The sequence below is a fragment of the Enterobacter pseudoroggenkampii genome (assembly GCF_026420145.1).
In the GTDB taxonomy this organism is placed as follows: domain Bacteria; phylum Pseudomonadota; class Gammaproteobacteria; order Enterobacterales; family Enterobacteriaceae; genus Enterobacter; species Enterobacter pseudoroggenkampii.
Window position 1 is genome coordinate 112,558 of record NZ_JAPMLV010000006.1, and the last position, 56,311, is coordinate 168,868.

The following is a 56,311-nucleotide window of genomic DNA, read 5'->3' on the forward strand; positions in this document are numbered from 1 at the left end:
CGATAAGAAGCAGCATCGGGAACCAGGAAATGAAGATAGAAGCCAGCAGGCTTGGTTCTTCTGGCGGCTCGCCAACTACCTTGACGTTTTTGGTCAGAAGGTTATCAAGCAGCTTAGGATCGTTCACCGGGATGTAAGTCGTGTAACGGTTACTATCTTTCTTGGTAACGTTGATCTCACGTCCGTTGATACGCGCTTCGCGAACCTGGTCCTGATTGACCTCCTGCAGGAAGGTAGAATAATCCACCTTGCGGCCATTCGACTCGCTGGGCCCAAAGCTCTGGAATACTGACATCAGCACAACGGCAATGACCAGCCAGAGTATTAGGTTTTTCGCCATGTCACTCAAGGGATTAACCTCATATTACAACTGTGTTAAAAACAGCGTCAGGATACTCTATATCCAGTTTCATTCAAACTTTCGTCTGAAATCTCCCGGTTATCATTTTCGCCCGGTCGCTACAATATACACTTCACGGGAACGGGCCCGGGAAGAGTCCGGCTTACGAACTTTGACCTTCGCAAACAGGGAGCGAATTTCCTTAAGATACTCCTCGAAACCTTCGCCCTGAAACACCTTCACAACAAAACTACCACCAGGCGCTAGTACATCACGACACATTTCTAACGCTAGCTCCACCAGATACATGGCGCGGGGGATATCCACCGCCGGTGTTCCGCACATATTTGGTGCCATATCTGACATGACAACCTGGACCTTACTGTCACCTACACGATCAAGTAACGCTTTCAGCACTAATTCATCACGAAAGTCGCCCTGAAGGAAGTCGACACCGACGATGGGATCCATTGGTAAAAGATCGCACGCGATGATTCGGCCCGTTCCGCCGATCTGCGTGACCGCATACTGGGACCATCCGCCAGGTGCCGCACCGAGGTCAACAACCGTCATCCCCGGCTTAAAAAGTTTGTCACTTTGCTGTATTTCATCAAGTTTAAACCAGGCACGGGAACGCAACCCCTTTTTCTGTGCCTGTTGAACATATTTATCGCTAAAGTGTTCCTGGAGCCAGCGGCTGGAGCTGGCAGAACGCTTTTTACCTGTCATTTAACATTTCCGTCCTGGTTCATCGTTGCTTGCCTGTGACGTAAATTTCTACGCAGCTATTTGGCGATATAAGGGAGATGGCGGTAGAATGAACCGTTTTCAATCCCAACGTAAGCAAAAATATACGATGAATCTGAGTACTAAACAAAAACAGCACCTTAAAGGTCTGGCACATCCGCTCAAGCCTGTAGTGATGCTTGGCAACAATGGTTTGACCGAAGGGGTGCTTGCCGAGATTGAACAAGCGCTGGAACACCACGAGCTGATCAAGGTGAAAATCGCCTCTGAAGACAGAGACACTAAAAACCTGATCGTGGAAGCCATCGTGCGCGAAACCGGCGCCTGTAATGTACAGGTCATCGGTAAAACGCTGGTGCTCTACCGCCCGTCTAAAGAGCGTAAAATCTCGCTGCCACGTTAAGGATATCCTGAATTAAACACATTTTCTGTGTGAAACGAGGGATTTCTGTCAGCAGGCGAGCAAAATGCCATGCTCCTTGAGTTGATAAAAGGCCGCTACGCGGCCTTTTTCTTTTCTTTACAATGTATCAACATCTTAGTAGAGAAGCGAATTACAGGTATTCAACCTTAATAATTTCGTATTCTACTTCACCGCCAGGGGTGCGGATGGTGACAACATCGTCCTGCTCTTTGCCAATCAGGCCGCGAGCAATCGGCGAGTTCACCGAAATCAGGTTCTGTTTGAAATCAGCTTCATCATCACCCACGATGCGATAGGTCTGCTCTTCGTCGTTGTCCAGGTTCAGCACGGTCACGGTAGAACCAAAGATCACACGCCCGTTGTTAGGCATTTTGGTGATGTCGATAACCTGTGCATTGGACAGTTTTGCTTCGATATCTTTAATACGCCCTTCACAGAAGCCCTGCTGCTCACGCGCGGCGTGGTATTCAGCATTCTCTTTCAGGTCGCCATGCTCGCGCGCATCCGCGATAGCGGCGATGATTTCAGGACGACGCACGGATTTCAGGAAATCCAGCTCTTCGCGCAGTTTTTCGGCACCACGTAAGGTCATCGGAATAGCTTGCATTTGTTATACCTCTTAAACATTCCTGTTGGGAGCAGTGTTCCCTGCTCCTGCCCCCCTAAGCGGGCAAGAAGCAAAAAGAAAACCGACCCGGGAGCAATGCCCCAGGTCAGCAGCAATTTTTCAATTTGATATGCATTTTACCGCGAAGTTCACTATGGGTCATCGTTTACTTTGCAGTGCCATGCACCGTAGTATGACGGTTTGTTTTCGGGTTGTTAGCGCGAGATTATGCGATTTTCCAGATTTATCATCGGATTGACTACCAGTATAACGTTCACCGCCCAGGCCGCGAATGTTGATGAGTACATTAATCAGCTCCCCGCAGGCGCGAACCTTGCCCTGATGGTGCAGAAGGTTGGCGCACAGGCTCCCGAGATTGACTATCACAGTCAACAGATGGCGCTGCCTGCCAGTACCCAAAAGGTGATCACTGCCCTCGCCGCCCTGCTCCAGCTCGGGCCTGACTTCCGTTTTACGACCACTCTTGAAACCAAAGGTAACGTCGAGGGTGGCGAACTGAAAGGCGATCTTATCGCCCGTTTTGGCGGCGATCCGACCTTTAAGCGCCAGGATATCCGCAATATGGTTGCGGTGCTGAAAAAATCTGGCGTGCAGAAAATTGATGGCAATGTGCTGATCGACACGTCCATCTTTGCCAGCCACGATAAAGCCCCAGGCTGGCCGTGGAACGACATGACCCAGTGCTTTAGCGCCCCGCCCGCCGCCGCGATTGTCGACCGTAACTGCTTCTCGGTTTCGCTTTACAGCTCGCCAAAGCCGGATGATTTAGCGTTTATCCGCATAGCGTCCTACTACCCGGTCACGATGTTTAGCCAGGTCCGCACGCTGGCGAAAGGCTCCCCGGATGCGCAATATTGTGAGCTGGACGTCGTACCAGGCGATCTTAATCGCTTCACGCTGACCGGCTGCCTGACCCAGCGCGCCGATCCGCTGCCGCTGGCCTTTGCGATACAGGATGGCGCAAGCTATGCAGGCGCCATCCTGAAAGATGAACTGAAACAAGCGGGAATAACCTACTCGGGCACGCTGCTTCGTCAGACGCAGGTCAACCAGCCCGGTACGGTCATCGCCAGCAAACAGTCTCCACCGCTGCACGATTTATTGCGAATTATGCTGAAAAAGTCGGACAACATGATTGCCGATACGGTGTTTCGCATGATTGGTCACGCCCGTTTCGGCGTGCCGGGAACCTGGCGCGCGGGTTCAGACGCGGTTCGGCAGATCCTGCGCCAGCAGGCGGGGATCGATCTGGGTAATACCATCGCTGTCGATGGCTCCGGACTATCGCGCCATAATTTGATCTCTCCGGCCACGATGATGCAGGTGCTTCAGTACATTGCACAGCATGACACTGAGCTAAACTTTATTTCAATGCTGCCGCTGGCCGGGCATGACGGTTCACTGCAGTACCGCGCCGGGCTTCACGCTGCCGGTGTGGATGGCAAAGTATCCGCTAAAACAGGCTCACTGCAGGGGGTTTACAACCTTGCAGGCTTCATCACTACCGCCAGCGGACAACGCATGGCATTCGTGCAGTATCTTTCCGGCTATGCCGTCGAACCGACCGACCAGCGCAATCGTCGTATTCCGCTTGTTCGCTTCGAAAGCAGGCTTTATAAGGACATCTACCAGAATAACTAGCGATGAAACTACTTATAGTTGAAGACGATCTGTTATTGCAGGAAGGGCTGGCGCTGGGGCTGGCCAATGAAGGGTATGCCCTCGACTGTGCCGGCACCGCAGCGGAGGCGGACGCCCTGATTCAGAGCGGCGAATACAGTCTGGTGATCCTCGATTTGGGCTTGCCTGATAAAGACGGCGCTACGCTGCTCAGCCAGTGGCGACGCCGCGGTATCGCCAACCCGGTGTTGATCCTGACGGCACGCGATGCCATTGAGGATCGTATCACCGGCCTCGATGCAGGCGCAGATGATTACCTGGTGAAGCCTTTTGCGCTTGCGGAGCTGCAGGCTCGGGTGCGAGCGTTGATTCGCCGCTATCAGGGACATAGTGATAACTTACTGACCGACGGCGATATTACGCTGAATCTGCAAACCCAGCAGGTACTGCGCCAGGATCAGGCGGTCGAGGTAACACCAAAAGAGTTCGCCTTGCTTACGCGTCTGATCATGCGCAGCGGGCAAACGGTGCACAGAGAAACGCTCCAGCAGGATATCTACTCCTGGCAGGACGATCCGGGGTCAAATACCCTTGAAGTCCACATTCACAACCTGCGTCGTAAGCTCGGCAAGGACAGAATCAAAACCGTCCGTGGCGTTGGCTATCGCCTGGAGAGCCAGAAATGAACAGCATGCGTCGGCGTTTGATGGTGCTGCTGGCGGTCATTCTGTTATTTTTCCAGCTGATAAGCGTCATCTGGCTGTGGCATGAAAGCCGTGAGCAGATTAGTTTCCTGGTCAGTGAAACGCTGTCAGCAAAAGCGCGTAATAACCATGTCGAGAAAGAGATCCGCGAGGCGATTGCCTCGCTGCTGGTCCCTTCTCTGGTGATGGTCGGTTTTACCCTGCTCTTCTCCTTCTGGGCGGTCACCTGGATCACCCGGCCCCTGAATAAACTGCGTGTCAGCCTGGCTAACCGTTCGGCGGATAACTTAACCCCGCTTCCTATGTATTCCGATATGGAAGAGATCGGCGCGGTGACGACCTCCCTGAACCAGCTCCTCGCCCGGCTGGACAATACCATTCAACAGGAGCGTCTCTTCACTGCAGACGCCGCGCACGAGCTTCGAACGCCTCTTGCCGGTATCCGGCTCCATCTGGAGCTGATGTCGCAGTCTGGTGCGCCACAGGCGGCAACGCTGATTAGCCGTATCGATCAGCTCATGCATACCGTCGAACAGCTGCTGATGCTGGCCCGGGCCGGACAGGCAATGGCGAGCGGCCACTACGAAACCGTAAGCTGGACGGAAAATATCATTGAACCTCTCGGCCTGGGTCATGAAGCCAAAGAGCATACGGTAATTTGGCCCGCTAAAAGCGCGCTCACGGTTCAGGGAGACGCCGTGCTCCTGCGCCTGATGCTGCGCAACCTGCTGGAAAATGCAGGACGCTACAGCCCGGCAGGGACAACGATTACAGTGACGTTAACCGAGGTCGACGGGGGGACGCAGATCAGCGTTATCGATCAGGGCCCAGGGATTGATGAAGCGCACCGGCAGTCCATTACCGAGCCATTCCGCCGTCTTGACCAGCGCTACGGCGGCAGCGGTCTGGGGCTGAGCATCGTGCAGCGCATCGTCCAGCTTCACCACGGCAGGCTCACGCTTGAGAATGGCGCTGAAGGCGGTTTAATCGCCAGCTGCTGGCTGCCTGCGACGCTGGAATAAAAAAAGCCCCCATAATGGGGGCTTTGGACAGATATTAGTGCTTGTAGATGAACTCGACGCCTTCTTCGTCGTCTTCATCCCAGTCATCGTCCCAGTCTTCATCGTCTTCTTCCGCTTCCAGCTCTTCGAGCTGCTGGCGGTGGTAGTCATCCCACATGAATTCGACTTTTTCAGGCTGTTTGGCTTCTTCCGCCTGAACGATTGGGTTCTCAATGATGAAGGTCATCACATCCCAGCACAGATCTTTCACGCCAACCTGGCTTGCCGCAGAGATCAGGTAGTATTTATCTTCCCAACCCATCGCTTCAGCAATGGCTTTCGCTTTTGCTTCCGCTTCGGCTTTGTCCATCAGGTCGATCTTGTTGAAGACCAGCCAGCGTGGTTTATTCGCCAGTTTTTCGCTGTATTTTTCCAGCTCACCGATGATGATGCGGGCGTTTTCAACCGGATCGGAACCATCGATAGGATCGATATCAATGAGGTGCAGCAGTACGCGGCAACGCTCAAGGTGTTTCAGGAAGCGAATACCCAGACCCGCGCCTTCCGCAGCGCCTTCAATCAGACCCGGAATATCGGCAACCACAAAGCTCTTCTCGTTATCCATGCGGACAACGCCCAGGCTTGGTACCAGCGTGGTAAACGGATAGTCCGCCACTTTCGGTTTCGCCGCAGAGACGGCACGAATGAACGTTGATTTACCGGCGTTTGGCATACCCAGCATGCCCACGTCAGCCAGAAGCATCAGCTCCAGCTGCAGGTCGCGCTTATCGCCCGGGGTACCCATCGTTTTCTGACGCGGCGTACGGTTAACGGAAGATTTGAAACGGCTGTTACCCAGTCCGTGCCAGCCGCCTTTCGCTACCATCAGGCGCTGACCGTGTTTGGTCATGTCACCCATGGTTTCACCGGTTCCCTGGTCAATCACACGCGTACCGACCGGAACCTTAATGGTGACGTCTTTACCGCGTTTCCCGGTACAGTCACGGCTCTGGCCGTTCTGGCCACGTTCAGCGCGGAAGGATTTTTCGAAACGGTAGTCGATCAGCGTGTTGAGGTTCTCATCCGCCTCCAGCCACACGTCACCACCATCCCCACCGTCGCCGCCATCAGGACCGCCACGAGGGATATACTTTTCACGGCGGAAGCTCACGCAACCGTTGCCGCCATCACCAGCCACGACCAGGATCGTCGCTTCATCAACAAACTTCATTTTACTCTCCGTAACTCATTCGCCTGAGCGGGGGACTACTACAACCGCTTCATTTTTGCGCCAACGTCCCCAAAGACGATGACCAATGGCGGAATACATCGCGCCCGCAACCACGACAAACGCACCGAGATAACCCAACAGGTTGAGCATCGGTCTGACGAAGACATCGGGCCAGGCCATTGATAACAAATCTGAAAATAACAGCGTAAACAGCGGGGTAAGCGTGATCAACGCGCTCACCTGTGCTGCCTGCCAGCGCGCCATCGCTTCGGCCAGCGCGCCATAACCGACCAGCGTGTTCAGCCCACAAAAAATGAGGCACGCCAGTTGCCAGTCGCTAAGCTGAGTAATCACACCCGGCTTCGCTAATGGCAGCAATGCTATTGTACACAAAGTGTACAGCAAAAAGAGGATCTGCTGTGAGGCAAGTCGACGCAATAACACCTTTTGCGCGACGCCATAGCTCACCCAGACCGTTGCTGCCCCCACACCGAAAATGACACCCCATGTGTAATCCGTCAGGCGGGTAAAAATCTCGATCAGACTGGTGTTGAAGAACATCACCAGACCGCACAGCAGCATGCTCGCCCCGATAATCTGCGTACCGCGCATCTTCTCCTTGAGGATAAAGACGCTGGCGACCATCATGCCCACCGGCGAAAGCTGACCTATTACCTGCGACGCCGTGGGGCTAAGATATTGCAGGGAAGAACTGAACAGGATGAAGTTACCGAACAGACCGCCCGTCGCGATAGCCAGCAGCACCAGCCAGCGCGGTTTACGGAAGAGCCGCAAGGGTGGAAGCTTACCTTTGACGGCCAGAATCGCCCCGAGGCCGATGCTTGCCATCAGAAAGCGATAAAAGACCACCGTAGGCGGCTCCATCACTTCCAGCACCTGCTTCATTGCAATTGGCAGCGCACCCCAGCACATTGCGGTGGTGAGCGCCAAAAGAATTCCTATGCCGGCCTGCTGCTTCATGCCCGTTTTCCCTACAGAAAAAATTACCGGGTTTCCAATGTAAAAAGCCCCGCAACAGGTTGCGGGGCTTTAATCCGTTACCGGACCGAGAAAACCTTACTCAGCAACGATGCTGATGTATTTACGGTTGTTCGGGCCTTTAACTTCAAATTTCACTTTACCGTCTGCTTTAGCAAACAGAGTGTGGTCACGACCGCAACCTACGTTGTTGCCAGCGTGGAATTTGGTACCACGTTGACGAACGATGATGCTACCCGCCAGAACGGATTCGCCACCGAAACGCTTAACGCCCAGGCGTTTAGCTTCTGAATCGCGACCGTTACGTGTGGAGCCGCCAGCCTTTTTATGTGCCATTTAAATCTCTCCTCAGGTCTTAGGCGCTGATGCCAGTAATTTTCACATCAGTGAACCACTGACGGTGGCCCTGCTGCTTACGGTAGTGCTTACGACGACGAAACTTAACGATTTTAACTTTCTCGCCACGACCGTGTGCAACAACTTCAGCTTTGATAACGCCGCCATCAACGAAAGGAACGCCGATTTTGACTTCTTCACCGTTTGCGATCATCAGAACTTCTGCGAACTCAACAGATTCGCCAGTTGCGATGTCCAGCTTTTCCAGGCGAACGGTCTGACCTTCGCTTACTCGGTGTTGTTTACCACCACTTTGGAAAACCGCGTACATATAAACTCCGCTTCCGCGCACATCCTCGTATGATTCAGAGTGCGCTATAAATATTCACAATAGGGCGCGAATATTACGCAAAACGCGAGCCTTTGACAAGTGCTACCGTCAATACATGAAGAAAAAAAACACAACACGTACGGTAACGTTTATCTGAGCCGTTTTTTCAGTACAATCAGCACTACTATTGATAAACCGAAACCCTTCGTTACCCCATTGAAGATGGGATCAACAGGATAAAAAGCCCGGCTTTTGCGATGAATTTAGAAAAAATCAACGAGTTAACCGCGCAAGATATGGCGGGTGTGAATGCAGCAATCCTGGAGCAACTCAACTCTGACGTCCAGCTGATCAATCAGTTGGGCTATTACATTGTCAGCGGCGGTGGTAAACGCATTCGTCCGATGATCGCCATTCTGGCTGCCAGAGCCGTTGGTTATCAGGGAAATGCCCACATCACTATCGCAGCGCTCATCGAATTTATCCACACGGCGACGCTTCTGCACGACGATGTGGTGGATGAATCGGATATGCGTCGTGGCAAAGCCACGGCTAACGCCGCGTTCGGGAACGCAGCCAGCGTACTGGTGGGGGACTTTATCTACACCCGCGCCTTCCAGATGATGACCAGTCTGGGCTCCCTGAAAGTGCTGGAAGTGATGTCCGAAGCCGTAAACGTCATTGCTGAAGGCGAAGTGCTGCAGCTGATGAACGTCAACGACCCGGACATCACCGAAGAAAACTACATGCGCGTGATCTACAGCAAAACCGCGCGCCTGTTTGAAGCGGCGGCCCAGTGTTCCGGCATTCTGGCTGACTGTACCGAAGCACAGGAAAAAGGCCTGCAGGACTATGGTCGCTATCTGGGTACGGCATTCCAGCTGATTGATGATTTGCTGGACTACAGTGCGGACGGCGAGACGCTCGGCAAAAACGTGGGAGATGACCTTAATGAAGGCAAACCGACCCTGCCGCTGCTTCATGCCATGCGTAACGGAACAGCCGAACAGGCGAAAATGATCCGTGAAGCGATTGAGCAGGGAAATGGCCGCCATCTTCTGGAACCTGTGCTGGAAACCATGGCTATCTGCGGATCGCTGGAATGGACGCGGCAGCGTGCGGAAGAAGAAGCCGACAAAGCCATCGAAGCTCTCCAGGTCATTCCCGACAGCCCTTGGCGCGAGGCATTGATAGGTCTTGCCCACATCGCCGTTCAGCGCGACCGTTAACCCTCCTTGTTTCTCCCCGCGACCATGGCGGGGGGATTCCAGAAAAATCCTGTAAATTACGTATTCCTGTAAATCCATCGGTTTAGAGACCGCATGAATAAAGCCATGTCTTATTCTGAATATCCCTTCAAGTAACGCGAACTTTTTAGAACAAAAGCTTGAAATGGGTATATTAACCCCGTCGTTTCAGAAGAAACGGCGTAGGTGAATCCGAACTTAAGGACGGCGTTATGGATACGAAATTTATCGACTGGCACACGGCTGATATTATTGCCGCACTGCGCAAAAGAGGCACTTCACTGGCAGCAGAGTCCCGCCGCCATGGACTGAGTTCTTCAACTCTGGCAAACGCCCTCACCCGCCCCTGGCCCAAGGGAGAATTAATCATCGCGACGGCGCTGGATACGCATCCGTGGGTGATTTGGCCTTCGCGCTACCACGATCCCATCACCCATGAATTTATCGACAGAACGCGCATGATTCGCCAGAGAAAGGCAAAAAGAGAACCGCAGAAGTAATGCGTTTTTGACAGGAACAGCAACCCCCCGGTCATTGCTGGCAGGGGGCTGCCGGAACGATTACTCGCCCTTCACACGCTCGATATTGGCACCCAGCGCGCGCAGTTTATCTTCGATACGCTCATAACCACGATCGATGTGATAAATACGATCCACGATCGTTGTGCCTTCCGCGATACAACCCGCCAGCACCAGGCTTGCAGACGCACGCAGATCGGTTGCCATCACCTGAGCACCTGACAGTTTCTCAACGCCATGGCAAATCACGGTATTACTTTCGATCTCAGCATGCGCACCCATACGGATCAGCTCCGGTACGTGCATAAAGCGGTTTTCGAAAATGGTTTCTGTGATGAAGCCAGTACCTTCGGCGACCAGGTTCAACAGGGTGAACTGCGCCTGCATGTCCGTTGGGAACGCCGGATGCGGTGCCGTCCGCACATTGACCGCTTTTGGACGCTGGCCGTGCATATCAAGGCTGATCCAGTCTTCACCGATTTCGATATCCGCACCCGCATCGCGCAGTTTCGCCAGCACCGCATCCAGGGTATCGGGCTGCGCGTTGCGACAAACAATCTTCCCGCCAGAGATCGCGGCAGCGACCAGGAAGGTACCGGTTTCGATACGGTCCGGCAGAACGCGATAAACACCACCGCCCAGACGCTCAACGCCTTCGATGGTGATACGGTCGGTACCCTGACCGGTGATCTTCGCACCCAGCGCCACGAGGAAGTTGGCGGTATCCACAATTTCCGGTTCGCGCGCGGCGTTTTCGATGATAGTGGTCCCTTCTGCCAGCGTCGCCGCAGACATAATGGTCACCGTTGCGCCCACGCTCACTTTGTCCATGACAATGTGCGCGCCTTTCAGACGACCATTGACGGACGCTTTAACGTAGCCTTCTTCCAGCTTGATCTCTGCGCCCAGTTTTTCCAGACCAAAGATGTGCAGGTCAACCGGACGCGCACCGATAGCGCAGCCGCCCGGCAGAGAGACCTGACCCTGACCAAAACGCGCCACGAGTGGGCCAAGCGCCCAGATGGATGCACGCATGGTTTTCACCAGATCGTAAGGGGCAGAGAAGTTGTTCACCTTGCTGGCGTCGATCCAGACGGAACCGTTACGCTCGACTTTCGTGCCCAACTGGGTGAGCAGCTTCATGGTGGTATCGATATCTTTCAGCTTCGGTACGTTCTGAATTTCTACCGGCTCTTCCGCGAGCAGCGCAGCAAAGAGGATTGGCAGCGCGGCGTTTTTCGCGCCAGAAATTGTGACTTCGCCCTGGAGACGCGTTGGCCCCTGTACACGAAATTTATCCATTGTGTGCTCTCTTATAAATTCAACCGTGCTGCGGGCCTGTCGCCCTCAGCTCAAAAACCGTTTAGTTTGCGATCGCGTGCCCACTCTTGCGGGGTGAACGCTTTAATCGACAGGGCGTGGATGCGGTTATCCGCAATATATTCCATCAGCGGCGCGTACACAGCCTGCTGTTTCTTCACACGGCTCATACCGTCGAACATCTCACCCACAGCAATAACCTGGAAGTGACTGCCATCGCCAGTGACGTGGGCTTCCTGAAGGGAGAGTGCATTCATCAGCACTGTCTGGATTTCATGATTTTCCATGGGTTCTTAATCATCTGATAGTGAAAACAAGCCCAACATCTTAGAGCAAAGTGGCGTCGTCTTAAACAAGCAAAAAGCCCCGACGATGAAACTGTCAGGGCTTTCGGAAGTAACGCACTGAAAATATTAACGAGGCAATACGTCCTGAGGCAGATTGTAGAGCTGCGCCAGGGTAACGACATTATCGCTCGCGCCGCGAAGCGTGACGCTCGCCCCCTGCTTTTTCCCTACCGCAACCAGATGGGCAAGCAGCGCAACGCCTGCCGTATCGACCCGTGTGATGTCGGTTAAGTCGATAAGCGTCACGCCCTGCATGGCCTCATGGCGTTTATCCCATAAGGGGTTCAGCAGATCCTGATCCAGCTCACCGGACAGCTTTAATGTCTCGCCTTCACGCGACCAGCTGAGTTGCTGTGACATTACTTCTTCTCGTCCAGCGTGATTTTCTGACGAGCAATGGACTGCAGCTGCGCGGTCAGGCCATCAATACCCTTAGTGCGCAGCAGGTCACTCCACTCGTTCTGTTTGGTGGTGATCATGCTTACGCCTTCGGCGATCATGTCATACGCCTGCCAGTGGCCGGTCTGGCTGTTTTTACGCCACTGGAAATCCAGACGAACCGGCGGACGGCCGTTAGGATCGTTGATCGTTACGCGGATAGGCACGATGGTCGCATCACCCAGCGGCTGCTCAGGCGCAATCTGATAGGTCTGACCGTGGTACATCGCCAGCGCCTGGCCATAAGCCTGTTTCAGGTATTCACGGAACGCGGCAAAGTAGGCCTCACGCTGCGCAGGGGTCGCGTCTTTGTAATAACGTCCCAGCACCAGCGCACCCGCATATTTTATCTGCACATACGGCAGCAGTTCCTGGTCAACGACTTCACGCAGATAATCAGGATTAGCACGAATTTTAGGCTGTTCGTTTGTAAGACGGTCGAAGGTCTTCTTCGCCGCTTCGTCCATCAGTTTGTACGGGTTACTCTGATCCGCAGCGTGGGCGGCGGTAAGAGGGGCGATGACCAGCATGGCAACCATTAACAGTCGTTTAAACATGAATGACTTCTCCTGAAATTAATTCGCAGCACCAGGTGTCGGTGCGGCGTCGGTATGCTCTTCGCTCTGCGCAGGGGCTGCATCGGATTTTTTCTCATCCCCTTTGCTGTTGTAAAGGAACTGACCAATCATATCCTCCAGAACCATCGCGGATTTCGTATCCTGAATGACGCTACCGTCTTTAAGGATAGTCGTTCCCAGCTCGGGGTCTTCAAAACCGACGTTAAGCGCCAGATATTGTTCACCCAGCAGGCCGGAAGTACGGATAGAAAGGGAACTGGTGTCCGGGATATGGTTATAACGCTCTTCGATATCCATCGCGACGCGTGGCAGATAGGTTTTCTCATCGAGCGTAATGTCCGTTACGCGTCCGATCACCACGCCGCCAATACGGACCGGTGAACGCGCCTTCAGCCCGCCGATGTTATCGAAGGTGGCATAGATGCGATACGTCGGCTCGGTGCGCACAGACGTAATATCCGCCGCTCTCAGGCAGATGAACAGCGCGGCCAGCAGCGCCAAAAGCAGGAATACACCGACCCAAATTTCATTTTTTCTCGTTTGCATGAACTCAATTCCCAAACATCAGTGCGGTGAGCACAAAATCCAGACCCAGTACGGCCAGCGACGAATGTACGACGGTACGTGTAGTTGCACGGCTAATGCCCGCCGACGTCGGGATGGCATCGTAACCATTGAACAATGCAATCCACGTGACCGTAATGGCAAATACCACGCTTTTAATCAGGCAGTTAACCAGATCCATTCGCAGGTCAATGGCGTCCTGCATCGCGGACCAGAAGAAACCGGCATCAATGCCTTTCCAGTGCACGCCAACCAGCGAACCGCCCCAGATACCCACGGCGACAAACAGAATAGTCAGTAACGGTAAAGAGATCACCCCAGCCCAGAAACGCGGCGAGATCACGCGACGTAGCGGATCGACCGCCATCATCTCCATGCTGGAGAGCTGCTCGGTCGCACGCATCAGGCCAATTTCTGCCGTTAATGCCGACCCCGCACGCCCGGCGAACAACAGCGCCGCCACAACCGGCCCCAGTTCTCGCAGCAGCGAGAGCGCCACCAGCATCCCGAGGCTGGTTTCCGCACTGTAGGTTGTCAGAACAAGATAGCCCTGTAGCCCAAGCACCATACCGATAAAAAGACCGGAGACAATGATGATGAGCATCGACAGCACGCCGACATTATAAAGCTGCCGCACCAGCAGCGGTGCGTGCTTACGGAATTCCGGCTTGCCGACCAGCGCGTTGAATAACATCAATCCGGCACGCCCGAACGTCCTGATGGTTTTTATGCCACGGTGTCCGAGAGCGGCCAACGCATTTAACAGCATGAGTGGCTTAACTCCCTATTCCCAGTAAATCGTCACGATAGTCGCCCGCCGGGTAGCGGAACGGCACAGGGCCATCGGCAATACCGTCGAGGAACTGCCGCACGCGCGGATCGCAATTCTCCTGCAGCGCCTGAGCGCTACCGTGCGCGACGATCTTTTTGTCCGCCACGATATAGGCGTAATCGGCAATGCTCAATACTTCCGGTACATCGTGAGATACCACAATGCAGGTGACGCCAAGCGCACTGTTCAGTTCAGAGATGAGCTTCACCAGCACGCCCATCGTGATGGGATCCTGTCCAACGAACGGTTCGTCAAACATGATTAAATCAGGTTCGAGTGCAATGGCTCGCGCCAGCGCGGCGCGGCGCGCCATCCCCCCGGATAGCTCTGAAGGCATCAGTTTCGCGGCGCCCCGCAAACCGACGGCTTCAAGCTTCATCATCACCGTGCTTTTCAGCAGTTCAGGCGGCAGGCTGGTATGCTCGCGCAGCGGATAGGCCACGTTATCAAAGACATTCATGTCGGTGAACAAGGCTCCAGACTGAAAGAGCATGCTCATGCGTTTGCGGACAGTATACAGGCGCGAGCGTGACATCTCAGGGATGTTTTCGCCATCAAAGAGAATTTCACCGCTATCCGGTGGGATCTGCCCACCAATAAGGCGCAACAGGGTCGTTTTACCGATCCCGGACGGCCCCATGATGGCAGTGATCTTGCCACGCGGTACGGTCAACGAAATATCATCAAATATCAATCTGTTGGCGCGAGAAAAACTCACACCGCGAACATCGACTAAATTCGCCATCGTTTGGCTCATTTATGGTTCCTTTATTACCCTGCTCACATTAAGGCATGCTGCCTGAATCAGCCCTCAACTCCGCATTTTTACAGAATAATAGCCGTTGAGGTTAGCGAAAGCTGGCATTTGTTTTACTTTTCCGGCGCATAAAGTCAAAATTAGGAATTCGTTACGCCTCAGACTGTATGCAGTCCAGCCATTTCCGCGCGATGGACCGACGAGTATACCTGAAGAAAGGACTTTTGATGCTTTTAGCAACAGCACTGTTAATAATTGGTTTACTTTTGGTGGTCTACAGTGCTGACCGTTTAGTGTTTGCTGCATCTATCCTGTGTCGCCTGACGGGCGTACCGCCTGTCGTCATCGGGATGACCGTGGTCAGTGTTGGAACGTCACTTCCTGAAATCATCGTCTCTGTCTCGGCATCGCTGCATGGCCAGTTAGACCTGGCAGTCGGCACTGCGATTGGCTCTAACATCGTCAATATACTCTTGATTTTAGGCCTGGCGGCACTGCTCCATCCATTTCGCGTGCATTCTGATGTTCTGCGCCGTGAATTGCCGCTAATGTTAATCGTAAGTCTGCTGGCAGGGTGCGTATTTTACGATGGTGTACTGAGCTACAGCGACGGCATTTTCTTGCTGGCGCTGGCCGTTATTTGGCTGCTGTATAGTGTTAAAATCGCCCGTCTGGCTGAAAAGCAGGGCCAGGATAGCCTCACGCGTGAGCAGGTCGCCGAACTTCCGCGAGAAGGCACGCTGCCTGTTGCCCTGCTGTGGCTTGGTGTTGCGCTGATCATCATGCCGATGGCAACGCGTATGGTCGTGGATAACGCGACGGTGCTGGCGAACTATTTCGCCATCAGTGAACTGACCATTGGCCTGACGGTGATTGCCATCGGTACCAGCCTGCCGGAGCTGGCCACGGCCATTGCGGGGGCACGCAAAGGTGAGGATGACATTGCCATTGGTAATATCATCGGTTCCAACATATTTAATATCGCCATTGTGATGGGGCTGCCGGCCCTGATTACGCCAGGGCCCTTTAATCCCCTGGCGTTCTCACGCGACTACGGCGTGATGTTATTGGTCAGCGTGATATTTGCCCTGCTCTGCTGGCGGCGGCAACGACAGATCGGCAAAGGCGCAGGCGCGCTGCTGACGGGTGGATTTATCGTATGGATGGCGATGCTGTACTGGCTCTCGCCTCTTCTCTCTGGGTAACGGAAACGCATTATGTCGCAAATAGAATTGCAGCCGGGTTTTGACTTTCAGAAAGCAGGCAAAGACGTTCTGGAGATTGAACGTGAAGGTCTGGCGCAGTTAGATCAGTACATTAATCAGGATTTTAGTCTGGCATGTGAGAAGATATTCTACTGTGCCGGCAAAGTCGTGGTGATGGGGATGGGTAAGTCCGGCCACATTGGACGCAAAATGGCGGCAACGTTTGCCAGTACCGGCACCTCGTCCTTCTTTGTGCACCCGGGGGAAGCCGCGCACGGCGATCTGGGTATGGTCACGCCGCAGGATATCGTCATCGCGCTGTCCAACTCCGGTGAGTCCAATGAGATCCTGGCGTTGATCCCGGTACTGAAGCGCCTGCAGGTGCCGCTTATTTGCATGACCAGCCGTCCGGAAAGCAGCATGGCGCGTGCGGCCGACATTCACCTGTGCGTGAAAGTGCCCAAGGAGGCCTGCCCGCTCGGCCTGGCGCCGACGTCCAGCACCACCGCCGCGCTGGTCATGGGTGATGCGCTTGCCGTCGCGCTGCTCGAAGCCCGTGGTTTTACGCCGGAAGATTTCGCGCTTTCCCACCCGGGCGGTGCGCTGGGGCGCAAGCTGCTGCTTCGGGTAAACGATATTATGCACACCGGGGATGAGATCCCTCACGTCAGTAAAGAAGCCTCCCTGCGTGATGCGCTGCTGGAAATCACCCGCAAGAATCTGGGTATGACGGTCGTGTGCGACGATCTGATGAAAATTCAGGGGATCTTCACCGATGGCGACCTGCGTCGCGTGTTCGACATGGGTGTCGATGTCCGCACGCTCGGCATTACCGACGTGATGACGCCAGGCGGTATCCGCGTGCGTCCGGGTACGCTGGCCGTGGATGTGCTGAACCTGATGCAGTCCCGCCATATCACCTCCGTTATGGTTGCCGATGGCGACCAGTTGCTGGGTGTGGTACATATGCATGATCTGCTGCGCGCAGGCGTAGTGTAATGAAGGATAAGACAATGAGTAATGCGGGTGCATCCCTTGCAACCTGTTATGGTCCGGTCAGTACCCAGATGATGGCAAAGGCGGAAAACATTCGTCTGCTCATCCTGGATGTGGATGGGGTACTCTCCGACGGCCTGATTTACATGGGCAATAATGGTGAAGAGCTGAAAGCATTTAACGTTCGCGACGGCTACGGTATCCGCTGTGCGCTCACCTCAGGTATTGAGGTGGCTATCATCACCGGGCGAAAAGCTAAACTGGTAGAAGACCGCTGTGAAACCTTAGGCATTACCCATCTGTATCAGGGGCAATCCGATAAGATGGCGGCGTTTAAGGATTTACTGGGTAAACTGGCTATCGCACCGGAAAACGTGGCCTACGTCGGGGACGATCTGATTGACTGGCCCGTGATGGCTGAAGTTGGGCTGAGCATCGCCGTTGCCGATGCGCATCCGCTGCTGATCCCGCGCGCTGACTACGTTACCCACATCAACGGGGGCCGCGGTGCCGTACGTGAAGTCTGCGATCTGCTCCTGCTGGCGCAGGGCAAGCTTGATGAGGCCAAAGGGCAATCGATATGAGTAAAACCAGACGTTGGATTATCATTTTGCTTTCGCTTGTCGCACTGGTATTGATTGGCGTGAACCTTGCCGATCGCGACGATACGCAAACGGAAGTGATCAACAATAACGATCCAACCTATAAAAGCGATCACAGCGACACCGTGGTCTACAGCCCTGAAGGCGCGCTGAACTATCGCCTGATTGCCCAGCATGTTGAATATTTTTCAGATGATGGTATTTCGTGGTTTACCCAACCTGTCATGACCACATTTGATAAGGACAAAGTGCCGACGTGGTCAATTAAGTCAGATCGGGCAAAACTGACAAATGACCGTATGCTTTATCTGTATGGCCACGTTGAAGTCAACGCCCTGACCGCTGACTCGCAGCTACGAAAAATTACGACGGATAATGCCCAGATCAACCTGGTAACCCAGGACGTGACGTCGCAGGATCTGGTCACACTGTATGGCACAACATTTAATTCCAGCGGTTTGAGAATGCGCGGGAACTTACGCAGCAAAAACGCCGAGCTGATTGAAAAGGTTAGAACCTCCTATGAAATTCAAAACAAACAAACTCAGCCTTAAAGTAATTATCGCCAGCGCGATGCTGGCGACCAGTCTCCCCGCGCTTGCTGTAACGGGCGATACCGACCAACCGATCCATATCGAGTCCGATACCCAGTCTCTCGATATGCAGGGCAACGTCGTCACCTTCACGGGTAACGTCGTCATGACTCAGGGCACCATCAAAATTAACGCGGACAAAGTGGTCGTGACCCGTCCGGGTGGCGAGCAAGGCAAAGAGATCATTGATGGTTACGGTAACCCGGCCACCTTCTACCAGATGCAGGACAACGGCAAGCCGGTGAAAGGTCACGCTACGCACATGCACTATGAGCTGGCGAAGGACCTGGTCATCCTGACCGGTAATGCGTACCTGGAACAGCTGGACAGCAACATTACCGGCGACCAGATTACCTATCTGGTGAAAGAGCAAAAAATGCAGGCCTCCAGCGAGAAAGGCAAACGCGTCACCACCGTACTGGTTCCGTCGCAGCTGCAGGACAAAGGCAAAGGCCAGGCCCCGGCACAGAAGAAGAGTAACTAATTCGTTATGGCAACATTAACTGCAAAAAATCTCGCGAAGGCCTATAAGGGCCGCCGTGTCGTAGAAGATGTCAGTCTGACCGTCAACTCCGGCGAAATTGTAGGGCTGCTTGGCCCTAACGGTGCGGGTAAAACCACCACTTTCTACATGGTCGTTGGCATTGTGCCGCGCGATGCCGGCAACATTGTCATTGACGATGAAGACATCAGTCTTCTGCCGCTGCACGCGCGCGCACGTCGCGGGATCGGCTACCTGCCGCAGGAAGCCTCCATTTTCCGTCGTCTTAGCGTTTACGATAACCTGATGGCGGTCCTGCAAATTCGTAACGATCTGACCAGCGAACAGCGTCAGGATCGTGCCAACGAGCTGATGGAAGAGTTCCACATTGAGCATCTGCGCGACAGCCTCGGTCAGGCTCTCTCCGGGGGCGAACGCCGCCGCGTTGAGATTGCCCGTGCGCTGGCCGCAAACCCGAAGTTTATCCTTCTGGATGAACCGTTTGCGGGCGTTGACCCAATCTCGGTTATCGACATTAAACGTATCATTGAACACCTGCGTGACAGCGGGCTTGGCGTACTGATCACCGACCACAACGTCCGTGAAACGCTGGCCGTGTGTGAACGCGCGTATATTGTGAGCCAGGGCAATCTGATCGCCCACGGTACGCCACAGCAGATCCTCGAAGACGATCATGTTAAGCGCGTCTATCTTGGGGAAGACTTCAGACTCTGATAGGGTAGAGGTAACGTAACGCCGAACCGGAGAAAAATGCTCTGAACATGAAGCAAGGTTTGCAATTAAGGCTCAGCCAACAACTGGCGATGACGCCGCAGCTACAGCAGGCAATTCGCCTGTTGCAACTGTCCACGTTAGAACTTCAGCAGGAGCTCCAGCAGGCGCTGGACAGCAACCCCCTGCTGGAACAAACCGATCTTCATGACGAGGTAGATACCCAGCAATCGCAGGATACAGAAGCGCTCGACACCGCGGATGCACTCGAACAAAAAGAGATGCCGGACGAGCTTCCGCTGGATGCCAGCTGGGATGAAATCTACACCGCCGGAACCCCTTCCGGTACGCGTGCAGACTACCAGGATGATGAGCTACCGGTCTACCAGGGCGAAACCACCCAGTCACTGCAGGATTACCTGATGTGGCAGGTGGAACTCACACCCTTCTCCGATACCGACCGCGCGATTGCCACCTCAATTGTCGATGCCGTTGACGACACTGGCTATTTGACCGTCACGCTGGACGATATTCTGGAAAGCATGGGCGACGACGAGATAGAGCTTGAGGAAGTTGAAGCCGTTCTGAAGCGCATCCAGCGTTTCGATCCGGTAGGCGTGGCCGCAAAAGATCTGCGCGACTGCCTGCTGATCCAGCTTTCTCAGTTCAGCAAAGAGACGCCGTGGCTCGACGAGGCGCGCTTAATCATCAGCGATCATCTGGATCTGTTGGCTAACCACGATTTCCGCTCCCTGATGCGCGTCACGCGCCTGAAGGAAGAGGTGCTGAAAGAAGCGGTGAATCTGATCCAGTCGCTCGATCCGCGCCCGGGACAGTCGATCCAGACCAGCGAGCCCGAGTACGTCATCCCGGATGTGCTGGTCAGAAAACACAATGGCCGCTGGGTCGTTGAACTGAATTCAGACAGCATCCCTCGCCTGCAAATCAACCAGCAGTATGCCTCCATGTGCACCAGCGTGCGTAACGACTCCGACAATCAATATATTCGTAGCAATTTGCAGGAAGCGCGATGGCTGATCAAAAGTCTGGAGAGCCGAAATGATACGCTGCTACGCGTCAGCCGCTGTATTGTCGAACAGCAGCAGGCGTTCTTTGAGCAGGGCGAAGAGTATATGAAACCGATGGTACTGGCGGATATCGCCCAGGCCGTCGAAATGCATGAATCAACCATTTCCCGTGTCACCACGCAGAAGTATCTGCACAGTCCACGCGGTATTTTTGAGCTTAAGTATTTCTTCTCCAGCCATGTGAATACCGAGGGCGGCGGCGAAGCGTCGTCAACGGCCATTCGTGCCCTGGTGAAGAAGTTGATCGCCGCGGAGAACCCCGCGAAGCCACTAAGCGACAGTAAGTTAACCACCATGCTGTCCGATCAGGGTATTATGGTGGCACGTCGTACTGTTGCGAAGTATCGAGAGTCTTTATCCATTCCGCCGTCCAACCAGCGTAAACAGCTGGTCTGACACAACCGATAAGGAAGACACTATGCAGCTCAACATCACTGGACAAAACGTCGAAATTACTGAGGCTTTACGCGACTTTGTGAACGCGAAGTTTGCAAAACTCGAGCAGTATTTCGAAAGGATCAATCAGGTCTATATTGTGTTGAAAGTGGAGAAAGTGACTCATATCTCGGATGCCACCCTGCATGTTAACGGGGGTGAACTGCATGCCAGTGCGGAAGGGCAAGACATGTACGCTGCTATCGACGGCTTGATTGATAAGCTTGCACGACAGCTCAATAAACATAAAGATAAACTGAAACAACACTAATTGTCCGGGCAGTTAACGGGTGCAGGACGGCCTGTTGTGAAACACAACAGGCCATTTGTACAGTTAGCGCTTAGGTGAAATTATGATGAACAACGATTCCGCTCTTCAACTGAGCAATGTCCTTAACCAGGAATGTACCCGCAGTGCGGTTCACTGCCAGAGCAAAAAACGTGCGCTGGAGATCATCAGTGAACTGGCCGCAAAACAGCTGGGCCTGCCGCCGCAGGTGGTATTCGAAGCGATTCTGACCCGTGAAAAAATGGGCAGTACCGGTATCGGCAACGGCATCGCGATACCGCACGGCAAACTGGAAGAGGATACTCTGCGTGCCGTTGGTGTGTTTGTGCAACTTGAAACACCCATCGCCTTCGATGCCATTGATAACCAGCCCGTCGATCTCCTCTTCGCGCTGCTGGTGCCTGCCGACCAGACGAAAACCCATCTGCATACGCTGTCGCTGGTCGCAAAACGTCTGGCCGATAAAACCATTTGCCGTCGGCTGCGCTCGGCCCAAAGTGATGAAGAGCTCTATCAGATTATCACTGAAGCAGAAGGCAATCAGGATGATGCATAACCAGGAGATGGCCTTCACATCTGTTGTCCTGAGGAGAAACGGAACATGGTGCTGATGATTGTCAGTGGCCGTTCAGGGTCGGGGAAATCCGTTGCTCTGCGCGCGCTGGAAGACATGGGTTTTTACTGCGTAGATAACCTGCCGGTCGTGTTATTGCCCGACCTGGCCCGCACGCTTGCGGAGAGACAAACCTCTGCCGCCGTCAGTATCGACGTCCGTAACATGCCTGAATCGCCAGAGATCTTCGAACAGGCCATGAGCAACCTGCCTGATGCGTTCTCGCCTCAGTTGCTGTTCCTTGATGCAGACCGCAATACGCTGATCCGTCGCTACAGCGATACCCGTCGTTTGCACCCGCTTTCCAGTAAGAACCTCTCTCTGGAGAGCGCTATCGATGAAGAGAGCGACCTGCTGGAGCCGCTGCGTTCTCGTGCCGACCTGATTGTCGACACCTCTGAGATGTCCGTTCACGAGCTGGCGGAAATGCTGCGTACCCGACTGTTGGGCAAGCGCGAGCGCGAACTGACGATGGTGTTCGAATCCTTCGGATTTAAGCACGGTATTCCGATTGATGCGGATTACGTTTTCGACGTGCGCTTCCTGCCGAACCCGCACTGGGATCCGAAGCTGCGTCCCATGACCGGTCTGGATAAACCCGTCGCGGCCTTCCTCGACCGGCACACAGAAGTTCACAATTTTATCTACCAGACGCGAAGCTACCTTGAGCTATGGTTACCTATGCTGGAGACAAACAATCGTAGCTACCTGACGGTGGCGATTGGCTGTACCGGCGGTAAACATCGTTCGGTTTATATCGCCGAACAGCTGGCCGACTATTTCCGCTCGCGCGGGAAGAACGTTCAGTCCCGTCATCGCACGCTGGAAAAACGTAAAACATGACCGTAAAACAAACCGTTGAGATCACCAATAAGCTGGGTATGCATGCGCGTCCGGCGATGAAACTGTTTGAGCTGATGCAGGGTTTCGATGCTGAGGTTCTGCTGCGGAATGACGAAGGTACCGAAGCGGAAGCGAACAGCGTGATCGCCCTGCTAATGCTGGATTCCGCCAAAGGGCGCCAGATTGAAGTCGAAGCCACAGGACCTCAGGAAGAGGAAGCGCTGGCTGCGGTGATTGCCCTGTTTAACGCCGGATTTGACGAAGACTAGCGTTCGCCCCTTCGGCGGGTGGCGCTGCGCTTACCCGCCCTACATAAGATTATTACGCTGCATAAAACCCTCTCCACCCAGCTGATTCATCTGGCGTAGGATCCACGCCTGACGGCTTCGCACGTACCCTGATGGGGCGCTGGCTTTAAAGCGGATGGGATTCGGTAAGACAGCGGCCAGAAGTGCTGCTTCTGACATGCTCAGACGGCTGGCTGGCTTATTGAAATAACGCCGCGCGGCAGCTTCCACGCCAAAAATACCGTCGCCAAATTCAGCGACGTTGAGATAGACGGTCAGAATGCGCTTTTTGCTCCAGACCGTTTCCATCCCCAGGGTCAACCCCGCTTCCAGCCCCTTTCGCACCCAGCTGCGGCCGTCCCACAGAAACAGATTTTTGGCCGTCTGCTGCGACAAGGTTGAGGCACCGCGCACGCGGTTTTCATGGCGTTCGTTATGGGCTAGCGCCTTCTCAATGGCCGCCACGTCGAACCCCCAGTGCTCCGGGAATTTCTGGTCCTCCGCCGCGATGACCGCCAGCCCCATGAACGGCGAGATCTCGTCCATGCTTACCCAGTCAGAGTGGGCAACATAGCTGAAATCGCCGCTGAGCCACGCGCCGAGCTGGCGCTCAACCATCACGGTAGAGAACGGGACTGGCATAATGCTGAACAGGGCGAGTCCACCGCCCCAAAACACCGCCAGCACCAGAACGATGCGCAACAGGGTACGTTTTACCCACGCGCCGGCACCGGATTGACGACTCATTCAGCCAACACCAGCACGCGGGCGACCAGCTTTTCGATCCCCATAGCCGCTTCTGCAATATTCTTCGCCAGCATATACGCAGGCGTGGTGACAATTTTGTTATCTTCATCAACCACAATGTCATCTACCGGGCACGGAACGTGTTCACCCCCCATTTCCTCGACGATATCTGCGGTATCAATATCCGTCCCGATGGTCAGGCGCAGCGGGAAATCAAAAATCTTAGGCAACATCGCCGGTGCGATACAGATAAAGCCCAGCGGTTTTCCTGCCGCATGCATAGCCTGCGACAGCGCTTTCAGATGAGGATCGATCTGACACTCCGCGCCCTGCGCAGCAAAGGTACTGAGATTTTTGGCCGCGCCAAACCCACCCGGCACAATGAGCGCATCAAGCTCTGTAGGGGCTGCCTGGATAAGAGGATGGATATCACCTCGCGCAATACGCGCGGCTTCAATCAGTACATTACGGGTTTCCGCCATCGGCTCACCGGTCAGATGGTTAATCACATCCGCCTGATTTTTGTCTGGCGCAAAACAAATAACCTCTGCTCCCTGCTTAGCCAGGGCCAGCAGCGTAATGACGGCTTCGTGTATTTCAGAACCATCGTAAACACCGCATCCGCTCAGCACGACACCAATCTTTTTCATCATGACAATCCTTTTCTGCAACTTGCTGAAGCACATTAATAATTTTGATTAAAACGCTATGCTTCACACATTTCACTGATTCATGTAACAAACCATTTAAGATTTGCTATCTTATCTGCGTGCGGCCTAAATTTTTCAGGCAGCGCCCTTTCGAAAATAACGTTTAAAAACAGGCGCAGCCACGATTTCCCTGGTGTTGGCGCAGTATTCGCGCACCCCGGTTAATCCGGGGTCATTTTTTTCTGGCGTCAACCCAGGCTTTAAGCACCGCCACATCGTTTTGCCACTCTTGCTTCATCTCTTCAACCCAATCACCCACGTTATCTTCCCATGCAGGTAAATCAGGCGACTGAATCTGTTGACCCAGCTGCTGCAGGTGGCGTAGGCCAACCGAGCCGGCGGCACCTTTAATTTTATGTCCTTCTTCCACAATGCCCTTCTGATCACGCGCCGTCAGGTTGGATTCCAGCACGCTCAGATAGCCCGGCATCATTTTTTCGAACACCGCCAGACCATCAGTAATCAGTTTCGGGCCGACCAGATCGATGTACTGCTCCAGCATCGCGGTATCGAGTATCGTTTGGGCTTTTGCGCTATCAACAGACGTCATGGTGCTCTCCTCTTCATCATGGGTATCCCAGAACTTCTTAATCATGGCGGTCAGAGCAGGCACCGCCAGCGGCTTGCTGAGTACATCGTCCATACCGGCATCGAGATACTCTTTTTTATCTTTCAGTACGTTCGCCGTCAGGGCAACCAGCGGCGGCAGTTCGTCGGCCGCGTACTGACGCGTCAGCTCGCGCGAGATATCCAGCCCGGTCATATCCGGTAACTGAATATCCAGCAGAACAAGATCGTATTCGCCGGGTTTAAACATCTCCAGCGCGGCTTTACCGGTCATCGCGACATCCACGCTGTTGCCCAGTTTTTCCAGCACGGAGCGCGCCACGATCACGTTCAGCTCAATGTCTTCCACCAGCAGGACGTGCAGCGCAGGCAGCGGCATATCGTCATTTTCAAAGGTATCTTCTACCTCTTCCGCCACCGCCGGCGCATGGACCGTCAGCGTGAAGGTTGACCCTTTACCCGGCTGGCTGGCAACGGTGATATCGCCCCCCATGCTCTTCGCCAGTCGTTTAGAGACCGCCAGGCCAATGCCCGTTCCGGTAGCTGGTTTTCCGCCGTTGCTGTCCTTCACCTGGTAGTACATGGCGAAGATTTTGTCCTGCTCCTCCTGCGGAATACCCATCCCGGAGTCCTCTACCTCAAAGTGCAGCATGTCGCCTTCGTCAAAGCGGATGCGCACCGCAACCTGCCCCTTCTGGGTAAATTTCACCGCGTTGCTGATCAGGTTCCACAGGATCTGGCGCAAACGCGTGCCGTCAGTCACCACTTTATGCGGCAGCGGCAGGGTTGGCTCCATGACAAAACTTAGCCCCTTCTGCTGCGCCTGCAGGCCGGACAGGTTTTCCAGATCGGCAAGGAAGCTGGTGAAATCAACAGGCTGATTATCAAGCTGAACTTTACGGCGCTCCATCTTATCCATATCGATAATATCGTTGAAGATATTACCCAGCGTGACCGCCGAAACATGGATAGTCTTGAGGTATTTTTCCTGCTCTGCGGTCAGGTCGGTATCCAGCAAAATACGGCTCAGCCCGACAATGCCGTTAAGCGGCGTACGCAGCTCGTGGCTGATAGTAGAGATAAAGGTAGTCTTGTCGCGGCTGGCGCGCTCCAGGGCATCCTGATAGCGCTTACGCTCGGTAATGTCGCGGCCAAAGCCCATCAGGCCATGGCGTTTCCCCACGCGGTCATAGTAGGGCACCTTACGGATCTCAAAGCAGGCTTTGCGTCCGTCCGGGTAATCCAGCCACTGTTCATAGGTCAGAGAGACGTTATGGCGGAATACTTTTTCGTCCGTCTCCATGACCTTGGCGGCCGCCTCTTCAGAGTAAACGTCCTGCGGTTTCAGGTTAATCAGCTGCTTCTCACTTTTCCCGGTGAGCAACTCCATCGCCCGGTTACAGCCGGAAAACTCTTTATCCTCATTACGGTAAAACACCAGATCCGGCGAAGCATCGAGGAACGACCGCAGGAAAGAGGATTGCTGCTCAAGCTGGATCTGCGTGACCTCGCGCTCTTTCATTTCGATTTTCAGCTGCTCCAGCGTGGCCTGGCGCTCGGCCTCCGCCTTCTCACGATCTGAAATCTCCTGGTTCAGCTGCGCAATGTTGTCTTTAAGCTGGACGTTGAGCTTCAGGTCGCGCTCGCGCATCTCTTCCAGTTTATCGACCAGCTTAGACAATCGCTGTCGGGACTCTTCCAGCTGTTCAACCACCACGGAAAGGAAATAGACCGCCCAGGGGGTAATAAGCAAGCCAAAGAAGATGGAGCGGATGACGTCGATACTCTCGACCTGACCATGCAGAACCATGGTGACGGCCATTTGCACGACAATGGCCAGAACGACCAGTGCCAGCGCAAGCAGCATAGAGAAACGCACCAGCCCAAGCTTCATCATCAGGTCGACGTAATACTGGGCAAGCATTCGAATTTGCTTCATAGAGGATCCCTTCACGACTTTATCGCTCAATAATACTCAAATTCAGGGCGAGGCGTTGAAGGTTGTGAGAAAAAGTGCGGGGTGAAACAGGAGATTAGCCTCGCTCCCGGTGAACCGGAAGCGAGGAGAGGTCAATCAGGAGCGTTTCAACAACAGCCAGAGGCTGATCAGGAGGAAACTGGCGCTTGGCAGCAGCGCACCAATTATCGGCGGAATGCCATAAACCAGCGTCAGCGGACCGAAGATCTGGTCGAGCACGTAGAACACAAAGCCGAAACTGATACCGGTCACGACGCGCACGCCCATCGGCACGCTGCGTAACGGGCCGAAGATAAACGACAGCGCCATCAGCATCATCACCGCCACGGACATCGGCTGGAAGATTTTGCTCCACATGTTGAGCTGATAACGTCCCGCATCCTGCCCGCTCGACTTCAGGTATTTCACATAGTTGTGTAAACCGCTGATGGAGAGCGCGTCTGGATCCAGCGCCACGACCCCGAGCTTATCGGGCGTCAGGTTGGTCTTCCACGTCCCGGTTACCGTCTGAGAACCCGTAATCTGTTTCGGATCGGTCAGGTTAGATTCATCAACCTGGGATAACCGCCACTGCTTATGTTCGGCGTCAAATTTCGCCGAAGAGGCGTGGCGAACGGACTCCAGACGGCGCTGGTCATCGAAAGCGTAGATGCTCACCCCACCCAGTTCGTCATTCCCCTTTACCCGCTCGATGTAGACGAAGTTTTTACCGTCTTTCGCCCATAAACCTTGTTGAGTCGAGAGCAGTGAGCCACCGTACATTGCCTGCGCACGGTAGTTACGCGCCATCTGTTCGCCCTGCGGCGCGACCCACTCGCCGATCGCCATGGTCAACAGCACCAGTGGGATCGCGGTTTTCATTACCGACAGCGCGACCTGCATGCGGGTAAAGCCTGAGGCCTGCATAACGACCAGCTCACTACGCTGCGCCAGCATTCCCAGCCCCAGCAGCGCGCCCAGCAGGGCCGCCATCGGGAAGAAGATCTGCACATCTTTCGGCACACTGAGCAGGGTATACATCCCCGCGCCCATCGCGTCATAGCTCCCCTGCCCGGCTTTTTTCAGCTGATCGACAAATTTGATAATGCCGGAGAGCGACACCAGCATGAACAAGGTCATCATGATGGTGGTAAAAATGGTTTTACCGATATAGCGATCAAGAACGCCAAACGCCTGCATTAGATGGCTCCTTTACGCGAGAATCGGGCACGTATGCGGCGCACAGGCACCGTATCCCACAGGTTTAACCCTAGCGCCAGTAAGATGTACAGGCTGTTGACGAACCATGTCCAGACCATAGGGTCCAGCTTACCCTTCGCGCCGTTAGAACGAATCGAGGTTTGCAGCAGGAAATAGATCAGGTAAAGCAGCATCGCCGGCAGCATAGAGAGCACGCGTCCCTGGCGAGGGTTCACCACGCTCAGCGGAACGACAATCAGCGCCATCATAAACACGGTGAAGACGAGCGTAATACGCCAGTGGAACTCAGCGCGCGCTCTGTCTGTATCGGTATTCCAGAGGGTCCGCATGTCCATTTGCTCGGTATCCGTTGGATCGAGCGCCACCGCCTGATGGCCGATAATGGCCTGATAGTTCTGGAAATCCGTGATACGGAAGTCGCGCAGCATCGCGGTGCCTTCGAAACGGGTGCCTTTATTCAGCGTCACGATCTGAGAACCATCTTTGCGCTGAGCAAGCTGACCGGAATCTGCAACCACCACGGAAGGACGCGCGTTACCTTTGGGACGTAACTGCGCCAGGAAGACGTCGTTGAATTTACTGCCGTCAACGCTCTCAATAAACAGCACGGAGTTGCCGTCGGTCGCCTGCTGGAACTGCCCCTGGGCTAACGCCGCCATGCCGGGGTTGGCTTTCGCTTCGGCCAGCACTTCGTCCTGATGACGGGAAGACATGGGGCCCGCCCACATCACATTCACCGCGGCAACAATACCCGTGAACAGCGCCAGTATCATGGCCGCTTTCACCAGTACCGCTTTGCTCAGGCCACAGGCATGCATCACCGTGATTTCACTCTCGGTGTAGAGTTTCCCAAGCGTCATGAGCAGGCCAAGGAAAAGACTTAGCGGCAGGATGAGCTGCGCCATTTCCGGGATCCCTAAACCAAGCAGGGAAAGCACCAGATTTGTTGGAATTTCGCCGTCAACGGCCGCACCGAGGATCTTAACCAGCTTCTGACAGAAAAAAATCAGCAGCAGGATGAAGAGGATCGCCAGTTGGCTTTTGAGCGTCTCCCGCACCAGATATCTTATGATTATCACTTTAAATACGCCCGTAAAAACCCGTCTCTTTGCAGGAATTTCGCTTGTTTCATGGCTTAAACGTCATTTATTCTCTTGAGTCGTCGAAATCATCGCTAAGATTAAAACATCCAGCGGATTCACGCTTCAGGACTTTTTCTGACGTGTCGAAACCGTAGTAACGTAAGATTAACACGAAGTCACCACAACAGCGGACATGAGTTACGAAAGGTTTCAATTCTATCCGTAGCAGCCGCCGTTGTCTTTAAGATTCAGGAGCGTAGTGCATGGAGTTCAGTGTAAAAAGCGGTAGCCCGGAGAAACAGCGGAGTGCCTGCATCGTTGTGGGCGTCTTTGAACCACGCCGACTCTCCCCGATCGCCGAGCAACTCGATAAAATCAGTGACGGCTATATTAGCGCCCTGCTGCGCCGTGGCGAACTGGAAGGCAAACCTGGGCAGACGCTGTTACTGCACCATGTTCCGAACGTACTGTCAGAGCGTATTCTGCTGATTGGCTGCGGCAAAGAACGCGAGCTGGATGAACGTCAGTATAAGCAGGTGATTCAGAAAACAATCAATACGCTGAATGATACCGGCTCAATGGAAGCCGTCTGCTTCCTGACCGAGCTGCACGTTAAAGGGCGTAACACCTACTGGAAAGTGCGTCAGGCGGTCGAAACGGCAAAAGAGAGCCTCTACAGCTTCGATCAGCTGAAGACCAATAAAAGCGAGCCGCGTCGTCCGCTGCGTAAAATGGTCTTTAACGTGCCAACCCGTCGCGAACTGACCAGCGGCGAACGCGCGATCCAGCACGGTCTGGCGATCGCAGCCGGCATTAAAGCGGCCAAAGATCTCGGCAACATGCCGCCTAACATCTGTAACGCGGCGTACCTGGCCTCTCAGGCGCGTCAGCTGGCCGACGCCTACAGCAAAAACGTCATTACCCGCGTCATCGGCGAACAGCAGATGAAAGAGCTGGGGATGCACTCTTACCTGGCGGTCGGTAACGGCTCGCAGAATGAATCCCTGATGTCCGTCATCGAGTACAAGGGCAACCCGGCCGAAGACGCGCGCCCTGTCGTGCTGGTCGGTAAAGGCCTGACCTTCGATTCCGGCGGTATCTCCATCAAGCCTGCCGAAGGCATGGACGAGATGAAATACGACATGTGCGGCGCGGCGGCGGTTTACGGCGTGATGCGCATGGTCGCTGAACTTCAGCTGCCGATTAACGTTATCGGCGTACTGGCGGGCTGCGAAAACATGCCTGGCGGGCGTGCTTATCGTCCGGGTGACGTGCTGACCACCATGTCCGGCCAGACCGTTGAAGTGCTGAACACCGACGCCGAAGGCCGTCTGGTGCTGTGTGACGTTCTGACCTATGTGGAACGCTTCGAGCCTGAAGCGGTGATTGACGTCGCCACCCTCACCGGTGCCTGCGTGATTGCGCTGGGCCACCACATCACCGGCCTGATGTCGAACCACAATCCGCTGGCGCACGAGCTTATCGGCGCCTCGGAACAGGCTGGCGACCGCGCATGGCGTCTGCCGTTGGGTGACGAATATCAGGAGCAGCTGGAGTCTAACTTCGCGGATATGGCAAACATCGGTGGACGTCCTGGCGGGGCGATCACCGCGGGCTGCTTCCTGGCACGCTTCACCCGCAAGTACAACTGGGCGCACCTGGATATCGCGGGCACCGCATGGCGCTCCGGCAAAGCCAAAGGCGCAACCGGTCGTCCAGTGGCGCTGCTGTCGCAGTTCCTGCTCAATCGTGCGGGTTTTAACGGCGACGAGTGATGTAAAACGCCGGGTGGCGGCTTCGCCTTACCCGGCCTACAGCGTCACTCAACCGTAGGCCGGGTAAGCGTAGCGCCACCCGGCTTTGCATTTAAATCCACGACAAGAAGCCCCATATATGAAGAATGCAACGTTCTACCTTCTGGACAACGACACCCATCAGGATGGCCTCAGCGCCGTCGAACAGCTGGTGTGTGAAATTGCCGCAGAACGTTGGCGCGCAGGTAAACGCGTTCTGATTGCCTGTGAAGATGAACAGCAGGCCATTCGCCTTGATGAGGCGCTGTGGGCGCGTCCGCCGGAGAGCTTTGTCCCGCATAACCTGTCGGGCGAAGGCCCGCGCGGTGGAGCACCGGTTGAAATTGCCTGGCCGCAAAAGCGCAACAGCAGCGCGCGCGATATTCTGATTAGCCTGCGGATAGATTTTGCAGATTTTGCCACCGCTTTCACAGAAGTGGTAGACTTTGTCCCTTACGAAGAATCTTTGAAACAACTGGCGCGCGAACGCTATAAAGCGTACCGCCTGGCTGGTTTTAACCTGAATACGGCAACCTGGAAATAATGGAAAAGACATATAACCCACGCGATATCGAACAGCCGCTTTACGAGCACTGGGAACAGCAGGGCTATTTCAAGCCTAACGGCGACGAAAGCAAAGAGTCCTTCTGCATCATGATCCCGCCGCCGAACGTCACCGGCAGTTTGCATATGGGTCATGCTTTCCAGCAGACCATCATGGATACCATGATCCGCTACCAGCGCATGCAGGGTAAAAACACCCTGTGGCAGGCGGGGACTGACCACGCGGGTATCGCGACCCAGATGGTGGTTGAGCGTAAAATTGCCGCTGAAGAAGGAAAAACCCGCCACGACTACGGTCGCGACGCGTTCATCGACAAAATCTGGCAGTGGAAAGCGGAATCCGGCGGCACCATTACTCGTCAGATGCGCCGTCTCGGCAACTCCGTGGACTGGGAGCGCGAGCGCTTCACCATGGACGAAGGCCTGTCCAACGCCGTGAAAGAAGTCTTCGTGCGCCTGTATAAAGAAGATCTGATTTACCGCGGCAAGCGCCTGGTAAACTGGGATCCGAAACTGCGCACCGCCATCTCTGACCTGGAAGTGGAAAACCGCGAGTCTAAAGGCTCCATGTGGCACATCCGCTATCCGCTGGCCGATGGCGCAAAAACCGCCGACGGTAAAGATTACCTGGTGGTCGCAACCACCCGTCCGGAAACCCTGCTGGGCGATACCGGCGTGGCCGTTAACCCGGAAGATCCACGTTATAAAGATCTGATCGGCAAATTCGTGGTGCTGCCGCTGGTAAACCGCCGTATTCCGATTGTGGGCGACGAACACGCCGACATGGAAAAAGGCACCGGCTGCGTAAAAATCACCCCTGCGCATGACTTTAACGACTATGAAGTCGGTCGTCGTCACGCCCTGCCGATGATCAACATCCTGACCTTTGACGGTGATATCCGTGAAAGCGCAGAAGTTTACGACACCAAAGGCGAAGAGTCTGACGTTTACTCCAGCGACATCCCGGCGGAGTTCCAGAAGCTGGAACGCTTTGCCGCGCGTAAAGCGATCGTGGCTGCCGTCGACGCACTCGGCCTGCTGGAAGAAATTAAACCTCACGATCTGACCGTGCCGTACGGCGACCGTGGCGGCGTGGTTATCGAGCCAATGCTGACCGACCAATGGTACGTGCGTGCCGACGTGCTGGCGAAACCGGCTGTTGAAGCGGTTGAGAACGGCAGCATTCAGTTCGTGCCGAAGCAGTACGAAAACATGTACTTCTCCTGGATGCGTGACATTCAGGACTGGTGTATCTCCCGCCAGCTGTGGTGGGGTCACCGTATTCCGGCGTGGTACGACAACGACGGCAACGTCTACGTTGGCCGCACCGAAGACGAAGTGCGTCAGGAAAACAACCTGAGCGCGGACGTTGCGCTGCGTCAGGACGAAGACGTGCTGGATACCTGGTTCTCCTCCGCGCTGTGGACCTTCTCCACCCTCGGCTGGCCAGAAAACACCGACGCGCTGCGTCAGTTCCACCCGACCAGCGTCATGGTGTCCGGCTTCGACATTATCTTCTTCTGGATTGCCCGCATGATCATGATGACCATGCACTTCATCAAAGACGAAGACGGCAAGCCGCAGGTTCCGTTCCATACCGTCTACATGACCGGTCTGATCCGCGACGACGAAGGCCAGAAGATGTCCAAGTCCAAGGGTAACGTTATCGACCCGCTGGACATGGTTGACGGTATCTCTCTGGAAGAGCTGCTGGAAAAACGTACCGGAAACATGATGCAGCCGCAGCTGGCGGAGAAAATCCGCAAGCGCACCGAGAAGCAGTTCCCGAACGGGATCGAGTCTCACGGTACCGACGCCCTGCGCTTCACCCTGGCGGCACTGGCCTCTACCGGCCGTGACATCAACTGGGACATGAAGCGTCTGGAAGGTTACCGTAACTTCTGTAACAAGTTGTGGAACGCCAGCCGCTTCGTGCTGATGAACACCGAAGATCAGGATTGCGGCTTCAACGGCGGCGAAATGACCCTATCTCTGGCGGACCGCTGGATCCTGGCGGAATTCAACCAGACGGTGAAAGCGTTCCGCGAGGCGCTGGACAGCTACCGCTTCGATATCGCGGCGGGCATCCTGTATGAATTCACCTGGAACCAGTTCTGCGACTGGTATCTGGAGCTGGCGAAGCCGGTGATGAACGGCGGTACTGAGGCGGAGCTGCGCGGCACGCGCAACACGCTGATTACCGTTCTGGAAGGTCTGCTGCGCCTGGCGCATCCGGTCATTCCATTTATCACCGAAACCATCTGGCAGCGCGTGAAGGTGATTGCAGGCATCAACGCTGACACCATCATGCTGCAGCCGTTCCCGGAATTCGATGCGGCTAAGGTTGATGAAGCGGCGTCGGCGGATACCGAGTGGCTGAAACAGGCGATCGTGGCGGTGCGTAACATTCGTGCTGAAATGAACATCGCCCCTGGCAAACCGCTGGAACTGCTGCTGCGCGGCTGCAGCGAAGCGGCTGTTCGCCGTGTCACCGAGAATAACACCTTCCTCAAGACCATGGCGCGTCTGGAAAGCATCACCGTGCTGCCTGCGGATGACAAAGGTCCGGTTTCCGTGACCAAAATCATCGACGGCGCCGAGCTGCTGATCCCAATGGCAGGTCTGATCGACAAAGACGCTGAGCTGGCTCGTCTGGCGAAAGAAGTGGCGAAAGTCGACGTGGAAATTGGCAAAATCGAAGGCAAGCTGGCGAACGAAGGCTTTGTCGCCCGCGCGCCGGAAGCGGTCATCGCGAAAGAGCGTGAGCGTCTGGTTGCCTTCGCCGATGCGAAGACCAAGCTGATTGAGCAGCAGGCGGTTATCGCCGCGCTGTAATGCTTTTACCCCTTACGCTTCAGGGCGTAAGGGGTAACCTTCCTGAAAACTCCTCGCTTGCACTCCCCCTTCTGCGGTGCTATTAACAGCAGTTATGTGTCAATTTTTGTAATGAGTAATGCTATGAGCGTGATTACCCCCGTCGCGACGACGATGCGTCGGATCACTGAGCAGGATAATCCGGCTATCGCCGCCGTTATCCGCACCGTTTCTGCCGAATATGGCCTGACGGCTGACAAAGGCTACACGGTTGCAGACCCGAACCTGGACGCGCTTTTCCAGCTCTACAGCCAGCCAGGGCATGCCTACTGGGTAATCGAGCAGAATGGCCAGGTGGTGGGTGGCGGCGGCGTGGCGCCCCTCAGCTGCAGCGAGCCGGACATCTGCGAACTGCAGAAAATGTATTTCCTGCCAGCGGCGCGCGGACAAGGACTGGCAAAAAAGCTGGCGCTGATGGCGCTGGACCACGCGCGCAAGCAGGGCTTTACCCGCTGCTACCTGGAAACGACTGCCTTCCTCAAAGAGGCCATCGGCCTGTATGAACATCTGGGCTTTGAGCATATCGATGCGCCGCTGGGCTGTACCGGCCATGTTGATTGCGAAGTCAGGATGCTGAAAAGTCTGTAAATATCTTTGCTGCCCCCTTCTGTTAAGCGGCGCTGAACTGAATACTCTACACTCTCAGTTCACACCACAACGGGGGAAACACGATGTCAAAGATAAAAAGCTACGCCGCTCCGCAGGCGGGTGCAGAACTTGAGCTGTACGAGTACGACGCGGGCGAACTAAAAGCAGAAGACGTCGAAGTACAGGTTGATTACTGCGGGATCTGCCACTCGGATCTCTCGATGATCGACAACGAATGGGGCTTTTCAAGCTATCCACTGATTGCCGGGCACGAGGTCATTGGCCGCGTTGTCGCGCTCGGTAGCGCCGCGCAGGACAAAGGGCTGAAAGTGGGCCAGCGCGTGGGCATTGGCTGGACGGCACGCAGCTGTGGCCACTGCGATGCCTGTATCAGCGGTAATCAGATCAACTGCCTCGAAGGCGCCGTTCCCACCATTCTGAACAAAGGCGGTTTCGCCGACAAGCTGCGCGCCGACTGGCAATGGGTCATCCCGCTGCCGGACAGCATTGATATCGAATCCGCCGGTCCGCTGCTGTGCGGCGGTATCACCGTCTTCAAACCCCTGCTGATGCACCATATCACCGCCACCAGCCGCGTGGGCGTCATCGGTATCGGTGGCCTTGGGCATATCGCCATCAAGCTGCTGCACGCGATGGGCTGCGAAGTCACGGCGTTCAGTTCGAACCCGGCGAAAGAGAAAGAAGTGCTGGCGATGGGTGCGGATAAAGTCGTGAACAGCCGCGATCCCGATGCCCTGAACGCGCTGGCGGGTCAGTTTGACCTGATCATCAACACCGTCAACGTCGATCTCAACTGGCAGCCGTACTTTGAAGCGCTGGCCTACGGCGGTAACTTCCACACCGTGGGTGCCGTCATGAAGCCGCTGCCGGTTCCGGCGTTTACCCTGATCGGTGGGGATCGCAGCGTGTCAGGCTCCGCGACCGGTACGCCGTACGAGTTGCGCAAACTGATGAAATTCGCCGGACGCACCAAAGTGGCGCCGACCACCGAACTGTATCCGATGTCGAAAATCAACGAAGCGATCCAGCACGTGCGCGACGGCAAAGCCCGTTACCGCGTGGTGTTGAAAGCAGATTTCTGATGTGATAGTGCCGGGTAATGGCTTCGCCTTACCCGGCCTACTTTCACTGCTGCGCCAATACGTTAAATACTTCCGCTACCGCGACCGCTCCCGGATCCATCACCCCATCCAGGTTCTCTTTATTGACATATGACGAGCGTCCCGCGCCGGCTTTCGCCATTTTCGACGTTGCTTCTGCGCCCTGCTGCGCGGCCTGCGCTGCCGCCTGAATATTGCCTTTCTGTAACGCCTCCAGCGCCGGTTGCAGCGCATCGATCAGCGTGCGATCGCCAAGATCCGCTCCGCCGTACTGCTTCATCTGCGCCAGTCCGCTCAACAGTGCATCCGGCAGGGCGTGTCCGTCATGCAGCTTTTGCCCGGCCGCGGTAAAGAAGATCGACATCAGCACCCCGCTCGACCCGCCCATCACCGTAGCCAGCCGCTCGCCAACCAGCAGCAGCAGCTTAGACACGTCTTTAAGCGGGAGCGTGTTCTCCTCCAGGCGCTGCGCAATATCCCGCGCCCCTTGCGCAAAGGTGGAGCCGGTATCGCCATCGCCCACTTTGGCATCCAGCGCGTTCAGACGGTTTTCGAGTTGGATCAGCGTCCTCGTTACCGAGGAGACATACTCACCCACCTGCGGATTGTCAGACGGGGTGTATTCCACGCGATCGTGAATAGCGCTATGCGCCACGGTGCGCAGCGGCGCAAACGCCACGGGCTTCTGCCAGCCCAGCGTTTCAACCTCGGCGTGAATCGCCTTTTCGAAGAAATCGTTAAGCTTCAGCAGCGTCAGAGAAAAGCCTTTCATATCCAGCGCGCTCACCAGCGGCGCGGGGCCTATCAGATACGCGATCTCCTCTTTCAGCGCCGAATGCGCCAGCTCTTTGGTCAGCAGCGCCATCTCCAGCGCCGATACGCCGCCAAGATTGTTAATCAATACCGCAAAGCGCCCCTCTCCCGCCTGCGCGCGTAGCGGCGTCACCAGCGTGTCGATAATCGCTTTGCTGTTCTGCGTATCTACGACGGAAGCGCCGGGCTCGCCGTGAATGCCCAGACCCAGCTCGACGTGGCCTTGCTTAATGCGCCCCTCTTCATCGTCGCTGCCCGGCAGATTACAGGTTTGCATCGCAACGCCCAGGCTCCAGAGGTTATCGCAGGCCTGTTGCGCAATATCCCGCACCTCGCTCAGCGATTTCCCCTGCTCCGCCGCATAGCCCGCAATCTTGTGCACCAGTGCCGTACCGGCAATACCGCGCGGCTGCTTGTTATCCGGCAGCGCGATATCGTCTGCCACAATCACCATCTCCACCTTCAGGCCATAGCGCTTGGCCTTTTCGGCCGCCAGACCAAAGTTCAGGCGGTCGCCGGTGTAGTTTTTGACGATCAGCAGACAGCCGCGATCGCCCGTGACCGCCACAATGGCATTCAGCACCGCATCCACGCTCGGCGAGGCAAACAGATCGCCGCACACTGCCGCCGTCAGCATCCCTTTGCCGACAAACCCGGCGTGTGCGGGTTCGTGGCCTGAGCCGCCGCCGGAGATCACCGCCACGCGGCTTTTGTCCCAGTCACCGCGTGCGACGATCCTGATGGCCGGATCGATATCAAGCTTGACGAGATTGGCATGTGGCGCAGAAAGCAGTATGCCTTCAATGGCATCGTTGACCAGCTGTTTGCGATCGTTAAAGAAGAATCTGGACATAGTTTCCCACTATTTTGTGAACCGTATGCAAAAGCATAGTCCGCGCTGGATAATGCGCCGCAAAGTCAGGAATTTACTCAACCAAATTGCTATCAGGTTGCCTATACTCCACCCAGGACTAAGAGAGGAAGCGCATCATGAGTACACCATTGTTAATTGCCCGGACTCTGGAAAAAGAGCTCTATTTACTGCCCGCGATGGCGAACCGCCACGGTCTGATCACCGGCGCGACCGGGACGGGGAAAACCGTCACCCTGCAAAAGCTGGCGGAGTCGCTTTCGGAGATTGGCGTACCGGTCTTTATGGCTGACGTAAAAGGCGATTTAACCGGTGTGGCTCAGGAAGGAGCGGCCTCTGAAAAACTGCTCGAACGGCTGAAAAATATTGGCATCACGGACTGGACGCCGCATAACAATCCGGTGGTGGTGTGGGATATTTTTGGTGAGAAAGGCCATCCGGTGCGCGCCACCGTCTCCGATCTTGGCCCGCTGCTGCTGGCCCGTCTGCTTAACCTCAACGACGTGCAGTCCGGCGTGCTGAATATTATCTTCCGCATTGCCGACGATCAGGGGCTGCTGCTGCTTGATTTCAAAGATCTGCGCGCCATTACGCAGTACATCGGCGATAACGCCAAATCCTTCCAGAACCAGTACGGCAACATCAGCAGCGCCTCGGTGGGCGCCATTCAGCGTGGGCTACTGACGCTTGAGCAACAGGGCGCTGAACATTTCTTCGGTGAACCCATGCTGGATATCAAAGACTGGATGCGCACCGACAGCAGTGGCAAAGGTATTATTAACATCCTGAGCTCAGAGAAGCTCTACCAGATGCCGAAACTCTACGCCGCCAGCCTGCTGTGGATGCTCTCCGAACTCTATGAACAATTACCCGAAGCAGGCGATCTGGAAAAACCGAAGCTGGTGTTCTTCTTTGACGAAGCGCATCTGCTGTTTAACGATGCACCTCAGGTACTGCTGGATAAGATCGAACAGGTTATCCGCCTGATCCGCTCCAAAGGCGTCGGCGTCTGGTTTGTCTCGCAAAACCCGTCGGATATCCCCGACAACGTGCTCGGGCAGCTCGGCAACCGCGTGCAGCATGCCCTGCGCGCCTTTACGCCGAAAGATCAGAAAGCGGTGAAAGCCGCCGCGCAAACCATGCGCGCCAATCCGGCCTTTGATACCGAAGCGGCGATTCAGGCGTTAGGCACCGGTGAAGCGCTGATCTCGTTCCTCGATCCGAAGGGCAGCCCGTCCGTGGTGGAACGCGCCATGGTGATTGCCCCCTGCTCGCGCATGGGGCCGGTGACCGACGATGAGCGCAACGGCCTGATTAACCACTCTCCGGTTTACGGGAAATACGAAGACGAGGTGGATCGCGAGTCCGCGTTCGAGATGCTGCAAAAAGGGGTCCAGGCGACAACGGAATCGCAGGATGCACCTGCCGCTAAAGGGCAATCAGTCGCCGTGGATGACGGCATTCTCGGTGGGCTCAAAGACATTCTGTTCGGCAGCACCGGGCCGCGCGGCGGCAAGCGCGACGGCGTGGTACAGACCATGGCGAAAAGCGCGGCGCGACAGGTCACCAATCAGATCGTGCGCGGCATGCTGGGGAGTCTGTTAGGCGGCCGTCGCCGGTAGACGGGGAACCCACGGGCGGCCCAGCGCCGAACCCTGCACACCGTGCTCCTGCAGATAGCGGTCGATTTCCACCATCCCCGTCCAGCGGTTTTCACACCATAGCGGTGCCAGAAGCGTTGGACGGCGGGCGCTGGCGGAGATGCGGTGGTAGACGATTTCCGGCGGCGTGTGGCGAATCATCTCCCCCGCCGTCACTGAATAGTCCTCAAGCGCAATACAGTTTAACCGCCCCGCTTCCCAGGCTTTCGCCATAATGCTTCCCTTCACGATATGCAGCGGGTGCAGCTTAATGCCGTCCACGCCGGTCTCAACCACCTTTTCCAGCGTTTCAAGACCATGCTGTTGACCTTCACCGGGTAACCCAACAATCAGGTGCGAACAGACCTTCAGCCCGCGCTCACGGGCCAGGCGCGTGGTGCGCTGGTAGCAGGCGAAATCATGGCCACGGTTAATACGGTGCAGGGTTTTGTCGTGCGCGGTTTGCAGGCCCAGCTCCAGCCAGATCTCGTAGCCTTGTTCTTTGTACTCGCTGAGCAGGTCCAGCACCGCGTCCGGCACGCAGTCCGGGCGCGTGCCCACGCACAGCCCAACGATGTTAGCCTGGCTGACGGCCTGCTGATACATAGAGCGCAGCACCTGCACCTCCGCCCACGTGCTGGTGTAGGCCTGGAAATAGGCCAGATATTGCTTCGCGCGGTTCACCAGGCTGGCCTGATGGGCAAGCTGTTCCGCGATAGATTTATGCTGCTGGGCTTCGTCAGCAAAGGACGCAACGTTACAGAAGGTGCAGCCGCCGCGCCCGATGGTGCCATCACGATTCGGGCAGCTAAACCCGCCGTGCAGCGTCAGCTTGTGAACCTTTTGCCCGTACCGCTGCAAAAGATCCCCACCAAACATATTGACTAATTTCTGTAACTGCATAATCTGATAGACCGTCCCGAAGAAAGGGGACAAGCCTGCCACTTTTAGCCTCTGTCGGCGATGACCTGGATCAATCGCCCTGGATGGCCTTTATCTATATGAATAAATACTCAGGATTACTGCAATTTCATTCACGCTACTCGTGATTACTTTTCCTTATGTTCTGATTGTTTTTTTCATTTATAGCGCCATCACTGAAAAACAGTGACTTTATGCGGGTTTGAAGACAATGCCAGATTATTATTCTGCTATAAAACCGCTATTCAGCACGCTACATTGATAATACCGCTTACATATAGTGAGTCAGATCACACTCCGCTACGTCCTGTCAGGGCATATAATCAATGTAAATATAGTTAAATATCGTTTAATTACAATTAGATAAACTCTCTTTAGCACATTTTTGTATAAATAAGAATGCCATTTGACCTGTGTACCAATTCCCGATAAGTTGGAAATCCGCTGGAAGCTTTCTGGATGAGCGGCCTGCTCATCATATTTATGCAGTAATTGAGATTCCCTCTGAAGCAAGTCCTCAAACTTGTTTACCTGCGCGAAAGGATGAAAAAGAGGGCGAATGCGAGGTCCGCGTATGAAACGCAAACCCCGTCGCCATGCTCTTTCTGTGCCTGTGCGCCACGGTAAAGTTCAGTGGGAAGCCCGACGAGCCTGGGGAGGTTCACTGATATGTTGTACGATAAATCCCTTGAGAAGGATAACTGTGGTTTCGGCCTGATCGCCCACATAGAAGGCGAACCTAGCCACAAGGTAGTGCGTACTGCTATTCACGCACTGGCCCGTATGCAGCACCGTGGCGCCATCCTTGCCGATGGTAAAACCGGCGACGGTTGCGGCCTGCTGCTACAAAAACCGGATCGTTTCTTCCGCATCGTGGCGGAAGAGCGCGGCTGGCGTTTAGCCAAAAACTACGCTGTCGGCATGCTGTTCCTGAATCAGGATCCTGAAAAGGCTGCCGCCTCACGCCGCATCGTCGAAGAAGAACTTCAGCGTGAAACCCTGTCGATTGTCGGCTGGCGCAATGTGCCAACCAACGAAGGGGTACTCGGTGAAATCGCCCTCTCCTCGCTGCCTCGTATTGAACAGATTTTCGTCAACGCGCCTGCGGGCTGGCGTCCGCGTGATATGGAACGCCGTCTGTTTATTGCCCGCCGCCGTATTGAAAAACGTCTCCAGGACGATAAAGAGTTCTACGTCTGTAGCCTCTCTAACCTGGTGAACATCTATAAAGGTCTGTGTATGCCGGCTGACCTGCCGCGCTTCTACCTGGACCTGGCGGACCTGCGTCTGGAATCGGCCATTTGCCTGTTCCACCAGCGCTTCTCCACCAACACCGTTCCACGCTGGCCGCTGGCTCAGCCGTTCCGCTACCTGGCGCACAACGGCGAGATCAACACCATCACCGGTAACCGCCAGTGGGCCCGCGCCCGTACCTATAAGTTCCAGACGCCACTGATCCCCGATCTGCACGATGCCGCACCGTTCGTGAACGAAACCGGCTCTGACTCCAGCTCGATGGATAACATGCTGGAACTGCTGCTGGCGGGCGGGATGGATATCGTGCGCGCCATGCGTCTGCTCGTGCCACCGGCCTGGCAGAACAACCCGGATATGGATCCTGAGCTGCGCGCGTTCTTCGACTTCAACTCCATGCACATGGAGCCGTGGGACGGCCCGGCGGGCATCGTCATGTCCGACGGCCGTTTTGCCGCCTGTAACCTGGACCGTAACGGTCTGCGTCCGGCGCGCTACGTCATCACCAAAGACAAGCTCATCACCTGCGCCTCTGAAGTCGGTATCTGGGATTACCAGCCTGACGAAGTGGTCGAGAAAGGCCGCGTCGGTCCGGGCGAGCTGATGGTAATCGACACCCGCGGTGGGCGCATCCTGCACTCCGCCGAAACCGACAACGATCTGAAAAGCCGCCATCCGTACAAAGAGTGGATGGAGAAGAACGTGCGTCGTCTGGTGCCGTTCGAAGATCTGTCGGACGAAGAAGTGGGCAGCCGCGAGCTGGACGACGATACCCTCGCAAGCTATCAGAAGCAGTTTAACTACAGCGCAGAAGAGCTGGACTCCGTCATCCGCGTGCTCGGTGAGAACGGCCAGGAAGCGGTCGGCTCGATGGGTGACGATACCCCGTTTGCCGTGCTCTCCAGCCAGCCGCGCATCATTTACGATTACTTCCGTCAGCAGTTCGCGCAGGTCACCAACCCGCCGATCGACCCGCTGCGTGAAGCGCACGTGATGTCGCTGGCCACCAGCATCGGTCGCGAGATGAACGTCTTCTGCGAGGCCGAAGGCCAGGCACACCGCCTGACCTTTAAATCGCCGATCCTGCTGTACTCCGATTTCAAACAGCTTACCACCATGAAAGAGGAGCACTACCGCGCCGACACGCTCGATATTACCTTCGACGTGAACGAAGCGAGCCTCGAAGAGACGGTGAATGCGCTGTGTGACAAAGCCGAACAGATGGTGCGTAACGGTACCGTTCTGCTGGTGCTGTCCGACCGCAACATCGCGAAAAACCGTCTGCCGGTACCGGCCCCGATGGCGGTGGGCGCTATCCAGACGCGTCTGGTCGATAAGAGCCTGCGATGCGACGCCAACATCATTGTGGAAACCGCCAGCGCCCGCGACCCGCACCACTTTGCCGTGCTGTTAGGCTTCGGTGCGACGGCGATCTACCCGTACCTGGCCTACGAAACGCTGGCCCGTCTGGTGGATACCCGCGCGATCGACAAAGATTACCGCGCGGTGATGCTGAACTACCGTAACGGCATCAACAAAGGTCTGTACAAGATCATGTCCAAAATGGGCATCTCGACCATTGCCTCCTACCGCTGCTCGAAGCTGTTTGAAGCGGTCGGCCTGCATGACGAGGTCGCCAACCTCTGCTTCCAGGGCGTGGTCAGCCGCATCGGCGGCGCCGGTTTTGCTGACTTCCAGCAGGATCTGGTGAACCTGTCCAAACGCGCCTGGCTGGCACGTAAGCCGCTGGATCAGGGCGGTCTGCTGAAATACGTTCACGGCGGCGAATACCACGCCTACAACCCGGACGTGGTGCGTACGCTGCAGCAGGCGGTTCAGAGCGGCGAATACCGTGATTATCAGCAGTACGCTGAGCTGGTGAACAACCGTCCGGCGGCAACGCTGCGCGACCTCATTGCCCTGAACCCGGGTGATGAAGCGGTCAGCATTGACGAGGTTGAGCCGGCATCCGAGCTGTTCAAACGCTTCGACACCGCGGCGATGTCCATCGGCGCGCTGAGCCCGGAAGCCCACGAAGCGCTGGCGGAAGCCATGAACAGCATCGGCGGCAACTCTAACTCCGGCGAAGGCGGTGAAGATCCGGCCCGTTACGGTACCAACAAGGTGTCCCGCATCAAGCAGGTGGCATCCGGTCGCTTTGGCGTAACGCCAGCGTACCTGGTCAACGCCGACGTGATTCAGATTAAGGTCGCTCAGGGTGCGAAACCGGGCGAAGGCGGCCAGCTGCCGGGTGATAAAGTTACCCCGTACATCGCCAAACTGCGCTATTCCGTGCCGGGCGTGACGCTGATCTCCCCGCCGCCGCACCACGATATCTACTCTATCGAGGACTTAGCGCAGCTGATTTTCGACCTGAAGCAGGTCAACCCGAAGGCGATGATCTCCGTGAAGCTGGTTTCCGAACCGGGCGTCGGCACCATCGCGACCGGCGTGGCGAAGGCCTATGCGGACCTCATCACCATCGCCGGTTATGACGGTGGTACCGGTGCAAGCCCGCTCTCCTCCGTGAAATATGCGGGCTGTCCGTGGGAGCTTGGCCTGGTGGAAACCCAGCAGGCGCTGGTGGCTAACGGTCTGCGTCATAAGATCCGTCTGCAGGTGGACGGCGGTCTGAAAACCGGCCTCGACATCATCAAGGCGGCGATCCTCGGTGCGGAAAGCTTCGGTTTCGGTACCGGTCCAATGGTCGCGCTGGGCTGTAAATACCTGCGTATTTGCCACCTGAACAACTGCGCAACCGGCGTTGCAACCCAGGACGAGAAGCTGCGTAAGAACCACTATCACGGCCTGCCGTTCAAAGTGACCAACTACTTTGAGTTCATCGCCCGCGAAACCCGCGAGCTGATGGCGCAGCTGGGCGTGAAGCGTCTGGTAGACCTGATTGGCCGAACCGACCTGCTGAAAGAGCTGGAAGGCTTCACGGCGAAGCAGCAGAAGCTGGAGCTGTCTAAGCTGCTGGAAACCGCGCAGCCGCACCCGGGCAAAGCGGTCTACTGCACCGAGAACAACCCGCCGTTCGATAACGGCGTGCTGAACGCACAGCTGCTGCAGCAGGCGAAGCCGTACGTGGACGACAAGCAGAGCAAAACGTTCTGGTTTGATATCCGCAACACCGACCGCTCCGTGGGCGCCTCCCTTTCCGGTTATATCGCGCAAACGCACGGTGACCAGGGGCTGGCGGCGGATCCGATTACCGCGCACTTCAGCGGTACCGCGGGTCAGAGCTTCGGCGTGTGGAACGCAGGCGGCGTTGAGCTTTACCTGACCGGCGATGCCAACGACTACGTCGGCAAAGGCATGGCGGGCGGTCTGCTGGCGGTGCGTCCTCCGGTCGGTTCAGCCTTCCGCAGCCATGAAGCCAGCATCATCGGTAACACCTGCCTGTACGGCGCGACCGGCGGTCGTCTGTTCGCAGCAGGCCGTGCGGGCGAGCGTTTTGCGGTGCGTAACTCCGGTGCCATCACCGTGGTGGAAGGCATTGGCGATAACGGTTGTGAATACATGACGGGCGGGATTGTTTGCGTTCTGGGTAAAACCGGCGTGAACTTTGGCGCGGGCATGACGGGTGGTTTTGCCTACGTCCTGGATGAAGACGGTGAGTTCCGCAAACGCGTGAACCCGGAGCTGGTGGAAGTGCTGGACGTTGATACGCTGGCTATCCACGAAGAACACCTGCGCGGTTTGATCACCGAACACGTGCAGCATACCGGTTCTTCGCGCGGCGAAGAGATCCTGGCGAACTGGCCGGCGTTCTCTGCGAAATTCGCGCTGGTTAAGCCGAAGTCCAGCGATGTTAAAGCCCTGTTGGGTCACCGTAGTCGTAGCGCAGCAGAGCTGCGCGTGCAGGCGCAGTAAGGAATTCAGATGAGCCAGAACGTATACCAGTTTATCGACCTGCAGCGTGTTGATCCGCCAAAGAAACCGCTGAAGATCCGCAAAATTGAATTTGTTGAAATCTACGAGCCGTTTTCAGAGGGCCAGGCCAAAGCGCAGGCAGACCGCTGCCTGTCCTGCGGTAACCCTTACTGCGAATGGAAATGCCCGGTACATAACTACATCCCGAACTGGCTGAAGCTGGCCAACGAAGGACGTATTTTTGAAGCCGCCGAGCTGTCTCACCAGACCAACACCCTGCCGGAAGTGTGCGGCCGCGTGTGTCCTCAGGACCGTCTGTGCGAAGGTTCCTGTACGCTGAACGACGAGTTCGGCGCGGTGACCATCGGCAACATCGAGCGCTATATCAACGATAAAGCGTTCGAGATGGGCTGGCGTCCGGATATGACCGGCGTGAAGCAAACCGACAAGCGCGTGGCGATCATCGGCGCGGGCCCGGCGGGCCTGGCCTGTGCGGACGTGCTGACCCGCAACGGCGTGAAGGCGGTGGTCTTTGACCGTCATCCGGAGATCGGCGGCCTGCTGACCTTCGGTATCCCGGCCTTCAAGCTGGAAAAAGAGGTCATGACCCGTCGCCGTGAAATCTTCACCGGCATGGGCATTGAGTTCAAACTTAACGTGGAAGTGGGCCGCGACGTGCAGCTCGACGACCTGCTGAAGGATTACGACGCCGTGTTCCTGGGCGTGGGCACCTATCAGTCCATGCGCGGCGGTCTGGAGAACGAAGACGCGCCGGGCGTGTACGACGCGCTGCCGTTCCTGATTGCCAACACCAAGCAGATCATGGGCTACGGCGAAACCGCCGATGAGCCTTTCGTCAGCATGGAAGGCAAACGCGTGGTGGTGCTGGGCGGCGGTGATACCGCGATGGACTGCGTGCGTACCTCCATTCGTCAGAATGCGGCACACGTGATCTGCGCCTACCGTCGTGACGAAGAGAACATGCCGGGCTCTAAGCGCGAAGTGAAAAACGCGCGTGAAGAGGGCGTGGAGTTCCAGTTCAACATCCAGCCTCTGGGTATTGAAGTGAATGCCAACGGTAAAGTGAGCGGCGTGAAGATGGCGCGCACGGAGATGGGGGCACCGGATGCGAAAGGCCGTCGTCGTGCGGAAATCGTCGCCGGTTCTGAACACGTGATCCCGGCCGATGCCGTGGTGATGGCGTTCGGTTTCCGTCCTCACAGCATGGAGTGGCTGGCGAAGCACAGCGTTGAGCTGGATTCGCAGGGCCGCGTGATTGCGCCAGAAGGCAGCGATAACGCATTCCAGACCAGCAACCCGAAAATCTTCGCCGGTGGCGATATCGTTCGCGGTTCTGACCTGGTGGTGACGGCGATTGCCGAAGGCCGCAAGGCGGCTGACGGTATACTGAACTACCTGGAAGTGTAAAAAAAACAGGCCCGATTGGGCCTGTTTTTTTATTTCACGACGCGAAGAGCCGGACGACCACCGCGCGGAGGCGGATCGTCATCAGGGTCATTGTCGTCGTGATGATCGGGTTTATCGCCATCAATCAGTGACATCACCGTGTCGCTTTCGCGCTCATCGGATGCGTTGTCATCATTCAGGCTGGCAACATCTTCATCATACGCCGCTTCCGGCTCGAACATGGTACCCGCACCGTTTTCACGCGCGTAGATAGCCAGCACAGCTGCCAGAGGTACGGAAACCTGACGCGGAACGCCGCCGAAACGCGCGTTGAAGCGCACTTCATCGTTTGCCAGCTCCAGGTTACCCACCGCACGCGGCGCAATGTTCAGTACGATCTGTCCGTCACGCGCGTATTCCATTGGAACCAGCACGCCCGGCAACGTCACATCCACAACCAGGTGCGGCGTGAGCTGGTTATCCAGCAGCCATTCATAGAAGGCGCGCAGCAGATACGGACGGCGTGGGGTCAGTTGTGACATTTCCACAGTCATTAGCCTCGGCCGAGACGCATTTCACGTTCCGGTTCAGTTAAAGATGCCAGGAAAGAGTCGCGTTCAAATACGCGAGTCATATAGCCTTTCAGCTCTTTCGCGCCAGGACCGCTGAACTCTACGCCCAGGGTTGGCAGACGCCACAGCAGCGGTGCCAGGTAGCAATCCACCAGGCTGAACTCATCGCTCAGGAAGAACGGCTTCTGACCAAACACCGGGGCGATAGCCAGCAGCTCTTCACGCAGCTGCTTACGCGCAGCGTCAGCTTCAGAAGCGGAACCGCTGACGATAACGTTCATCAGCGAGTACCAGTCTTTTTCAATACGCTGCATGTACAGGCGGCTTTCACCACGCGCGACAGGGTAAACAGGCATCAGTGGCGGATGCGGGAAACGCTCATCCAGATATTCCATAATGATACGGGATTCCCACAGGGTCAGCTCGCGATCCACCAGCGTCGGTACGCTTTGGCTCGGGTTGAGATCGATCAGATCCTGAGGCGGGTTATCCTTTTCCACATGCTCGATCTCAAAACTGACACCCTTCTCGGCCAGCACGATACGAACCTGATGGCTATAAATGTCAGTAGGACCAGAAAACAGCGTCATTACCGAACGTTTGTTGGCAGCGACAGCCATGAAAACCTCCAGGTATATTCAGAATTTTTACTGCTACCAGCCCAACAGGGGCCAGCCAGATGTTGTATCGCCCATCCCAGAGAAAACACATTGTTCAAGAAACGAACAAAAATCGAGTATTCACCGATATTTGGGCAGAAAATTGGATGATAGTTTACCAGATTTTGATGGCTTTGTGGTGAGGGGATTCTGGAAATGTGGAAAAAGAGAAGATATATGCATGGAGATTGTGGATAACCTGCGCATTATCCATAAAAAAACCCGCCGAAGCGGGTTTTTCGCCAATCGTTCTGCGTAAGCAGAATGGATTAACGTTTGGAGAACTGTGGACGACGACGTGCTTTACGCAGACCCACTTTCTTACGTTCAACCTGACGCGCGTCACGAGTAACGAAGCCAGCTTTACGCAGTTCAGAACGCAGAGATTCGTCGTACTCCATCAGAGCGCGGGTGATACCGTGACGGATCGCACCTGCCTGACCGGAGATACCACCACCTTTAACGGTGATGTACAGATCCAGTTTTTCTACCATGTCAACCAGTTCCAGCGGCTGGCGAACTACCATGCGGGCAGTTTCGCGACCGAAGTATTGTTCCAGAGAACGCTGGTTGATTACGATTTTACCACTGCCCGGTTTGATGAAAACGCGAGCTGCGGAACTTTTGCGGCGACCAGTGCCGTAGTATTGATTTTCAGCCATTGCCTATAATCCCGATTAGATGTCAAGAACTTGCGGTTGCTGTGCCGCGTGGTTGTGCTCGTTGCCTGCGTAAACTTTCAGTTTACGGAACATAGCACGACCCAGCGGGCCTTTTGGCAGCATGCCTTTAACCGCGATTTCAATCACACGCTCAGGACGGCGAGCAATCATCTCTTCAAAGGTCGCTTCTTTGATACCACCGATGTGGCCGGTGTGGTGATAGTACACTTTGTCAGTACGCTTGTTGCCGGTTACAGCAACTTTATCAGCGTTCAGAACGATGATGTAATCACCGGTATCAACGTGCGGAGTGTATTCCGCTTTGTGCTTACCGCGCAGGCGACGAGCCAGTTCAGTAGCCAGACGGCCCAGAGTTTTACCGGTCGCGTCAACAACATACCAGTCGCGCTGTACGGTTTCTGGTTTAGCTGTAAAAGTTTTCATTAAAAGCTTACCCAAATAATAAGTTACACGTTGGTGAACACCCAAACGTTTAGTCAGTTGAGGTTCACACGACAAAGTCCGGCAAACCTACCCCTTCGAATAGCTAATGCCGACACATAGAAAGTTTCGGGAAAAAAACCTTCTCGTAACGTGGGGTCGCAAGATTATAGAGAAGTTGAGGTCAAAGATCGACCCTTAAATGTGATTTGGAATGGGTTTTTCGGGGTTAAGTATTGTGCGGTCTGGTGCCCTCACCCCCGGCCCCTCTCCCACAGGGAGAGGGTGGCATTTATTAACGTCTGGTGCCCTCCCCCCCAGCCACTCTCCCACAGGGAGAGGGTGACGTTTGTTACGGCATATGCTCCAGCTTCAGGTATTCCTCGCTCTGCATCTCCTGCAGGCGCGACAGGCAGCGCTGGAATTCAAACTTCAGCCGCTCGCCCTGGTAAATCTCATATAAAGGTACCTCGGCGCTGACCACCAGCTTGACGTGGCGCTCATAAAACTCGTCCACCAGCGCAATGAAGCGCCGTGCTTCGCTCTCCATCAGCCGCGTCATCACCGGTACATCCAGCACCATCACGGTGTGGAACAGACGCGAAAGCGCAATGTAGTCGTGCTGGCTGCGGGCATCCACGCAGAGCGTCGTAAAGGAGACCGCCAGCGTTTGGTTTTCGACGCCAAGAGTGGGCAGCGGACGATGGTTAATCTCGAGTTCCGGGGTGTGATCGCGTTTTGCCCCCGCCAGCGCCAGCCAAAGCTTATCCATCTCGCGGGTGGTCTCTGCATTTAACGGCGAAAGCCAGAGGTGCGCCTGTGTCAGGGTTCGCAGACGATAATCGACACCGGCATCGACGTTCATGATGTCGCAGTGCTGCTTGAGGGCGTCGATGGCGGGCAGGAAGCGTGCCCGCTGCAGGCCGTTACGATAGAGCTCATCCGGCGGGATATTCGACGTGGCCACCAGCGTGATTCCGCGGGCAAATAGCGCTTTCATCAGGCCACCTAACAGCATGGCATCGGTGATGTCAGACACAAAAAACTCATCGAAGCAGAGCACGTCGGTTTCCGCCTTGAACCTGTCGGCCACAATCTCCAGCGGATCGCTTTTACCCTGCAGTGCGGTCAGCTCTTCATGCACCCGCAGCATAAAACGATGGAAGTGCAGGCGCTGTTTGCGTGCGCCCGGCAGGCTCAGATAGAACAGGTCCATCAGCCAGGTTTTTCCGCGACCGACCCCGCCCCACATATATAAACCGCGCACCGGCGCATGAGCCTGCGGCGCTTTTTTACCGAGCAACCGCCCAAACGCCGCCTTTAGGCCACCGTTCTGTTCGACTTCAGCGGGTTTTGCCGTGAGCTCCTGATAAATCATCTCCAGACGGTTTACCGCCTCACGTTGAACGTCATCCGGCTGATGAGTGCCCTCGTTTAGGGCCAGTTGATATCGCGATGCAGGGGACAGGTTTTGCATAATCTTATTGTTATTCCTTCAATTAACGCTCACCAGCAGACGCGACTGATGAAAAAAAGGCCGTTCTACACTACGCGATGATACGTCAGGATTCCACTTCTACGGAAATAGCGGTTATAGTGGCATTATCAGGCACAGGCAGGAGCCGAGCCAACACCCTACGGAACAACAAGACAACGGGAGAAGTTCATGACCTGGGAATATGCGCTAATCGGTTTAGTCGTCGGCATCGTTATCGGTGCTGTGGCCATGCGTTTCGGTAATCGCAAATTGCGTCAGCAGCAGTCACTGCAGTACGAACTGGAAAAGAACAAAGCCGAGCTGGAAGAGTATCGTGAAGAGCTGGTCAGCCATTTTGCCCGTAGCGCCGAGCTGCTGGACAACATGGCGACCGACTATCGTCAGCTGTATCAACATATGGCCAAAAGCTCCAGCAGCCTGCTGCCGGAAATGACCGCGGAAACCAACCCGTTCCGCAACCGTCTGGCTGACTCTGAAGCCGGTAACGATCAGGCGCCCGTTCAGATGCCTCGCGACTATTCCGATGGCGCGTCCGGCCTGCTGCGCGGCGGTGTAAAACGCGATTAATCGCACAACCTGAATTTATTTTACGGGCGCAGCGATTGCGCCCGTCCTTTCTTGATGACCCCAGCTATCATTTAGTTAAACACCTCATTGTTCAGCGGTTTAAAATTCAATAACATCAACGTGTTTTTGGGGCCGTTTTTCCTTTATTCCAGGTTACGAGAGTCAACATCGATGAAGAAAAAAAACCAGCTGTTGAGCGCTATCGCGTTAAGTGTCGGGTTATCTCTCTCGGCGTCCGTCCCTGTATTCGCCGCCATCCCCACCCAGGTGCCTGGCCAGGCGGCCATTCCAAGCCTCGCACCCATGCTGGAAAAAGTGTTGCCTGCGGTCGTCAGCGTTCAGGTTGAGGGTACCGCAGTACAAAGCCAACGCGTCCCTGAAGAACTGAAAAAATATTTTGGCGATGAGTCTCCCGACCAGCAGGCGCAGCCTTTTGAAGGCCTGGGCTCTGGCGTCATTATTGATGCGGCAAAAGGCTATATTCTGACCAACAATCATGTCATCAGCCAGGCCGATAAAATCAGCGTCCAGCTGAACGATGGCCGCGAATTCGATGCTAAACTGATCGGCGGAGATGACCAGAGCGACATCGCGCTGTTGCAGGTGCAAAACCCGAGCAACCTGACCCAGATTGCCATCGCGGACTCCGACAAACTGCGCGTCGGCGATTTTGCCGTCGCCGTGGGCAACCCCTTTGGCTTAGGGCAGACCGCGACTTCCGGGATCGTCTCCGCGCTGGGACGCAGCGGCCTCAATCTGGAAGGGCTGGAAAACTTTATCCAGACCGATGCCTCCATCAACCGTGGGAACTCCGGCGGGGCATTGCTCAACCTTAACGGCGAGCTGATAGGGATTAACACGGCGATTCTGGCCCCGGGCGGCGGCAGCATCGGGATCGGTTTTGCTATCCCCAGCAATATGGCCAAAACCCTCTCTCAACAGCTCATTCAGTTTGGCGAAGTCAAACGCGGGCTGCTGGGTATTAAAGGTATGGAGATGAGCGCGGATATTGCAAAAGCGTTCAACATCAACGTACAGCGCGGGGCGTTTGTCAGTGAAGTGCTGCCAAACTCCGGCTCGGCAAAAGCGGGCGTGAAATCGGGTGATGTGATCGTCAGCCTGAACGACAAGCCGCTGAGCAGCTTTGCCGAACTGCGCTCGCGGATTGCCACCACCGAACCCGGTGCCAAAGTGAAGCTGGGCCTGATACGTGACGGTAAGCCGCTGGACGTTGAAGTCACGCTGGATAAGAGCACCTCTTCCTCTGCCAGTGCGGAGCTTATCGCCCCGGCCCTGCAAGGGGCTACGTTGAGCGATGGGCAGCTGAAAGACGGTACGAAAGGCATTCGCATCGACACCGTCGAGAAGAGCAGCCCTGCCGCACAGGCCGGATTGCATCAGGATGACGTGATCATTAGCGTAAACCGCAATCGCGTGCAGTCCATTGCCGAACTGCGCAAGTTGCTGGAAAGTAAACCGGCGGTTATTGCCCTGCAGGTCATGCGTGGCAATGAGTCCATCTATATACTGTTGCGCTAAGCATTTGTGACCCGGACATCACCGCTGCGTGTGATGTCCGGATAACTCATGTTATGCTGCAAATCGTTCCTTTTTTAACGACACGCGCATCATGCTTTTAAAGCTCTTACGTTCTATTGTCATCGGTTTGATTGTCGCTGGCCTGCTGCTGCTGGCGCTGCCGTCTATACGTCAGTTCAATAAACTGTCGGCTCCCCAGTTCGATAGCACGGATGAAACGCCAGCCACCTATAACCAGGCCGTCCGCCGTGCCGCACCTGCCGTGGTTAACGTCTATAACCGTGGTCTGAACACCTCAGCCCACAACCAGCTGGAGATCCGTACTCTCGGCTCCGGCGTAATCATGGACGAGCGCGGCTACATTATTACCAACAAGCACGTGATTAACGATGCCGACCAGATCATCGTCGCCCTGCAGGATGGCCGCGTATTTGAGGCGTTACTCGTTGGTTCTGACAGCCTGACCGATCTGGCCGTGCTGAAAATTAACGCCACGGGCGGTTTGCCGGTCATCCCGATCAACCGTAAACGTACCCCGCATATTGGTGACGTCGTCCTGGCGATTGGTAACCCTTACAACCTGGGTCAGACCATCACCCAGGGGATTATTAGTGCGACCGGTCGTATTGGCCTCAACCCCTCCGGGCGGCAGAACTTCCTGCAAACCGATGCCTCCATCAACCACGGTAACTCCGGCGGGGCGCTGGTCAACTCGCTGGGCGAACTGATGGGCATCAACACCCTCTCGTTCGATAAGAGTAACGACGGTGAGACGCCGGAAGGGATCGGCTTTGCCATTCCGTTCCAGCTGGCGACCAAGATCATGGATAAGCTGATCCGCGACGGACGCGTGATTCGCGGCTATATCGGTATCGGCGGGCGCGAAATTGCACCGATGCATACCCAGGGCGGCGGTATCGATCAGATTCAGGGGATTGTGGTGAATGAAGTGTCGCCTGGTGGTCCGGCTGCTAATGCGGGTATTCAGGTTAATGACGTCATTGTGTCGGTCAACGGCACGCCAGCGGTCTCTGCGCTGGAAACGATGGACCAGGTGGCAGAGATTCGTCCGGGCTCTATCATCCCTGTTGAAGTCATGCGCAACGATAAGAAACTGACGCTGCATGTGACGATTCAGGAATATCCGGCCACTAACTGACAAGCATAAAAAAACGGAGCGATAAGCTCCGTTTTTTTTGCCAGAAGACGGTTCGTTTTACTTGTTAACGAACTCTTCACCCAGGGTGATATCTTTCTTCAGCGTATCCAGCATACCTTCCATCGCGTGTTGTTCAAACGCGCTCAGCGTACCAATGGATTTACGCTCTTCGATACCGTTTTTACCCAGCAGCAGCGGTTGAGAGAAGAAGCGAGCGTGTTCGCCATCGCCTTCAACGTAAGCGCATTCAACAACGCCTTTCTCGCCCTGCAGAGCGCGAACCAGTGACAGGCCAAAACGCGCAGCTGCCTGGCCCATAGACAGGGTTGCAGAACCGCCACCCGCCTTCGCTTCCACCACTTCGGTGCCCGCGTTCTGGATGCGTTTAGTCAGGTCAGCCACTTCCTGCTCGGTGAAGCTCACGCCTGGGATCTGCGACAGCAGAGGCAGGATGGTGACGCCAGAGTGACCGCCAATGACCGGCACTTCCACTTCTGTTGGCTGTTTGCCTTTCAGCTCAGCAACAAAGGTGTTGGAACGGATGATATCCAGCGTGGTCACGCCGAACAGTTTGTTTTTGTCGTAAACACCGGCTTTCTTCAGCACTTCTGCCGCGATAGCCACGGTAGTGTTCACCGGGTTAGTGATGATACCGATGCATGCTTTCGGGCAGATTTCTGCAATCTGCTGCACCAGGTTTTTCACGATGCCCGCGTTGACGTTGAACAGGTCTGAACGATCCATGCCTGGCTTACGCGCCACGCCTGCAGAAATCAGCACCACGTCAGCACCCTGCAGTGCAGGACGTGCATCTTCACCGGAGAAGCCTTTGATTTTTACAGCGGTCGGGATGTGGCTCAGGTCAACCGCCACACCTGGGGTTACCGGAGCAATATCGTACAGGGAGAGTTCTGAGCCTGAAGGCAGTTGGGTTTTCAGTAGTAGGGCAAGCGCCTGGCCGATACCACCAGCAGCGCCGAGGACTGCGACTTTCATCCTAAACTCCTTATTATGGTTAACTTAAGTATCTGTAAATCCGTTGCGGCGACCATAATTCAGCAAGTAAATAATTACAATTTTCGTAGCTAAAGAATTTGAGGTCACGCGATTTTATCTCTCATCAGAAGGCTATCTGACGACAAATGGCAACGCATTAAGAGGTGGTTACAATACACCCTGCCCCGCCACCAAAACAACATCATTTTGATAACATTTAATTTACTTTTAAGCTTATTTGCGCGGCGTGACCCAGGCATGTTTTCTGATAACGAAATCTGATAAAATCACTCCCTTTCATAACATTATTTCAGCCTGGCGCTGGGTAGATAATTTGCATAAAAATTCATCCACATGCATAATAATGTTGTTTCTATCGTCATATTCCGGGTGACTTATGCGAAGCTCGTCTAAGCAAGAAGAATTAGTAAAGGCGTTTAAGGCGCTACTCAAAGAAGAGAAATTCAGTTCTCAGGGAGAAATTGTTCAGGCGCTGCAGGAACAAGGCTTCGATAACATCAATCAGTCGAAAGTCTCCCGCATGTTAACGAAATTTGGCGCGGTGCGTACCCGTAACGCCAAGATGGAGATGGTCTATTGCCTGCCGGCAGAACTTGGCGTGCCGACCACCTCCAGCCCGCTCAAAAATCTGGTTCTGGATATCGATCATAACGACGCCGTAGTGGTGATCCACACAAGCCCTGGCGCCGCACAGCTGATTGCCCGCATGCTGGACTCGCTGGGTAAAACGGAGGGGATCCTGGGGACTATCGCCGGCGATGACACCATCTTTACCACACCAGCCAGCGGTTTCTCCGTGAAAGATCTCCACGAAGCGATTCTGGTTCTGTTCGAACAGGAACTCTAATCCCCTCTCCCCGTAGCGTCGCTACGGGGATCGTTCTGCTTACGCTGCGTTTCCCCCTCTTTTCTACTGCCCTTCACTTTGACAAATAGTGCTTTTTACCACCCATTAACATTCATCTGGTGAATGCTAAATCAAAAAATCGCACAAAAAATCAAAAGCTACTATCCATATGATTTAATTAGATATAACCACCACAATCGAACAAAAAACACCCAATA

Annotated in this window: 56 protein-coding genes (1 of these 56 cut by a window edge); 29 read left to right on the forward strand and 27 right to left on the reverse strand. The window is 55.3% G+C overall.

The features are described 5' to 3' along the window. Window positions 1–340, reverse strand: partial view of an ATP-dependent zinc metalloprotease FtsH gene (gene ftsH / locus OTG14_RS20065; RefSeq protein WP_010436002.1) — the start only. Its footprint begins 1,595 nt before the window's first position; only the first 340 of its 1,935 coding nucleotides appear in the window; its start codon is at window positions 338–340; its stop codon lies off the left edge, out of view. A 102-nt stretch (window positions 341–442) separates the two neighbouring features. Beyond that, window positions 443–1,069 carry a 23S rRNA (uridine(2552)-2'-O)-methyltransferase RlmE gene (rlmE, locus tag OTG14_RS20070; protein ID WP_003861812.1) on the reverse strand — a complete coding sequence of 209 codons (627 nt, stop codon included), beginning with the start codon at window positions 1,067–1,069 and terminating at the stop codon, window positions 443–445. A gap of 127 nt (window positions 1,070–1,196) precedes the next feature. On the opposite strand from rlmE, the gene yhbY reads away from it, so the two are divergent. Next, window positions 1,197–1,490, forward strand: a complete 294-nt coding sequence (gene yhbY / locus OTG14_RS20075; protein ID WP_003861814.1) for a ribosome assembly RNA-binding protein YhbY — start codon at window positions 1,197–1,199, stop codon at window positions 1,488–1,490. Window positions 1,491–1,641: 151 nt separating this feature from the next. On the opposite strand, the gene greA is transcribed toward yhbY, so the two are convergent. Then, window positions 1,642–2,118 (reverse strand): transcription elongation factor GreA, encoded by a 477-nt coding sequence (gene greA, locus OTG14_RS20080; protein ID WP_014171793.1) that lies wholly within the window; start codon window positions 2,116–2,118, stop codon window positions 1,642–1,644. Window positions 2,119–2,346: 228 nt separating this feature from the next. On the opposite strand from greA, the gene dacB reads away from it, so the two are divergent. From dacB to pmrB, 3 genes are read left to right on the forward strand one after another with little or no spacing between them, the layout of a single operon-like run. After that, complete coding sequence (dacB, locus tag OTG14_RS20085) at window positions 2,347–3,780, forward strand: serine-type D-Ala-D-Ala carboxypeptidase (RefSeq protein ID WP_267215669.1); 1,434 nt, start codon at window positions 2,347–2,349, stop codon at window positions 3,778–3,780. A gap of 2 nt (window positions 3,781–3,782) precedes the next feature. Further along, window positions 3,783–4,445 (forward strand): two-component system response regulator PmrA, encoded by a 663-nt coding sequence (gene pmrA, locus OTG14_RS20090; RefSeq protein ID WP_024906362.1) that lies wholly within the window; start codon window positions 3,783–3,785, stop codon window positions 4,443–4,445. Next, the gene (pmrB, locus tag OTG14_RS20095; protein WP_024906361.1) at window positions 4,442–5,485 is read left to right on the forward strand and encodes a two-component system sensor histidine kinase PmrB; all 1,044 of its coding nucleotides are present in this window, start codon (window positions 4,442–4,444) and stop codon (window positions 5,483–5,485) included. The genes pmrA and pmrB overlap by 4 nt, the downstream gene beginning before the upstream one ends. Window positions 5,486–5,519: 34 nt before the next feature. Here pmrB and cgtA read toward each other — a convergent pair whose 3' ends face one another. The 4 genes from cgtA to rplU form a co-directional block, all read right to left on the reverse strand. Then, complete coding sequence (gene cgtA, locus OTG14_RS20100) at window positions 5,520–6,695, reverse strand: Obg family GTPase CgtA (RefSeq protein WP_023333597.1); 1,176 nt, start codon at window positions 6,693–6,695, stop codon at window positions 5,520–5,522. A 15-nt stretch (window positions 6,696–6,710) separates the two neighbouring features. Next, on the reverse strand, window positions 6,711–7,676 hold the full coding sequence (locus OTG14_RS20105) for a DMT family transporter (protein WP_014833443.1): 966 nt from the start codon (window positions 7,674–7,676) through the stop codon (window positions 6,711–6,713). Window positions 7,677–7,772: 96 nt separating this feature from the next. Then, on the reverse strand, window positions 7,773–8,030 hold the full coding sequence (rpmA, locus tag OTG14_RS20110) for a 50S ribosomal protein L27 (RefSeq protein ID WP_004385076.1): 258 nt from the start codon (window positions 8,028–8,030) through the stop codon (window positions 7,773–7,775). A 19-nt stretch (window positions 8,031–8,049) separates the two neighbouring features. Then, window positions 8,050–8,361, reverse strand: coding sequence for a 50S ribosomal protein L21 (rplU, locus tag OTG14_RS20115; RefSeq protein ID WP_003025032.1), 312 nt, complete (start codon window positions 8,359–8,361; stop codon window positions 8,050–8,052). 257 nt (window positions 8,362–8,618) lie between these two features. Between rplU and ispB the strand changes: the two genes are divergently transcribed. After that, window positions 8,619–9,590, forward strand: coding sequence for an octaprenyl diphosphate synthase (ispB, locus tag OTG14_RS20120; protein ID WP_048989794.1), 972 nt, complete (start codon window positions 8,619–8,621; stop codon window positions 9,588–9,590). A gap of 230 nt (window positions 9,591–9,820) precedes the next feature. Beyond that, window positions 9,821–10,108 carry a DNA-binding transcriptional regulator SfsB gene (sfsB, locus tag OTG14_RS20125; RefSeq protein ID WP_024906359.1) on the forward strand — a complete coding sequence of 96 codons (288 nt, stop codon included), beginning with the start codon at window positions 9,821–9,823 and terminating at the stop codon, window positions 10,106–10,108. A 60-nt stretch (window positions 10,109–10,168) separates the two neighbouring features. On the opposite strand, the gene murA is transcribed toward sfsB, so the two are convergent. The 7 genes from murA to mlaF form a co-directional block, all read right to left on the reverse strand. Continuing rightward, window positions 10,169–11,428, reverse strand: a complete 1,260-nt coding sequence (murA, locus tag OTG14_RS20130; protein WP_024906358.1) for a UDP-N-acetylglucosamine 1-carboxyvinyltransferase — start codon at window positions 11,426–11,428, stop codon at window positions 10,169–10,171. A 50-nt stretch (window positions 11,429–11,478) separates the two neighbouring features. After that, window positions 11,479–11,733 (reverse strand): BolA family iron metabolism protein IbaG, encoded by a 255-nt coding sequence (ibaG, locus tag OTG14_RS20135; RefSeq protein ID WP_008501458.1) that lies wholly within the window; start codon window positions 11,731–11,733, stop codon window positions 11,479–11,481. Between the two features lie 126 nt (window positions 11,734–11,859). Next, window positions 11,860–12,153: a lipid asymmetry maintenance protein MlaB gene (gene mlaB, locus OTG14_RS20140; protein ID WP_024906357.1), complete on the reverse strand. Its 294-nt coding sequence runs from the start codon at window positions 12,151–12,153 to the stop codon at window positions 11,860–11,862. Beyond that, a complete protein-coding gene (mlaC, locus tag OTG14_RS20145; RefSeq protein WP_148770239.1) occupies window positions 12,153–12,788 on the reverse strand; it encodes a phospholipid-binding protein MlaC in 636 nt (211 codons plus the stop codon). The genes mlaB and mlaC overlap by 1 nt, the downstream gene beginning before the upstream one ends. 18 nt (window positions 12,789–12,806) lie before the next feature. Then, window positions 12,807–13,355 (reverse strand): outer membrane lipid asymmetry maintenance protein MlaD, encoded by a 549-nt coding sequence (gene mlaD / locus OTG14_RS20150; protein WP_024906355.1) that lies wholly within the window; start codon window positions 13,353–13,355, stop codon window positions 12,807–12,809. Window positions 13,356–13,359: 4 nt separating this feature from the next. Next, window positions 13,360–14,142, reverse strand: coding sequence for a lipid asymmetry maintenance ABC transporter permease subunit MlaE (gene mlaE, locus OTG14_RS20155; protein ID WP_010436044.1), 783 nt, complete (start codon window positions 14,140–14,142; stop codon window positions 13,360–13,362). A 7-nt stretch (window positions 14,143–14,149) separates the two neighbouring features. Further along, window positions 14,150–14,962, reverse strand: a complete 813-nt coding sequence (gene mlaF / locus OTG14_RS20160; RefSeq protein WP_024906354.1) for a phospholipid ABC transporter ATP-binding protein MlaF — start codon at window positions 14,960–14,962, stop codon at window positions 14,150–14,152. Window positions 14,963–15,189: 227 nt separating this feature from the next. Here mlaF and OTG14_RS20165 point away from each other — a divergent pair, with 227 nt between their 5' ends. The 11 genes from OTG14_RS20165 (at window position 15,190) to npr (ending at window position 23,108) form a co-directional block, all read left to right on the forward strand. Then, window positions 15,190–16,167: a calcium/sodium antiporter gene (locus OTG14_RS20165; protein ID WP_023309354.1), complete on the forward strand. Its 978-nt coding sequence runs from the start codon at window positions 15,190–15,192 to the stop codon at window positions 16,165–16,167. 12 nt (window positions 16,168–16,179) lie between these two features. Continuing rightward, window positions 16,180–17,166: an arabinose-5-phosphate isomerase KdsD gene (gene kdsD, locus OTG14_RS20170; RefSeq protein ID WP_267215670.1), complete on the forward strand. Its 987-nt coding sequence runs from the start codon at window positions 16,180–16,182 to the stop codon at window positions 17,164–17,166. 14 nt (window positions 17,167–17,180) lie between these two features. Further along, the gene (gene kdsC, locus OTG14_RS20175) at window positions 17,181–17,747 is read left to right on the forward strand and encodes a 3-deoxy-manno-octulosonate-8-phosphatase KdsC (RefSeq protein WP_023309356.1); all 567 of its coding nucleotides are present in this window, start codon (window positions 17,181–17,183) and stop codon (window positions 17,745–17,747) included. Then, on the forward strand, window positions 17,744–18,319 hold the full coding sequence (gene lptC / locus OTG14_RS20180; RefSeq protein WP_024906353.1) for an LPS export ABC transporter periplasmic protein LptC: 576 nt from the start codon (window positions 17,744–17,746) through the stop codon (window positions 18,317–18,319). The genes kdsC and lptC overlap by 4 nt, the downstream gene beginning before the upstream one ends. After that, window positions 18,288–18,842: a lipopolysaccharide ABC transporter substrate-binding protein LptA gene (gene lptA, locus OTG14_RS20185; protein WP_024906352.1), complete on the forward strand. Its 555-nt coding sequence runs from the start codon at window positions 18,288–18,290 to the stop codon at window positions 18,840–18,842. Before lptC ends, lptA begins: the two co-directional genes overlap by 32 nt. Before the next feature lie 6 nt (window positions 18,843–18,848). After that, window positions 18,849–19,574 (forward strand): LPS export ABC transporter ATP-binding protein, encoded by a 726-nt coding sequence (gene lptB / locus OTG14_RS20190; protein WP_025756692.1) that lies wholly within the window; start codon window positions 18,849–18,851, stop codon window positions 19,572–19,574. 47 nt (window positions 19,575–19,621) lie between these two features. After that, the gene (rpoN, locus tag OTG14_RS20195) at window positions 19,622–21,055 is read left to right on the forward strand and encodes an RNA polymerase factor sigma-54 (RefSeq protein ID WP_032650397.1); all 1,434 of its coding nucleotides are present in this window, start codon (window positions 19,622–19,624) and stop codon (window positions 21,053–21,055) included. 22 nt (window positions 21,056–21,077) lie between these two features. Then, window positions 21,078–21,365, forward strand: coding sequence for a ribosome hibernation promoting factor (gene hpf / locus OTG14_RS20200; RefSeq protein ID WP_008501444.1), 288 nt, complete (start codon window positions 21,078–21,080; stop codon window positions 21,363–21,365). A gap of 82 nt (window positions 21,366–21,447) precedes the next feature. Further along, window positions 21,448–21,939: a PTS IIA-like nitrogen regulatory protein PtsN gene (ptsN, locus tag OTG14_RS20205; protein ID WP_008501443.1), complete on the forward strand. Its 492-nt coding sequence runs from the start codon at window positions 21,448–21,450 to the stop codon at window positions 21,937–21,939. A gap of 45 nt (window positions 21,940–21,984) precedes the next feature. Further along, window positions 21,985–22,839 carry an RNase adapter RapZ gene (gene rapZ, locus OTG14_RS20210; RefSeq protein ID WP_014885397.1) on the forward strand — a complete coding sequence of 285 codons (855 nt, stop codon included), beginning with the start codon at window positions 21,985–21,987 and terminating at the stop codon, window positions 22,837–22,839. After that, window positions 22,836–23,108 (forward strand): PTS phosphocarrier protein NPr, encoded by a 273-nt coding sequence (npr, locus tag OTG14_RS20215; RefSeq protein ID WP_003861872.1) that lies wholly within the window; start codon window positions 22,836–22,838, stop codon window positions 23,106–23,108. Before rapZ ends, npr begins: the two co-directional genes overlap by 4 nt. Window positions 23,109–23,147: 39 nt before the next feature. On the opposite strand, the gene mtgA is transcribed toward npr, so the two are convergent. The 5 genes from mtgA to lptF form a co-directional block, all read right to left on the reverse strand. Continuing rightward, complete coding sequence (gene mtgA / locus OTG14_RS20220) at window positions 23,148–23,873, reverse strand: monofunctional biosynthetic peptidoglycan transglycosylase (RefSeq protein WP_061716412.1); 726 nt, start codon at window positions 23,871–23,873, stop codon at window positions 23,148–23,150. Further along, window positions 23,870–24,523, reverse strand: a complete 654-nt coding sequence (elbB, locus tag OTG14_RS20225) for an isoprenoid biosynthesis glyoxalase ElbB (protein ID WP_267215671.1) — start codon at window positions 24,521–24,523, stop codon at window positions 23,870–23,872. Before elbB ends, mtgA begins: the two co-directional genes overlap by 4 nt. A gap of 232 nt (window positions 24,524–24,755) precedes the next feature. Beyond that, window positions 24,756–27,089, reverse strand: coding sequence for an aerobic respiration two-component sensor histidine kinase ArcB (gene arcB / locus OTG14_RS20230; RefSeq protein ID WP_267215672.1), 2,334 nt, complete (start codon window positions 27,087–27,089; stop codon window positions 24,756–24,758). Between the two features lie 135 nt (window positions 27,090–27,224). Beyond that, on the reverse strand, window positions 27,225–28,307 hold the full coding sequence (gene lptG, locus OTG14_RS20235; RefSeq protein WP_024906346.1) for an LPS export ABC transporter permease LptG: 1,083 nt from the start codon (window positions 28,305–28,307) through the stop codon (window positions 27,225–27,227). Continuing rightward, window positions 28,307–29,407: an LPS export ABC transporter permease LptF gene (lptF, locus tag OTG14_RS20240; RefSeq protein WP_024906345.1), complete on the reverse strand. Its 1,101-nt coding sequence runs from the start codon at window positions 29,405–29,407 to the stop codon at window positions 28,307–28,309. Before lptF ends, lptG begins: the two co-directional genes overlap by 1 nt. Before the next feature lie 266 nt (window positions 29,408–29,673). Here lptF and pepA point away from each other — a divergent pair, with 266 nt between their 5' ends. The 5 genes from pepA to ahr all read left to right on the forward strand — a co-directional run bounded on the left by pepA (window position 29,674) and on the right by ahr (window position 36,332). Next, window positions 29,674–31,185 (forward strand): leucyl aminopeptidase, encoded by a 1,512-nt coding sequence (gene pepA, locus OTG14_RS20245; protein ID WP_024906344.1) that lies wholly within the window; start codon window positions 29,674–29,676, stop codon window positions 31,183–31,185. A gap of 118 nt (window positions 31,186–31,303) precedes the next feature. After that, window positions 31,304–31,747 carry a DNA polymerase III subunit chi gene (holC, locus tag OTG14_RS20250; protein ID WP_008502815.1) on the forward strand — a complete coding sequence of 148 codons (444 nt, stop codon included), beginning with the start codon at window positions 31,304–31,306 and terminating at the stop codon, window positions 31,745–31,747. Then, window positions 31,747–34,602: a valine--tRNA ligase gene (locus tag OTG14_RS20255; protein WP_032650401.1), complete on the forward strand. Its 2,856-nt coding sequence runs from the start codon at window positions 31,747–31,749 to the stop codon at window positions 34,600–34,602. Before holC ends, OTG14_RS20255 begins: the two co-directional genes overlap by 1 nt. A 123-nt stretch (window positions 34,603–34,725) precedes the next feature. Beyond that, window positions 34,726–35,229 carry a GNAT family N-acetyltransferase gene (locus OTG14_RS20260; RefSeq protein ID WP_024906342.1) on the forward strand — a complete coding sequence of 168 codons (504 nt, stop codon included), beginning with the start codon at window positions 34,726–34,728 and terminating at the stop codon, window positions 35,227–35,229. A gap of 83 nt (window positions 35,230–35,312) precedes the next feature. Further along, window positions 35,313–36,332, forward strand: a complete 1,020-nt coding sequence (ahr, locus tag OTG14_RS20265) for an NADPH-dependent aldehyde reductase Ahr (protein ID WP_267215673.1) — start codon at window positions 35,313–35,315, stop codon at window positions 36,330–36,332. Window positions 36,333–36,375: 43 nt separating this feature from the next. On the opposite strand, the gene OTG14_RS20270 is transcribed toward ahr, so the two are convergent. Further along, window positions 36,376–38,016 carry a dihydroxyacetone kinase subunit DhaK gene (locus OTG14_RS20270; RefSeq protein WP_267215674.1) on the reverse strand — a complete coding sequence of 547 codons (1,641 nt, stop codon included), beginning with the start codon at window positions 38,014–38,016 and terminating at the stop codon, window positions 36,376–36,378. A 137-nt stretch (window positions 38,017–38,153) separates the two neighbouring features. Here OTG14_RS20270 and OTG14_RS20275 point away from each other — a divergent pair, with 137 nt between their 5' ends. Continuing rightward, on the forward strand, window positions 38,154–39,656 hold the full coding sequence (locus OTG14_RS20275) for a helicase HerA-like C-terminal domain-containing protein (RefSeq protein WP_267215675.1): 1,503 nt from the start codon (window positions 38,154–38,156) through the stop codon (window positions 39,654–39,656). Here the strand turns inward: OTG14_RS20275 and mnmL are convergent. After that, a complete protein-coding gene (mnmL, locus tag OTG14_RS20280; protein ID WP_267215676.1) occupies window positions 39,636–40,577 on the reverse strand; it encodes a tRNA modification radical SAM protein MnmL/YtqA in 942 nt (313 codons plus the stop codon). The genes OTG14_RS20275 and mnmL overlap by 21 nt on opposite strands. 687 nt (window positions 40,578–41,264) lie before the next feature. Here mnmL and gltB point away from each other — a divergent pair. Both gltB and gltD read left to right on the forward strand, forming a co-directional pair. Next, entirely contained in the window at window positions 41,265–45,725 is a 4,461-nt protein-coding gene (gltB, locus tag OTG14_RS20285) for a glutamate synthase large subunit (protein ID WP_148769729.1), read from the forward strand. 9 nt (window positions 45,726–45,734) lie between these two features. Next, window positions 45,735–47,153 (forward strand): glutamate synthase subunit GltD, encoded by a 1,419-nt coding sequence (gene gltD / locus OTG14_RS20290; RefSeq protein WP_023309377.1) that lies wholly within the window; start codon window positions 45,735–45,737, stop codon window positions 47,151–47,153. A 29-nt stretch (window positions 47,154–47,182) separates the two neighbouring features. Here the strand turns inward: gltD and sspB are convergent, their stop codons facing one another. The 5 genes from sspB to zapE all read right to left on the reverse strand — a co-directional run bounded on the left by sspB (window position 47,183) and on the right by zapE (window position 50,943). Then, window positions 47,183–47,680 carry a ClpXP protease specificity-enhancing factor gene (sspB, locus tag OTG14_RS20295; RefSeq protein ID WP_024906337.1) on the reverse strand — a complete coding sequence of 166 codons (498 nt, stop codon included), beginning with the start codon at window positions 47,678–47,680 and terminating at the stop codon, window positions 47,183–47,185. Window positions 47,681–47,685: 5 nt separating this feature from the next. Next, a complete protein-coding gene (gene sspA / locus OTG14_RS20300; RefSeq protein WP_023333624.1) occupies window positions 47,686–48,324 on the reverse strand; it encodes a stringent starvation protein SspA in 639 nt (212 codons plus the stop codon). 308 nt (window positions 48,325–48,632) lie between these two features. Then, a complete protein-coding gene (gene rpsI, locus OTG14_RS20305; protein ID WP_003860436.1) occupies window positions 48,633–49,025 on the reverse strand; it encodes a 30S ribosomal protein S9 in 393 nt (130 codons plus the stop codon). A gap of 15 nt (window positions 49,026–49,040) precedes the next feature. Then, window positions 49,041–49,469, reverse strand: coding sequence for a 50S ribosomal protein L13 (gene rplM, locus OTG14_RS20310; RefSeq protein WP_006178824.1), 429 nt, complete (start codon window positions 49,467–49,469; stop codon window positions 49,041–49,043). A gap of 349 nt (window positions 49,470–49,818) precedes the next feature. Then, the gene (gene zapE, locus OTG14_RS20315; protein ID WP_267215677.1) at window positions 49,819–50,943 is read right to left on the reverse strand and encodes a cell division protein ZapE; all 1,125 of its coding nucleotides are present in this window, start codon (window positions 50,941–50,943) and stop codon (window positions 49,819–49,821) included. Window positions 50,944–51,132: 189 nt separating this feature from the next. Here zapE and zapG point away from each other — a divergent pair, with 189 nt between their 5' ends. The 3 genes from zapG (at window position 51,133) to degS (ending at window position 54,229) form a co-directional block, all read left to right on the forward strand. Continuing rightward, window positions 51,133–51,531, forward strand: a complete 399-nt coding sequence (gene zapG / locus OTG14_RS20320; RefSeq protein ID WP_008502832.1) for a Z-ring associated protein ZapG — start codon at window positions 51,133–51,135, stop codon at window positions 51,529–51,531. Between the two features lie 171 nt (window positions 51,532–51,702). Beyond that, entirely contained in the window at window positions 51,703–53,070 is a 1,368-nt protein-coding gene (gene degQ / locus OTG14_RS20325) for a serine endoprotease DegQ (RefSeq protein ID WP_024906335.1), read from the forward strand. 91 nt (window positions 53,071–53,161) lie between these two features. Next, window positions 53,162–54,229 carry an outer membrane-stress sensor serine endopeptidase DegS gene (degS, locus tag OTG14_RS20330; RefSeq protein WP_024906334.1) on the forward strand — a complete coding sequence of 356 codons (1,068 nt, stop codon included), beginning with the start codon at window positions 53,162–53,164 and terminating at the stop codon, window positions 54,227–54,229. A gap of 57 nt (window positions 54,230–54,286) precedes the next feature. On the opposite strand, the gene mdh is transcribed toward degS, so the two are convergent. Then, window positions 54,287–55,225: a malate dehydrogenase gene (gene mdh / locus OTG14_RS20335; protein WP_023309387.1), complete on the reverse strand. Its 939-nt coding sequence runs from the start codon at window positions 55,223–55,225 to the stop codon at window positions 54,287–54,289. Window positions 55,226–55,622: 397 nt separating this feature from the next. Here mdh and argR point away from each other — a divergent pair, with 397 nt between their 5' ends. After that, window positions 55,623–56,093 carry a transcriptional regulator ArgR gene (gene argR / locus OTG14_RS20340; protein ID WP_023309388.1) on the forward strand — a complete coding sequence of 157 codons (471 nt, stop codon included), beginning with the start codon at window positions 55,623–55,625 and terminating at the stop codon, window positions 56,091–56,093. Window positions 56,094–56,311 lie beyond the last annotated feature (218 nt).

What these genes read in the sequence shown, in the direction of transcription:
- rlmE (WP_003861812.1), bottom strand. Translation starts at nt 1,069, where the DNA reads ATGACAGGTAAAAAGCGTTCTGCCAGCTCCAGCCGCTGGCTCCAGGAA.
- yhbY (WP_003861814.1), top strand. Translation starts at nt 1,197, where the DNA reads ATGAATCTGAGTACTAAACAAAAACAGCACCTTAAAGGTCTGGCACAT.
- greA (WP_014171793.1), bottom strand. Translation starts at nt 2,118, where the DNA reads ATGCAAGCTATTCCGATGACCTTACGTGGTGCCGAAAAACTGCGCGAA.
- dacB (WP_267215669.1), top strand. Translation starts at nt 2,347, where the DNA reads ATGCGATTTTCCAGATTTATCATCGGATTGACTACCAGTATAACGTTC.
- pmrA (WP_024906362.1), top strand. Translation starts at nt 3,783, where the DNA reads ATGAAACTACTTATAGTTGAAGACGATCTGTTATTGCAGGAAGGGCTG.
- pmrB (WP_024906361.1), top strand. Translation starts at nt 4,442, where the DNA reads ATGAACAGCATGCGTCGGCGTTTGATGGTGCTGCTGGCGGTCATTCTG.
- cgtA (WP_023333597.1), bottom strand. Translation starts at nt 6,695, where the DNA reads ATGAAGTTTGTTGATGAAGCGACGATCCTGGTCGTGGCTGGTGATGGC.
- OTG14_RS20105 (WP_014833443.1), bottom strand. Translation starts at nt 7,676, where the DNA reads ATGAAGCAGCAGGCCGGCATAGGAATTCTTTTGGCGCTCACCACCGCA.
- rpmA (WP_004385076.1), bottom strand. Translation starts at nt 8,030, where the DNA reads ATGGCACATAAAAAGGCTGGCGGCTCCACACGTAACGGTCGCGATTCA.
- rplU (WP_003025032.1), bottom strand. Translation starts at nt 8,361, where the DNA reads ATGTACGCGGTTTTCCAAAGTGGTGGTAAACAACACCGAGTAAGCGAA.
- ispB (WP_048989794.1), top strand. Translation starts at nt 8,619, where the DNA reads ATGAATTTAGAAAAAATCAACGAGTTAACCGCGCAAGATATGGCGGGT.
- sfsB (WP_024906359.1), top strand. Translation starts at nt 9,821, where the DNA reads ATGGATACGAAATTTATCGACTGGCACACGGCTGATATTATTGCCGCA.
- murA (WP_024906358.1), bottom strand. Translation starts at nt 11,428, where the DNA reads ATGGATAAATTTCGTGTACAGGGGCCAACGCGTCTCCAGGGCGAAGTC.
- ibaG (WP_008501458.1), bottom strand. Translation starts at nt 11,733, where the DNA reads ATGGAAAATCATGAAATCCAGACAGTGCTGATGAATGCACTCTCCCTT.
- mlaB (WP_024906357.1), bottom strand. Translation starts at nt 12,153, where the DNA reads ATGTCACAGCAACTCAGCTGGTCGCGTGAAGGCGAGACATTAAAGCTG.
- mlaC (WP_148770239.1), bottom strand. Translation starts at nt 12,788, where the DNA reads ATGTTTAAACGACTGTTAATGGTTGCCATGCTGGTCATCGCCCCTCTT.
- mlaD (WP_024906355.1), bottom strand. Translation starts at nt 13,355, where the DNA reads ATGCAAACGAGAAAAAATGAAATTTGGGTCGGTGTATTCCTGCTTTTG.
- mlaE (WP_010436044.1), bottom strand. Translation starts at nt 14,142, where the DNA reads ATGCTGTTAAATGCGTTGGCCGCTCTCGGACACCGTGGCATAAAAACC.
- mlaF (WP_024906354.1), bottom strand. Translation starts at nt 14,962, where the DNA reads ATGAGCCAAACGATGGCGAATTTAGTCGATGTTCGCGGTGTGAGTTTT.
- OTG14_RS20165 (WP_023309354.1), top strand. Translation starts at nt 15,190, where the DNA reads ATGCTTTTAGCAACAGCACTGTTAATAATTGGTTTACTTTTGGTGGTC.
- kdsD (WP_267215670.1), top strand. Translation starts at nt 16,180, where the DNA reads ATGTCGCAAATAGAATTGCAGCCGGGTTTTGACTTTCAGAAAGCAGGC.
- kdsC (WP_023309356.1), top strand. Translation starts at nt 17,181, where the DNA reads ATGAGTAATGCGGGTGCATCCCTTGCAACCTGTTATGGTCCGGTCAGT.
- lptC (WP_024906353.1), top strand. Translation starts at nt 17,744, where the DNA reads ATGAGTAAAACCAGACGTTGGATTATCATTTTGCTTTCGCTTGTCGCA.
- lptA (WP_024906352.1), top strand. Translation starts at nt 18,288, where the DNA reads ATGAAATTCAAAACAAACAAACTCAGCCTTAAAGTAATTATCGCCAGC.
- lptB (WP_025756692.1), top strand. Translation starts at nt 18,849, where the DNA reads ATGGCAACATTAACTGCAAAAAATCTCGCGAAGGCCTATAAGGGCCGC.
- rpoN (WP_032650397.1), top strand. Translation starts at nt 19,622, where the DNA reads ATGAAGCAAGGTTTGCAATTAAGGCTCAGCCAACAACTGGCGATGACG.
- hpf (WP_008501444.1), top strand. Translation starts at nt 21,078, where the DNA reads ATGCAGCTCAACATCACTGGACAAAACGTCGAAATTACTGAGGCTTTA.
- ptsN (WP_008501443.1), top strand. Translation starts at nt 21,448, where the DNA reads ATGATGAACAACGATTCCGCTCTTCAACTGAGCAATGTCCTTAACCAG.
- rapZ (WP_014885397.1), top strand. Translation starts at nt 21,985, where the DNA reads ATGGTGCTGATGATTGTCAGTGGCCGTTCAGGGTCGGGGAAATCCGTT.
- npr (WP_003861872.1), top strand. Translation starts at nt 22,836, where the DNA reads ATGACCGTAAAACAAACCGTTGAGATCACCAATAAGCTGGGTATGCAT.
- mtgA (WP_061716412.1), bottom strand. Translation starts at nt 23,873, where the DNA reads ATGAGTCGTCAATCCGGTGCCGGCGCGTGGGTAAAACGTACCCTGTTG.
- elbB (WP_267215671.1), bottom strand. Translation starts at nt 24,523, where the DNA reads ATGAAAAAGATTGGTGTCGTGCTGAGCGGATGCGGTGTTTACGATGGT.
- arcB (WP_267215672.1), bottom strand. Translation starts at nt 27,089, where the DNA reads ATGAAGCAAATTCGAATGCTTGCCCAGTATTACGTCGACCTGATGATG.
- lptG (WP_024906346.1), bottom strand. Translation starts at nt 28,307, where the DNA reads ATGCAGGCGTTTGGCGTTCTTGATCGCTATATCGGTAAAACCATTTTT.
- pepA (WP_024906344.1), top strand. Translation starts at nt 29,674, where the DNA reads ATGGAGTTCAGTGTAAAAAGCGGTAGCCCGGAGAAACAGCGGAGTGCC.
- holC (WP_008502815.1), top strand. Translation starts at nt 31,304, where the DNA reads ATGAAGAATGCAACGTTCTACCTTCTGGACAACGACACCCATCAGGAT.
- OTG14_RS20255 (WP_032650401.1), top strand. Translation starts at nt 31,747, where the DNA reads ATGGAAAAGACATATAACCCACGCGATATCGAACAGCCGCTTTACGAG.
- OTG14_RS20260 (WP_024906342.1), top strand. Translation starts at nt 34,726, where the DNA reads ATGAGCGTGATTACCCCCGTCGCGACGACGATGCGTCGGATCACTGAG.
- ahr (WP_267215673.1), top strand. Translation starts at nt 35,313, where the DNA reads ATGTCAAAGATAAAAAGCTACGCCGCTCCGCAGGCGGGTGCAGAACTT.
- OTG14_RS20270 (WP_267215674.1), bottom strand. Translation starts at nt 38,016, where the DNA reads ATGTCCAGATTCTTCTTTAACGATCGCAAACAGCTGGTCAACGATGCC.
- OTG14_RS20275 (WP_267215675.1), top strand. Translation starts at nt 38,154, where the DNA reads ATGAGTACACCATTGTTAATTGCCCGGACTCTGGAAAAAGAGCTCTAT.
- mnmL (WP_267215676.1), bottom strand. Translation starts at nt 40,577, where the DNA reads ATGCAGTTACAGAAATTAGTCAATATGTTTGGTGGGGATCTTTTGCAG.
- gltB (WP_148769729.1), top strand. Translation starts at nt 41,265, where the DNA reads ATGTTGTACGATAAATCCCTTGAGAAGGATAACTGTGGTTTCGGCCTG.
- gltD (WP_023309377.1), top strand. Translation starts at nt 45,735, where the DNA reads ATGAGCCAGAACGTATACCAGTTTATCGACCTGCAGCGTGTTGATCCG.
- sspA (WP_023333624.1), bottom strand. Translation starts at nt 48,324, where the DNA reads ATGGCTGTCGCTGCCAACAAACGTTCGGTAATGACGCTGTTTTCTGGT.
- rpsI (WP_003860436.1), bottom strand. Translation starts at nt 49,025, where the DNA reads ATGGCTGAAAATCAATACTACGGCACTGGTCGCCGCAAAAGTTCCGCA.
- rplM (WP_006178824.1), bottom strand. Translation starts at nt 49,469, where the DNA reads ATGAAAACTTTTACAGCTAAACCAGAAACCGTACAGCGCGACTGGTAT.
- zapE (WP_267215677.1), bottom strand. Translation starts at nt 50,943, where the DNA reads ATGCAAAACCTGTCCCCTGCATCGCGATATCAACTGGCCCTAAACGAG.
- zapG (WP_008502832.1), top strand. Translation starts at nt 51,133, where the DNA reads ATGACCTGGGAATATGCGCTAATCGGTTTAGTCGTCGGCATCGTTATC.
- degQ (WP_024906335.1), top strand. Translation starts at nt 51,703, where the DNA reads ATGAAGAAAAAAAACCAGCTGTTGAGCGCTATCGCGTTAAGTGTCGGG.
- degS (WP_024906334.1), top strand. Translation starts at nt 53,162, where the DNA reads ATGCTTTTAAAGCTCTTACGTTCTATTGTCATCGGTTTGATTGTCGCT.
- mdh (WP_023309387.1), bottom strand. Translation starts at nt 55,225, where the DNA reads ATGAAAGTCGCAGTCCTCGGCGCTGCTGGTGGTATCGGCCAGGCGCTT.
- argR (WP_023309388.1), top strand. Translation starts at nt 55,623, where the DNA reads ATGCGAAGCTCGTCTAAGCAAGAAGAATTAGTAAAGGCGTTTAAGGCG.